General features: G+C 42.7%; 38 protein-coding genes (1 of these 38 running past the window's edge). 12 read left to right on the plus strand and 26 right to left on the minus strand.

The features are described from left to right. Nucleotides 1–1,019 carry the beginning of a translocation/assembly module TamB domain-containing protein gene (locus tag H8S64_RS19305; RefSeq protein WP_186978345.1) on the minus strand. Its footprint begins 3,859 nt before the window's first position, so only the first 1,019 of its 4,878 coding nucleotides appear in the window; the start codon lies at nt 1,017–1,019; the stop codon falls past the left edge of the window. A gap of 212 nt (nt 1,020–1,231) precedes the next feature. Here H8S64_RS19305 and H8S64_RS19310 point away from each other — a divergent pair, with 212 nt between their 5' ends. The 4 genes from H8S64_RS19310 to H8S64_RS19325 all read left to right on the plus strand — a co-directional run bounded on the left by H8S64_RS19310 (nt 1,232) and on the right by H8S64_RS19325 (nt 5,494). Further along, a complete protein-coding gene (locus H8S64_RS19310) occupies nt 1,232–2,776 on the plus strand; it encodes an acyl-CoA carboxylase subunit beta (protein WP_099294328.1) in 1,545 nt (514 codons plus the stop codon). A gap of 18 nt (nt 2,777–2,794) precedes the next feature. After that, nucleotides 2,795–3,109, plus strand: coding sequence for a biotin/lipoyl-containing protein (locus H8S64_RS19315; protein ID WP_099294330.1), 315 nt, complete (start codon nt 2,795–2,797; stop codon nt 3,107–3,109). A 45-nt stretch (nt 3,110–3,154) separates the two neighbouring features. Next, the gene (locus H8S64_RS19320; RefSeq protein ID WP_099294332.1) at nt 3,155–4,072 is read left to right on the plus strand and encodes an ABC transporter ATP-binding protein; all 918 of its coding nucleotides are present in this window, start codon (nt 3,155–3,157) and stop codon (nt 4,070–4,072) included. Nucleotides 4,073–4,153: 81 nt separating this feature from the next. Next, the gene (locus tag H8S64_RS19325) at nt 4,154–5,494 is read left to right on the plus strand and encodes an ABC transporter permease (RefSeq protein WP_099294334.1); all 1,341 of its coding nucleotides are present in this window, start codon (nt 4,154–4,156) and stop codon (nt 5,492–5,494) included. Nucleotides 5,495–5,527: 33 nt separating this feature from the next. On the opposite strand, the gene H8S64_RS19330 is transcribed toward H8S64_RS19325, so the two are convergent. The 4 genes from H8S64_RS19330 to gcvT form a co-directional block, all read right to left on the minus strand. Continuing rightward, nucleotides 5,528–6,778 (minus strand): DUF1015 domain-containing protein, encoded by a 1,251-nt coding sequence (locus H8S64_RS19330; RefSeq protein ID WP_186978346.1) that lies wholly within the window; start codon nt 6,776–6,778, stop codon nt 5,528–5,530. 79 nt (nt 6,779–6,857) lie between these two features. Then, the gene (locus H8S64_RS19335; protein WP_099294337.1) at nt 6,858–7,775 is read right to left on the minus strand and encodes an NAD(P)-dependent oxidoreductase; all 918 of its coding nucleotides are present in this window, start codon (nt 7,773–7,775) and stop codon (nt 6,858–6,860) included. Nucleotides 7,776–7,877: 102 nt separating this feature from the next. Continuing rightward, nucleotides 7,878–8,957, minus strand: coding sequence for a 3-phosphoserine/phosphohydroxythreonine transaminase (serC, locus tag H8S64_RS19340; protein WP_186978347.1), 1,080 nt, complete (start codon nt 8,955–8,957; stop codon nt 7,878–7,880). A 225-nt stretch (nt 8,958–9,182) separates the two neighbouring features. Next, nucleotides 9,183–10,280 (minus strand): glycine cleavage system aminomethyltransferase GcvT, encoded by a 1,098-nt coding sequence (gene gcvT / locus H8S64_RS19345; protein ID WP_186978372.1) that lies wholly within the window; start codon nt 10,278–10,280, stop codon nt 9,183–9,185. 322 nt (nt 10,281–10,602) lie between these two features. Between gcvT and H8S64_RS19350 the strand changes: the two genes are divergently transcribed. Then, complete coding sequence (locus H8S64_RS19350) at nt 10,603–10,950, plus strand: STAS domain-containing protein (RefSeq protein WP_099294340.1); 348 nt, start codon at nt 10,603–10,605, stop codon at nt 10,948–10,950. A 62-nt stretch (nt 10,951–11,012) separates the two neighbouring features. Here the strand turns inward: H8S64_RS19350 and H8S64_RS19355 are convergent, their stop codons facing one another. From H8S64_RS19355 to H8S64_RS19415, 13 genes are all read right to left on the minus strand, one after another. After that, nucleotides 11,013–12,140, minus strand: a complete 1,128-nt coding sequence (locus H8S64_RS19355) for a type II toxin-antitoxin system HipA family toxin (RefSeq protein ID WP_186978348.1) — start codon at nt 12,138–12,140, stop codon at nt 11,013–11,015. Further along, nucleotides 12,137–12,451 (minus strand): helix-turn-helix domain-containing protein, encoded by a 315-nt coding sequence (locus H8S64_RS19360; RefSeq protein WP_186978349.1) that lies wholly within the window; start codon nt 12,449–12,451, stop codon nt 12,137–12,139. Before H8S64_RS19360 ends, H8S64_RS19355 begins: the two co-directional genes overlap by 4 nt. Before the next feature lie 490 nt (nt 12,452–12,941). Beyond that, nucleotides 12,942–15,557 carry a zinc-dependent metalloprotease gene (locus H8S64_RS19365; protein WP_186978350.1) on the minus strand — a complete coding sequence of 872 codons (2,616 nt, stop codon included), beginning with the start codon at nt 15,555–15,557 and terminating at the stop codon, nt 12,942–12,944. Between the two features lie 39 nt (nt 15,558–15,596). Beyond that, complete coding sequence (locus tag H8S64_RS19370) at nt 15,597–18,170, minus strand: zinc-dependent metalloprotease (RefSeq protein ID WP_186978351.1); 2,574 nt, start codon at nt 18,168–18,170, stop codon at nt 15,597–15,599. 20 nt (nt 18,171–18,190) lie between these two features. Beyond that, nucleotides 18,191–20,878 (minus strand): zinc-dependent metalloprotease, encoded by a 2,688-nt coding sequence (locus tag H8S64_RS19375; RefSeq protein ID WP_255469626.1) that lies wholly within the window; start codon nt 20,876–20,878, stop codon nt 18,191–18,193. 169 nt (nt 20,879–21,047) lie between these two features. After that, nucleotides 21,048–22,631 carry a PKD-like family lipoprotein gene (locus H8S64_RS19380; protein ID WP_176555162.1) on the minus strand — a complete coding sequence of 528 codons (1,584 nt, stop codon included), beginning with the start codon at nt 22,629–22,631 and terminating at the stop codon, nt 21,048–21,050. 19 nt (nt 22,632–22,650) lie between these two features. Then, complete coding sequence (locus tag H8S64_RS19385; RefSeq protein WP_186978352.1) at nt 22,651–23,325, minus strand: DUF4843 domain-containing protein; 675 nt, start codon at nt 23,323–23,325, stop codon at nt 22,651–22,653. Nucleotides 23,326–23,343: 18 nt separating this feature from the next. Further along, nucleotides 23,344–24,819: a RagB/SusD family nutrient uptake outer membrane protein gene (locus tag H8S64_RS19390; protein WP_186978353.1), complete on the minus strand. Its 1,476-nt coding sequence runs from the start codon at nt 24,817–24,819 to the stop codon at nt 23,344–23,346. A gap of 39 nt (nt 24,820–24,858) precedes the next feature. Further along, on the minus strand, nt 24,859–28,284 hold the full coding sequence (locus H8S64_RS19395) for a SusC/RagA family TonB-linked outer membrane protein (protein WP_186978354.1): 3,426 nt from the start codon (nt 28,282–28,284) through the stop codon (nt 24,859–24,861). An 87-nt stretch (nt 28,285–28,371) separates the two neighbouring features. Continuing rightward, nucleotides 28,372–29,559, minus strand: a complete 1,188-nt coding sequence (locus H8S64_RS19400) for a FecR family protein (protein ID WP_099294357.1) — start codon at nt 29,557–29,559, stop codon at nt 28,372–28,374. Nucleotides 29,560–29,617: 58 nt separating this feature from the next. Continuing rightward, nucleotides 29,618–30,163, minus strand: a complete 546-nt coding sequence (locus H8S64_RS19405) for an RNA polymerase sigma factor (protein ID WP_186978355.1) — start codon at nt 30,161–30,163, stop codon at nt 29,618–29,620. 437 nt (nt 30,164–30,600) lie between these two features. Further along, a complete protein-coding gene (locus tag H8S64_RS19410) occupies nt 30,601–31,602 on the minus strand; it encodes an ornithine carbamoyltransferase (RefSeq protein WP_099294361.1) in 1,002 nt (333 codons plus the stop codon). Between the two features lie 118 nt (nt 31,603–31,720). Continuing rightward, a complete protein-coding gene (locus H8S64_RS19415; protein ID WP_186978356.1) occupies nt 31,721–32,689 on the minus strand; it encodes a carbamate kinase in 969 nt (322 codons plus the stop codon). A 251-nt stretch (nt 32,690–32,940) separates the two neighbouring features. Between H8S64_RS19415 and H8S64_RS19420 the strand changes: the two genes are divergently transcribed. The 6 genes from H8S64_RS19420 to H8S64_RS19445 all read left to right on the plus strand — a co-directional run bounded on the left by H8S64_RS19420 (nt 32,941) and on the right by H8S64_RS19445 (nt 39,057). Further along, nucleotides 32,941–33,252, plus strand: a complete 312-nt coding sequence (locus H8S64_RS19420; RefSeq protein WP_227216794.1) for an FtsB family cell division protein — start codon at nt 32,941–32,943, stop codon at nt 33,250–33,252. Nucleotides 33,253–33,256: 4 nt separating this feature from the next. Further along, nucleotides 33,257–33,682: a Holliday junction resolvase RuvX gene (gene ruvX, locus H8S64_RS19425; RefSeq protein ID WP_099294367.1), complete on the plus strand. Its 426-nt coding sequence runs from the start codon at nt 33,257–33,259 to the stop codon at nt 33,680–33,682. Nucleotide 33,683: 1 nt separating this feature from the next. Beyond that, complete coding sequence (gene def, locus H8S64_RS19430; protein WP_099294369.1) at nt 33,684–34,238, plus strand: peptide deformylase; 555 nt, start codon at nt 33,684–33,686, stop codon at nt 34,236–34,238. A gap of 14 nt (nt 34,239–34,252) precedes the next feature. Further along, nucleotides 34,253–36,196, plus strand: coding sequence for a ComEC/Rec2 family competence protein (locus tag H8S64_RS19435; protein WP_186978357.1), 1,944 nt, complete (start codon nt 34,253–34,255; stop codon nt 36,194–36,196). Between the two features lie 72 nt (nt 36,197–36,268). Further along, the gene (gene trkA / locus H8S64_RS19440) at nt 36,269–37,612 is read left to right on the plus strand and encodes a Trk system potassium transporter TrkA (protein ID WP_099294373.1); all 1,344 of its coding nucleotides are present in this window, start codon (nt 36,269–36,271) and stop codon (nt 37,610–37,612) included. After that, nucleotides 37,609–39,057, plus strand: a complete 1,449-nt coding sequence (locus H8S64_RS19445) for a TrkH family potassium uptake protein (protein WP_186978358.1) — start codon at nt 37,609–37,611, stop codon at nt 39,055–39,057. Before trkA ends, H8S64_RS19445 begins: the two co-directional genes overlap by 4 nt. Before the next feature lie 36 nt (nt 39,058–39,093). Here H8S64_RS19445 and H8S64_RS19450 read toward each other — a convergent pair whose 3' ends face one another. From H8S64_RS19450 to H8S64_RS19485, 8 genes are all read right to left on the minus strand, one after another. After that, complete coding sequence (locus H8S64_RS19450; protein WP_099294377.1) at nt 39,094–39,702, minus strand: L-threonylcarbamoyladenylate synthase; 609 nt, start codon at nt 39,700–39,702, stop codon at nt 39,094–39,096. Nucleotides 39,703–39,712: 10 nt separating this feature from the next. Then, nucleotides 39,713–40,369 (minus strand): fructose-6-phosphate aldolase, encoded by a 657-nt coding sequence (gene fsa, locus H8S64_RS19455; protein WP_027201604.1) that lies wholly within the window; start codon nt 40,367–40,369, stop codon nt 39,713–39,715. Nucleotides 40,370–40,533: 164 nt separating this feature from the next. Further along, on the minus strand, nt 40,534–41,781 hold the full coding sequence (locus tag H8S64_RS19460; protein WP_099294378.1) for a YeiH family protein: 1,248 nt from the start codon (nt 41,779–41,781) through the stop codon (nt 40,534–40,536). A 90-nt stretch (nt 41,782–41,871) separates the two neighbouring features. Continuing rightward, nucleotides 41,872–42,252: an SRPBCC domain-containing protein gene (locus H8S64_RS19465; RefSeq protein WP_186978359.1), complete on the minus strand. Its 381-nt coding sequence runs from the start codon at nt 42,250–42,252 to the stop codon at nt 41,872–41,874. A gap of 64 nt (nt 42,253–42,316) precedes the next feature. Further along, nucleotides 42,317–42,910, minus strand: a complete 594-nt coding sequence (locus tag H8S64_RS19470) for an OmpH/Skp family outer membrane protein (RefSeq protein ID WP_186978360.1) — start codon at nt 42,908–42,910, stop codon at nt 42,317–42,319. A gap of 90 nt (nt 42,911–43,000) precedes the next feature. Beyond that, a complete protein-coding gene (locus H8S64_RS19475) occupies nt 43,001–43,675 on the minus strand; it encodes a peptidase associated/transthyretin-like domain-containing protein (RefSeq protein WP_186978361.1) in 675 nt (224 codons plus the stop codon). After that, a complete protein-coding gene (locus tag H8S64_RS19480) occupies nt 43,662–44,282 on the minus strand; it encodes an RNA polymerase sigma factor (protein WP_099294385.1) in 621 nt (206 codons plus the stop codon). The genes H8S64_RS19475 and H8S64_RS19480 overlap by 14 nt, the downstream gene beginning before the upstream one ends. After that, nucleotides 44,273–45,403, minus strand: coding sequence for a glycosyltransferase (locus H8S64_RS19485; protein ID WP_186978362.1), 1,131 nt, complete (start codon nt 45,401–45,403; stop codon nt 44,273–44,275). Before H8S64_RS19485 ends, H8S64_RS19480 begins: the two co-directional genes overlap by 10 nt. 130 nt (nt 45,404–45,533) lie before the next feature. Here H8S64_RS19485 and H8S64_RS19490 point away from each other — a divergent pair, with 130 nt between their 5' ends. Further along, entirely contained in the window at nt 45,534–46,724 is a 1,191-nt protein-coding gene (locus H8S64_RS19490; protein ID WP_099294389.1) for a 6-phosphofructokinase, read from the plus strand. Nucleotides 46,725–46,859: the final 135 nt, after the last annotated feature.

Below are 46,859 nucleotides of genomic sequence, written 5' to 3' on the forward strand. Positions count from 1 at the left end.
GCCGATACCCGTATCGCCTCCGGAAATCTTTCCTCTGCCACACTTATTCCGCGAGGCTTCATTAAAAAACGACTATCCGCCAACTCGACCTTCCCGGCATGTACTACCCACGGCATACTCCCCGTGGAATCCTGTACCGCGTCCTCCCCGCCCGAAGTGGCATCCGCAAGCGTCAGCACCTCACAATATCCCCGTACCAATAGTATGGAATCCAGATTTACCGTCTGTTCCCCAAGATGTATCTCCGCTTCCCTCAAGCGTCCTTCGCCCACTCCCGCGCGGATTTGTCCCATGGGCAACCCGTTCATCACGCAGTCGACACTATCCAACAGCAACTCGCCCACCCGGAACTTCCAACGTGCCGGCTCTCCCGGCTGTGTGGTGTCCGGCTCACTTTCACCCAAGTTCATGAAAACCGTTCCGCCATGCAAGGAAACCGTAGGAATGTCAGCCTCTTGCTTCGCCAGATTCAACCTGTCCATACGAAGATTCAGTTCATGGAGTGCCACTTTCATTTTCATTCCCGAAAGCGTATCCCCGAAGTTCATTGCCGCATTCTCTATCACCAACCGTCGCACTTCAATCTCCTTCTTCAACAATTTCGATAAAGCGACATTTACTTGAATCAGGTCAGCACTCAGCATCGTGTCCCGCTCCGTCTTTCCAAAATAAATTCTTTCCACTGCCAAGTCTAACGGGAATTTCAACAGTACACGCCCCACGGAAAGTTTCATACCCATGTTACGCTCCACGTATTGCTCCGCCTTTCCCGTCACGAAATTCTGTATACCGGGAATGTATAAAAGAATCATAACAAGCACTACCAAGGTGAAAAGCCCCAGTATAACCCTGAATATATATTTTAATATCCTACGTAAAATCTTCATTCTATCTTCATTTCGAAGGTTGTAAACCAATTGCAAAACTACAATTATTTCTTCAAATCCCACGGGTAACACGGAAAACTCCTTCCACATGCCCCCACCACTCCCGCAAAACAGAATGTAAATTTTACGCATGAAACTTGTTTCGTGTTACGAAAACAGAACAAAAACACGATGGGGGGCAAAAAAACATTTTACCACTCCAATGCACAATGTATCAATACATTATCCCAAACACCCCCGAACAGGTGTTTTTTTCTCCGTTTTTTTTCGTAATTTTGCAGACTGGGTAGGTAGGATTTTGTATTGAGTTGAAACCTATCATTTACAAACATAAATTATTACTTATGTCACTTAAAAGAAATGTTCTTGATTTAAGGAAGAGAAAAGAGATTGTTCTTCAAGGTGGTGGCGAAGAGGCTATTAAGAAGCAAGCTGCAATGGGAAAGTTGACAGCCCGGGAGCGTATTGAAGCAATACTCGACAAAGATTCTTTCCACGAGTACGACATGTTCGTTGAGCATCAGTCAAAAGATTTTGATATGGATAAAAAGGTTCTGCATGGTGATGGTGTTATCATCGGAACCGGTACTATTTATGGAGAACCCGTGTGTATCTATGCCCAAGACTTCACCGTTGCCGGTGGTTCATTAGGCTTGATGCATGCCCGCAAGATCACCAAAATCATGGACCACGCTCTGAAAATGAGAGTGCCCTTGATCGGGATCAACGACTCGGGAGGTGCTCGTATTCAAGAAGGAGTTGACTCTCTGGCAGGATACGGGGAAATCTTCTTCCGTAACACGCAGGCATCCGGAGTTATTCCTCAATTATCCGTCATTCTCGGTCCTTGCGCGGGAGGTGCCGTGTATTCACCCGCTTTGACTGACTTCGTGTTCGTGGTGGACAACATCTCGAAAATGTTTATCACGGGACCGGAAGTGGTGAAAACCGTACTCGGTGAAGTGGTAACGATGGAAGAACTCGGGGGTGCCAGAGTGCACAGTGAAGTCAGCGGTAACGCCCATTTCTTCGCACACTCGGAGTACGAATGTTTCGAACAGATCAAAAAACTATTGACCTTTATCCCGTGGAGTAACGAGGCGAAAGCCAAACCGTTCCCCTCCAAACCGCCGAAACCGGAGTACAAAATCGAAAAGATTGTTCCCGCCGATCCCACTCAACCTTACGACGTGAGAGATATTATCCGGGCGGTTGCCGATGACTCGGACTTCCTTGAAATACAACAGGAATTTGCCAAAAATATCGTGGTCGGATTCGGACGTATCGACGGAGAAACTATCGGTTTCGTGGCAAATCAACCTTCCGTGTTAGCGGGAGTGCTGGATTGCGATTCATCGGATAAAGCGGGACGTTTCATCCGCTTCTGTGACGCATTCAATATCCCGATCGTGACCTTCGAAGATATGCCGGGTTACTTACCGGGCGTGGAACAAGAACACATGGGTGTTATCCGTCATGGGGCAAAAGTACTTTACGCGTATAGCGAGGCGACCGTGCCCAAGATCACCGTGATCCTGCGGAAAGCGTACGGCGGAGGTTACATCGCCATGAACTCGCGTCACTTGAAAGCAGACTTCATGTTCGCTTGGCCGACAGCAGAGATTGCCGTAATGGGACCGGAAGGAGCCGCTAACATTATCTTCAAGAAAGAGATCATGTCAGCAGAGAATCCGGACGAAATGCGCAAGATCAAAGTTGCCGAATATCGCGAGAAATTCGCTAACCCCTATGTGGCTGCATCCAAAGGGTACATTGATTCTGTCATCGAACCCGAGGAAACCCGGAAAATTTTGAAACACTCTATCGAGGTATCCAGCAACAAGTCGGTACTAACCCCGGCAAAAAAACATGGTATTCCTCCATTTTAATCTTAAATTATACCACGAATGAGTACACCAAAATATGACTTATTAGAAATTGACGGCTTACAATACAAAACCCAATTCACGGAGAAATTTATCAACCGCAAGAAATGGGAAAAACCCGATCCGGGAGCCGTCCTCACGTACATACCCGGTTCTATTATCGACATGTACGTGAAAGAAGGTCAGGAAGTAAAAGCCGGAGACTTATTATGCCTCCTGCAAGCCATGAAAATGCATAACAAAATCCTGGCCCCTATAAGCGGAACTGTCGTTAAAATCCATGTAAATAAAGGCGACAAAATTCCCAAAGACGCTTTAATGTTTGAAATAAAATAACCTTCAAAGGCTGCCCCTTCGGCAGCCTTTGCTTACTAAACGAATATGAGTTTCTTTAAAGCTATAAACATCGTCAAGACGTATGCCAATCACAAGGCACTGGATGATGTTTCCATCAATATCCCGGAAGGCTCGATTTACGGATTACTAGGTCCGAACGGAGCCGGGAAAACCTCATTAATCCGTATCATCAATCAAATCACCGCTCCTGATTCGGGCGAAATCTATTTCCGGGGTGAACATCTGAAACCATCTGACGTCAATCGCATCGGTTATCTTCCGGAAGAGCGAGGACTCTACAAGAAGATGAAAGTCGGAGAACAAGCCGTCTATCTGGCTCGTTTAAAAGGAATCAGCAAAAGTGATTCCATTACCCGATTGAAAATGTGGTTCGAAAAATTCGGCATAGAGGCTTGGTGGGACAAAAAGGTAGAAGAACTCTCCAAAGGAATGGCGCAGAAGGTGCAGTTTATCACAACCGTGTTACATGAACCGGAGTTGCTGATATTCGACGAGCCTTTCAGCGGGTTTGACCCGATCAACGTGGAATTATTGAAAAAGGAGATATTGGAACTTCGCAAAAAAGGAACGACAATCATCTTTTCCACTCACAACATGGGATCAGTCGAAGAGATTTGCAGCCATATCGCTCTCATTAACAAATCCCGGAAAATCATCGAAGGCCCGATTAACCAGATTCGGGAAAAATATGCCAGCAATACCTATCAATTAAGTTGTCGCTACAACCCGGAATTTAACCCGGAACTCGTTGTCGGCTCGGAGTTCGAGGTAGTATCCCAGCGTGTCGAAGATGAACGCCAAGATATTATCTTACAACAGAACACGTATTGTTCGGCAAATACTCTCCTGTCCAGAGTGCTGCCGAAAGCGGACATAATCTCTTACCAGAAGATTATTCCCAGCATGAACGATATTTTCATCAAACTGGTTAAAGAACAATAGAATATTAAGCTATAATAATTCAAATTGAAGCTTGTGAATGATTCTTCATTTTCAATTTTCAATTTTCAATTTTCAATTAAAATGAACAAGATATTCATCATCATAAGCCGGGAGTTCTCCACAAGGGTACGTAAAAAAACATTTCTGGTCGTTACCATTTTCGTTCCGATCCTGTTCGCATTGTTTTACGCGTTTCTGATGTGGATGCTATTGCGTGACGACACGCAAAAGAGAACGATAGCCGTGATCAACGAATCGAGTCTCGAAACCCCATTCCAGAAGATTAATAACACGACTTTCCAATACATTGACCATGACATACCGGAAAGCGATTATGCCGAGTTTCTGAAAAAGAATGACTATTACGCCATTACCAGAGTGCCGGCAAACGTTATGACTCATGCCGAAATTCCGGTATTCTCGACATCACAGGTACCCATGGAATTAAAAAATGAACTGGCCGCACAGCTACGACAGAATATCGAGAGTATCAAGCGAGCCGAAGTCATAGCCAAAAGTCAGGTACCTAACCTTGAACAAGAATTGGACGCGGCAAAGACACCTGTATTAGTCAGAACCTTGTTAGTCACGGATAAAGGAGATACGAAAGAGGGTTCTTCGGAAATCACTTCCATTATCGGGTTAGTGGCAGGAATGATTATCTATTTCTTTGTCTTCATGTACGCTTCCCAAGTCATGAAAGGCGTCATTGAAGAAAAGACGAACCGTATCATTGAAGTTCTCGTTTCTTCCGTGAAACCATTCCAATTCTTGTTGGGAAAAATCATCGGTGTTGCCGCCGTGGGACTTGTGCAATTTCTGATCTGGATTGTTCTCGGCGGAATAATTATGATCGCGTTTCAAGCGTTGTTTATGCCCAACTTGGACTTGGAAGCATTGAAAAACGCAAGTGACCTCACGATGTTCGCACAGAGTTCCGAGATAAACACGGAACAGTTAGCCGTGATTCAGAATCTGGCAAAGACGATCGATCCCGCGTTTATCATGAAATTCCTTGCAGCATTCCTTTTCTATTTTATCGGGGGATACTTACTCTACGCGTCACTCTTCGCCGCGATCGGTGCAGCAGTGGATAACGAAACCGATTCCCAACAATTCATGACACCGCTCTCTATCATATTGGTAGTAGCCCTTTATATCGGTGTCGCTGCCATGAAAAGCCCCGAATCGCCCATGGTATTCTGGAGTTCTCTTATCCCGTTCACTTCCCCGGTAGTGATGCTCGTGCGCATCCCGTTCGGGGTCCCGGCATGGGAGATCGCTACTTCCATGGGATTACTGGTTGCTTCCTTCCTGTTCTTCACATGGCTATCGGGCAAGATATACCGGGTAGGTATCCTGATGTACGGGAAAAAGGTCACGTGGAAAGAACTTTACAAATGGCTTAAATACAAGGCATAAAAAAAAGCGGCTCCCGCCGCTTTTTTTATTTTATCAAATCTTATGGATTACCATTCCTGAACGCAACTTCGGCTCAAACCAAGTTGTCTTCGGGGGCATAATATTCCCGGTATCGGCAATATTAATCAATTGCTCCATAGACACAGGATATAAAGCGAAAGCCACTTTCATCTCTCCATTGTCAACACGACGCTTCAATTCACCCAACCCACGGATACCACCAACGAAATCAATCCGTTTGGAAGTACGCAAATCCTGAATGTCAAGGATGTCAGCCAACACGTGATTAGAAAGAATCGTTACGTCCAATACTCCGATCGGATCGTTATCATCGTAGCTTCCGGGTTTAGCGGTCAATTTATACCATCTTCCACCCAAGTACATGCTGAATTCATGCAATTTAGCCGGGTGGTAAATCTCCGTACCCATATCTTCAACCGTGAAATGTTCACCCAATTTAGCCATCAATTGCTCCTCGGTCAAACCGTTCAGATCTTTCACAACGCGGTTGTAATCGATAATTTTCAATTGATGATCCGGGAAATGAACAGCCATGAAGAAGTTATACTCTTCTGTTCCGTTGTGGTTCGGGTTCTTAGCGCTGAATTCGGCACCGATACGAGCGGCAGCAGCCGTTCTGTGGTGTCCGTCCGCAACATAAGTGTAAGGCACTTTGGTGGCGAACAATTCTTCCAGACGCTTGTTCGTATCCGGGCAGTTGATAGCCCAGAAATGATGACCGAAACCGTCTTCTGCCACAAAATCGTAGTCAGCTTTCCGGCTTTTCACGATATCCTCAACGATAGCGTCGATTTCCGGCACTGCCTTGTAAGCGAAGAACACAGGCTCCAAATTAGCTTTCACGTAACGGGTCAGAATCATACGATCCTCTTCCTTGTCGGGACGAGTCAACTCGTGTTTCTTGATAATACCGTTCACGTAATCCTCGCAAGCAGCACATCCCACGATACCGTATTGTGTTCTTCCGTCCATGGTTTGGGCGTAGATATAGAATTTTGCGTCCTCATCTTGTACCAACCATCCCTTGTCTTGGAACATATTGAAGTTCTCAACACTCTTGTTATAAACTGTTTCGGAATGAATATCCGTTCCAGCGGGACAGTCGATTTCGGCTCTGGTCACATGTAATAATGAACGAGGTTTACCGGCTGCCATTTGTGCAGCTTCTTCCGAGTTCATCACGTCATAAGGCAGACAAGCCAACTCCTCGCAAATTTCTTGAGAGGGAGTACGCAATCCTTTAAATGGTTTTACTATTGCCATATACAATTTTAGATTTTAGATTTTAGATTTTAAATTTGCTGTGTTCCAATTTAAAATCTAAAATTTACAATTTACAATTCTATTTGTTTACTCTGAATTTCTCGTCGCCTTTCTCGATAAAGTTCACGATTTGGCGAGCGGCAGCCAATCCGGCATTAACGTTAGCCTCTTCAGTCTGAGCACCCATCTTTTTCGGGGTAGCGAAGAAACGACCTTCAAACTTGTTGAAGCAATCGCAATCCGGAGCGATATCGGTGATATAGTGGAAATCAGCTCTTTCTTCCATCAATTTACCCAAACCTTCCTCGTCGATAACCTCTTTACGAGCGGTGTTTACCAACACGGCACCCTTCGGCATATTCTTTAACAAATCATAGTTGATAGATTTCTTGGTTTGTTCCGTTGCCGGGATATGCAAAGAGATATATTGGCACATACCATACATTTCTTCAGCCGAATGTAACGGGGTAGCACCGGCTGCCTTGATTTGTTCATCCGTCATGAACGGGTCGAAAGCGTACACTTCCATGCCGAAACCGCGAGCGATACGACCCACATTCTGTCCCACGTTTCCATAAGCGTGGATACCGATTTTCTTCCCCTTCAACTCAGAACCTGATTTACCGTTGAAGAAGTTACGAGCCATGTAAACCATCATACCGAAAGCCAACTCAGCCACTGCGTTTGAGTTTTGTCCCGGGGTATTCATAGCTACCACGTTATGAGCGGTACAAGCAGCCAAGTCGATATTGTCAAATCCGGCACCTGCACGAACGATCACTTTCAATTTCTTGGCAGCCTCGATAACTTCTTTTGTAGCTTTGTCCGAGCGGATAATCATAGCGTCAACGTCAGCCACGGCAGCGATCAACTCGTCTTGAGATGTATATTTTTCTAATAATACCAATTCGTATCCCTGAGCCTCTACGATCTCACGAATCCCGTTTACAGCAACCGGAGCAAACGGTTTATCTGTTGCAATTAATACTTTAGTCATGATATTTCAATTTTTGATGTAAAAAAAAGATTTACGATTTCAGATTTCGATCACCCTCTTCCGAAAGCAATAATCGTAAATCCGAAATCGTAAATCAATAAATTATTTAATATGAGCAGCTTCAAATTCTTGCATTGCAGCAACCAAAGCCTTCACGTCCTCGATAGTACAAGCGTTGTAAGTAGAAGCACGGAATCCGCCTACTGAACGGTGTCCCTTAATACCCACGATATTCTTTGATTTAGTGAAATCCAAGAATTCTTTCTCCAATGACTCGTATCCTTCTCTCAACAAGAAAGGAATGTTCATTCTTGAACGAGAACCTTCTTTCACAACCGGACGGAACATCTTGCTTCTTTCCAATTCGTTATAGATCATATCAGCTCTCTCGATAGCCAATTTCTCCATAGCTTCAACGCCACCCATTGCTTTAACCCACTTCAAGGTTTCTTTTACCCCAAAGATGTTCACACAAGGAGGAGTGTTGTACATAGATTCTTTATCCACGTGAGTTTTGTATCTCAACATGGTCGGGATCATTCTGTCTGCAACAACGTTGTTAGCCAAGAAATCATTGTTGATGATCACGAAAGTAACTCCGGCAGGTCCGAGGTTCTTCTGGCAACCGCCATAGATCATAGCATATTTAGACACGTCAACCGGACGGCTGCAGATGTCTGATGACATATCACAGATTAAAGGCACCGGAGAAGTCGGATCATAGAAAATTTCCGTACCGCGAATCGTGTTGTTGGAAGTGATGTGCATGTAATCCACGTCTGAAGGGATCGTGAATTCGGGATAATAAGTAAATCCATCTGCCTCAGAAGAAGCAACAATTTCTACATCTCCCCACATTTTAGCCTCCTTAATAGCAGCGGTTGACCAAGTACCGGTGTTCACATAAGCAGCTTTCTTCTTGAAGAAGTTGAACGGGATCATGCAGAATTGCATGCTGGCGCCACCACCCAAGAAAATTACGGAATATCCTTCCGGGATGCCCAATACTTCTTTGAATAAAGCTACAGCTTCGTCATACACAGCTTGAAAATCAGAAGAACGGTGAGACACTTCCAAAATAGATTGTCCCGTGTTACCAAACTCAAGCACAGCTTTTGATACATTTTCCAATGTAGAATCCGGCAATTTACAAGGTCCGGCATTAAAAATGTGTTTTCTCATCTCTAAAATATTTAATAGATAATTAATACTAAAATCTTGTTTATAATCACGTTGCAAAGATGCAAAATAAGTCGGTATAAAAGACTTTTTTCCGTAATTTTTATTCGCATTCGTTATTCGCTTGATATCAACAACTTCCGCCTTTCCGAAAACGTTTTTATACCTTCAAAGACAAAAGCACCCGTTTGCGGGTGCTTTGTTATCGTTCAGCTCAAAAGCACCCGACTAAAAGAACGGGGTTTTGACGATTTTCGCTTTTAAAGCTTTATTTCTTACACGGATGAAAATCTCGGTATCCAGCTTGTGGAAACCGCTCTTCACGTATCCCGTACCGATTGACTTGCCTGTCAACGGGGAAACAGTACCCGAGCAAACCACCCCGATCTCGTTTCCTTCCGCGTCCTCGATCACGTATCCCTGACGAGCGATACCCTTATCCAGCACCTCGAACGGTTTCATGTAGCGGGCAGGCTTGTCATTTTTCATTTTTTCATGGTACGCGCGGTTGATGAAATCATTTCCCGGTACAAACTTCGTGATCCAACCTAATCCGGCTTCAATCGGAGAGTGTTCGTCATCAATTTCATGCCCGTACAAGCAGAAACCGGCTTCCAAACGCAAAGTGTCGCGAGCACCTAAACCACAAGGCTTAATACCGAACTCTGCGCCTGCCTCGAATACGGCATTCCAGATTTTCTCGGCGTCTTTCACGTAAGCGTAAATCTCGCAACCGCCTGCTCCGGTATATCCGGTCGTGGAAAAAATTACTTTGTCTACCCCGGCAAACGGAATTTCTTGGAAAGTATAATATTCCATATCCACCACGTCAGCGGAAGTCAATTTTTGCATTGCTTTCAATGCTAACGGTCCTTGAACGGCAAGTTGACAGATATTCTCGGAAGCGTTCTCCAAATCCGTATCCAAGTTCATACCTAACTCTTTCGCCCATTTGGTGCACCATGCCCAATCCTTATCGATATTCGCAGCATTCACCACCAACAAATACTTTTCAGCACTGAAACGATACACCAGCAAATCGTCCACGATACCACCAGTTTCGTTCGGGAAGCAACTGTATTGCACTTTACCGTCAGTTAATGCTGCCACATCATTGGACGTAAGTTTCTGCACCAACTCGAAAGCCTTCGGACCTTTTACCCAAAATTCTCCCATGTGAGAAACATCGAACACGCCCAATTTCTCGCGTACGGTATTATGCTCGTCCTTGATACCCGTGTATTCTATCGGCATATTGTAACCGGCAAACGGAGCCATTCTTGCTCCCAACGCCTCATGAAAATGTGTAAATGGAGTAGTCTTCATCATTATTTATCGCTTAAATATTCATTATATTATTATACTATTAACTATAACGCTCCGCAAAGTTATAACTTTTATTCATCCCGCCTACCCTTTCTTTAAAAATATTACTTCTTATGAAAAAAGTTATGCATAACCACACATATTATCCTTTCTTCCAAAAACTTATATCCCGTATCCAAGCGAAGTAAACAAATTTTGCAAACGATTTAATATTATTTTTTTCCACAGATACCTTAACGAATCATTTGATGATTTATTTGCATTGTCAGCAAAAATGATTACTTTTGCTAAATAACCCATTAATTTAGATACTAGAAAAACCATGATAATCAAAGTAACAGAACACAACGGTATCACCTTCGCCGAATTTACAGAAGAAGTGACTCGTTTCACTCTCGCGCTGTCAGAAGAAGTTAAGTCTGAACTAAGACCTTATTTGAATAATCCCGACTGTCGGATGATATTCGATTTCAATCACATTGAATTTGTGGATAGTAGCGGTATCGGCACGGTCATCGCTCTTTTCAAAACAGCTAAAAGTGTCGGTTCCAACTTGAAACTTTGCAACCTATCCCCGGATGTTTTGAAGATATTCGAACTTCTACACCTGCAAGTCATTTTCGACATCACGGGAACACGAGAAAGTTGCGTAGCTTCCTACGCTCAATAAGAAACTTAAAGACCGTCTAAATTATCGAGGACGGTCTTTAAGTTTTTAGAAACTCCCAAAAGTTAACAATTTCCATCATGAATGACACCTTGCCAACAAGGAGATAAAATATCTTGACAATGTTCGTAAACCGAACGAATAATATGAATTCCCTTCTCCTCGTTTATCCGGATACTTTTTCCCACGGCAATCATATCTTCCAACGACGGATTCCCGCTATTATTCACGGAAGTTGCATGTTCCCCGTTATACCCTGCACGGCAAAGAGTTAAATCATATGCCGGAGCCAATGTCCAAATCCCATCCCTACATATAAAACTAAAATTCTTCGCATGATCATCCTTATTTGAGGTCAATACATTAAAAACCATACGACGAAACATCTCATCAACCGCTTTTGAGTCTTGCGTTAAATACCCCGTAAGATGTAATAATATTTTGTAATCCAATTTCGGTAACAAAATAGATTCATTCAATAAAGCACCTGCCGTAGCAACGTGCAAGCGTTCCCCATTCTCAATATCAAAACGCATGGATGCAAAATACTTTCCCTCTAAAAGTTTAAAATCAGGTATTTCAATACCACATCGCCTTGCTGCCAAATTATATTTATATTCCGTTTTCCCCATGTCCGCGGGATCGTAGATATGCCTGAATTTGACAAGCCAAACCCCATCCGCATCCCGATACAAGCATTTAGGTCTACATCCCCCGGAATTACCACTATTAAAATAGAGAACCTCTTCCCCCTCGTCTGTCTTTTCACCTAAAACAGCCAACGCCAATTCTTGTAACTCATCTAATTCCGGCAATGTTTTATCCTCACCAATATAAGATTCAGGAACATAAGACAAGGCTCCCATGCCCGTACGTCCGACAATACTTAATCTTTGTAATGGCGTTAAAGTTGAATCATCAATCTTTTCTTTTCTCAGAATACGATTTAACAAATATCGACCATAACCATCAGGCAAACGATCTTCAAATATCCCGAAATTCCCATAAAAAGGCTCAGGTGACGCGATAAATAAATCCGGCTTTAAAGGCAAGTCCAAAGGAGATATGGAGAAACCGGATACCAACCAATTTTTATCATATTGAAAAGCACAACGTCTCCTGTCAGGAGTCAAAGTCAATTCGCCTACTTTCCTGTCGCGATACATAACCGTGAGCTTGTCAACTAATTTCATCTCGTCCCCCTTTTTCTGTTTCTATTCTGATTTATCGTATCAAGTTCCTGCATCGTGCTGTATTTCGGTTCCCCAAGCAGAGCCTTAATCTCTTCCGTGTATCCAAGCGCTTTACAAAGTGCTACATAAGATTCCAATGAAATTTTATGCACATTCTCAAATTTCACAATTGTAGCTAATGGCACCCCACTCATCTCCGAAAGCAGTTTGCGGGAATAATTCTTCTCTAACCGCCTCTTCTTCATATTCCGCGCTAAAATTTGCAAAAGTTCTTCTATCGAAACCAAATCAAAATCATATATAACTTTCATTATTATAACTTTTATATCTCAATTTGATATTTAATATATACTATTATATCTATTACAAATATAGGAAACATTACTCATTCTTCAATCATTCACTACCTGAAATTCCTTCATTTTTAACTTTCAATTCTCTATTTTCAATTAAAAATCCGAAAAGACTTTTCAAGAGCATGTCGTTTCCTCACAAATCGCCTAAAACCTACTGTAATCCCAAGGTAATACTATCTCTACCTACTTACAGAAAACTTACACCACTCTTATATCCCCGGTGTCTAACGATGACACAAGGATAGAATAACCGCCTTATAAGCAAGTAGAGGTAGTATTACGTTAGGATTACCACGGGTTCTCGAATATTTTCCCAAAACACGCTCAGAAATCCAATGATTAAATAAAAAGATTGCCGCCCAAAAATTTTACTTTTTAGGCGGCCTTCAGAACCATTCCGGAATTTCCCGAAACGAATTAATCTACCACAAACTAATTAACACTATCAACCTTTCAACGAACGATTGATTAGAAACATCAAATAATCGTAATGAGCCTTCGTATCCGCATTACCGGACCCTTGGCGTTTTTTTACCTGTTCTATTACTTTCAAATAAAGATTATACCACAAATGATTCGGATTATCGACAGCCATATTCTCCACCAACCAGCGACTTCCGAATCCGGCAACTTCCGGCATCCGGTTACTTTGTTTACCATTCAACGATTCGACAGATTCATGCAACACGTTCTGAGACTTCGCATAATAACGGGAAGCATTTTCACGATTACCATTGATATCAACAGTATTCCGCACATTGGTCAAGAAAGCCACTTGCAAAATTCTTTCGGTTTCTGTCAAATTGCGTCCCTTTATGGTCGGCTCCCAAATCATCTTGTACAAATCTTCCAAATACTCTTCCGGGGTATAATTACCCTTGTCCCGGTAAGCCACCAGTGAAATACGGCGAGTACTGAACAAATCTGTTTCTTCATCCGCCTTACTCAAGAAATCTTTCAGTATCTGACGAGCCCGGGAACCGTCGAATTCCAAATTCTCCACCACTTCCGGACGATCTATCCAATCTATATCTTTCAATTGCCCGATCACGAATTTCAACGAATTCTTCTGTACCTCTTTCGGAACAGCAACAAAAGTTGAAACCGGATCACCGACATAATGCTGATTCAGATAAAACCCTCCCAAATTCATGAACACGTTAAAGATATAGCGCTTATAATAATAACCCACGTAACGATATACCATATTACGATACGTGTAATCGATATCTTCTTTGTCCAACCATTGGTTCATATTCTCCATCAGGTATTTCAGATTCCGAATCCCGTAAATACTTGCTTTAATGGCGTCATCACCCAAATCTTCAGGCAAGGAAGTCGGATCGAACATCGTCAACGTGTAAGGTTCCGGGTCAAAACGATACATCGGATCTCCCACCTTTTCCGCGATCCACTTTTCTACCACCTTTTGTTCGTCTTCAAGTGTCTTTACGTCAAACACGGGTTGATATGCCACTTTCACGGCATGATAGTCTGCCACCCCCAGTCTTTCCGGAATCAAGACAACATCTTTGTCTCCCGGTTGAGCCACATAATTATAGCCCATGTTATCCATGATAGAAGGGGTTATACCGTATTTCCGGGTAAAAGAAGCAGAACGCAGGGAATCGGTCGGGTAAGCATGAGATGCCGGCAAGTTATGAGCGAAACCCAGAATATGTCCTACTTCATGTACAATCATCCCCTTCAAACCTTCTCCATATTTCTCCAACGGCAATTTCATCGTGCGGACGGCCTCATCACATGAAGCTGTCTGAACAAAACGTTTTAAGTTCACCCGCCTCAACATATCATGAAATATCTCGATAGACGCGTTCATCACTTGCCCCGACCGCGGATCTACCCAACGAGGAGCCGTCTTGAAACTTTCCACCCCGATCGGGGCATAACGAATACACAAGAATTTCATGTTATCCGGATCAAAAGTCGTATCATTAACCGGGAAAGCCTTCACTTGAAGCACATTTTTAAAACCGATCGCCGCGAAAGCCTTATTCCATTCTTCAATTCCGGCTTTGATATATTCGCTCCAACCTTCGGGGAAATTATTATCCACGTAGAACACAATCGGCTTCTCCGGTTCCACTAATTCTCCACTTTTATATTTCGCCACATCTTTCGGTTGTATATCCCAACGTGTCATATAGTGCGTAACCCGGGAACCATCGACTTTAGTCGTCATATTCTCCCGTTCGGTCGTCGTCACGTTTACGCGAGGATCCCCTAAACGGGGTCTCATCAACTGTTCCTCTCCCGGTAAAATAAGTAATGTCCGGTTTAACTTCACCGTCACCGGTTCATCCTGCACGACCAGATATTGACCGTTTACCAACAAATTCTGAGTATAGGTTTCAGTTGAAATAATCGAAATATTATCCTCGAAAGCCTTGATATCATCCAAACGAGTCAACTCTTCTTTCAACTTCACATCTCTCTGACCGTCCCCCAGTTCATCCACACGTTTCCCCTCGTCAGCAAAAGGAGTCAAATCATTATTCTGTTTCAAGAAAAAATCCGTCATATCCACCACTACGGCAGTACTGTCCGGACTATAAGCCTCTACTTTAAAAGCATACCGGATCGGTGGTTGAGTACTTTTACGAACAGCTTCCCGCATACCTTCCTCGGGCGAATCGGTAAGCATCGGATTCGTTCCCCACTTACGCGTAATCTCATGCATTTGCAGGGTAGAATCTCGCAGCGTGAAAGCGATATGCAAGGGATCGTTGATCATCTGCCCGACAGCCCCGTTACCATTGTCACTGGTTTCGACGAAAGTCGTTCCCAACAAGTATTCCCGTCCCAACAGGGATAAAGGATACTCGAAATATAGTTTCCCCCCGACTTGATGAAGCGTGATCAATCCTTTTACCGTTTTTATTTTCTTTCCTTTAAACAATTTCTCGTACTTCGTTTCCGGCTCTTGTTGCACGTTCTCTTTCGTCGCTTTCTTCTTCCGGTTCTTCGCGACTATATCCGCCGGATTCACCTGAATAAAGAATGCCAATAGGATTATTGATAGTATAAAACCTTTATTCATATCTTCTATTTATAAATTATATCGTTCATTAAAACTTCATTACCGGGCATTTCTAAAATCTTCAATCATCTCGAGCAGATAAGAATAATGAAGATTCGTTTCCCTGTCAGCTGTCCCGACTTTTTGCCTTAACAGGTTCTCAACATGTTGTAACAACAGGTAATAGAGATGTTGCGAATTATCATGAGCCACGTTATACACACCATAATGCAGACCGAATCCGGCAACGTCCTCCATATGTCGGCATCTTTCGCCCGACATACATATCCTTTCGCCTGCAAACATCGGTTCTCGGGACTGCCGCTCCGACTCTGCCTTGTAAGCAGGAGCCAATCGGGCAAACAACCCGTTTAGTACAACTTGTTGCAGATAACGTTCGGATTGTTTTGGTTTTCTTCCCTTTAACGTCGATTCCCACACCCCGGCATAAAGGTCATCCAAATATTCTTTCGGGGTATAGGCATCCGGTTCCCGATAAGCACAAAGAGATACCCGTTTGGTATTTAATAATGCCCCCGCGAAAAAATTAATAACATCCTGTGATTTTGGTGCTCCCACGTGCAGATTGCCAGTATACGAGAAATCATCCAACCACTCCAAGTTCTTCAAATGTTTCAACAGAAAAAGAAAGTTACGTTTCTGAATATCTTTCGGCACAACTTGAAAACTCGGCATAGGATCACCCACGAAACGTTCCGTCAGGTAAACACCCCCGACATTCATGTAAGCGTTGTACAAATATCCCCGACATTGGTAGACTATCTCGTCATAGATATGCATCCGGTAAGAATAATCCTTATCCCGCGGCTGCATCCACTCATTCAAATGATTCAGAATATATTTTAGATTAGCCATTCCATAATCACCCGCTTTCACGGCATCGTCACCCAGATCTTCCGTCAAAGCACTGGGATCATAGACACCGCGAATTTGTTGTTTCCCGTAACGATACATCGGATCACCCGCTTTTTCAGCAATCCAGTCTTGTACAACTTTATTTTCTTCTTCCATCGTCGTAGCGTCGGGCACCGGCTGGTAATTAACCTTAATCGCGTAATAATCATACACGCCCAGTTCCGGCGGTGTTAAACGCACTCCTTTATCCCCCGGTTGCGCCACATAATTATACCGGGCATAATCCATGATAGAAGGTGTAGTCCCGTATTTTGCCGTAAAAGTAGCAGAACGAAGCGAATCTACCGGAATGGAAAAAGAAGATGCCATATTGTGCATCAATCCCAAACAATGTCCCACTTCATGAGCCACGATGTAACGCATACTTTCATACAGCACGTCATCAGGCTGTTTCACGGTTCTTACCCGTTCGTCCACCTGTGCAGTCTGCACGAAACGCATATCGTTTATCAACCGGATGACATCATGATAAATATAAACAGAAGCGTTAATTATCTCACCTGTTCTCGGATCTGTCCACGAGGGTCCCATCCCGTTAGCGATACTGATCGGGGCATAGCGGATACAACTGTATTTCAAGTTATCCGGGTCAAATTCGGGGTCGTCTGTCGGGAAATCACGACTAACCATCACGTTTTTCAAACCGATTTCTTCAAATGCCTTGTTCCATTCCCGAATCCCGGCATGCACGGCAGCTTTCCAATCTTCCGGAAACCCGTTGTCCACGTAAAACACGATCGGTTTTACAGGCTCCACCAATTCACCCCGCTTGTAGGCTTCCATATCTTCAGGCTCCACTCGCCAACGGTTCATCAAAAAAGTATATCTGGAACCGTCTGTTTCCGTTGTCATATTTTCTTTCACGGAATAGAAAAGCCCTACCCTTGGATCGGCCAATCGCCCGCGCATAAGATCTTTCTCCGGGAGCAGGATCATCGAACGGTTCATTTTTACCGTTACGGCAGTTTTTACACTCTTCCCCGTTACCGGTGACATTAGGCTTTGATCATAAGAAAGTGAAGATATCACGGCAATATTATCCTCAAAAGCCTTGATGTCATCAATATAAGAAACTTCCCGGTTAAAAGTAGCCCTTCGCTTCAACTTCCCGTAACCGGTAGAGCGACTATACGGCTCAAAAGGAGTCAAACGAGCATCATCAGCTAGAAATAACCAAGTCATATCAAACACGACTGCCGTACTGTCCGCATTGTAAGCCATGATTTCCATCGCTTTAAGCACAGGTGGAATATTACTGTTCCGAATCGCCCGATTGTACGATTCCTGATCTGTATCACTATATACTTGAAGTACGGACGGCAGACTTATCTGTACCAATTCAATCTTCTTATCCCTCTTTTGAAACGCTATATGCAAAGGATCCGTGGGTTTCTGACCGATAATGGCATTTCCGTTGTCACTAATCTCCACCACGGTCGAACCCAACAGAAATTCTCTTTTCAGCAGAGTCAAAGGAAATTCAAAATAGACCTTATCTTCAAATTTGTGAAGCGTGATCATTCCCTCGCGAGTCACGTACTTTTTCCCTTCAAAAAGCTGGTCATATTTGCTCTCCTTCTTCTGCTCCACACACTCATCCTTCCCTTTCTTTTTCCGTCTTTCGGCTTGTACCTCCACAACATCCGTCAACAGAAAAGAAAACAAACAGAATAGAACTAAAAGGAAATTCTTATTCATATATCTTGTTTTAGAATGCATCACTTATTCTTTAAAAATCCCTCGATCTGTGACAACAAATAAGCATAATGTCCCCGAGTCTCACAAGTCCCGTTGTTTTTGTTCTCTTTCATCAGATTTTGTATTTTCAATAACATCTGATGTAAAAGATGCTGATTATTATCATTCGATACATTCGCCACGTACTGGATAAAGTCATACCCGAACCTGCCATTCAAGTTTTGTTGAAATTCCATCTCGTTCGAGAAGCGATCAAAATTCGCAGTTTTCATACTCATTGCTTTCCTCTCTGACACCCCCTCGATCATTTCCCGAATCCGGTAGTCCGGCAACCCGGCGTGACCGCCACAAGAACAACTGTATGCCGGACGGGATTTAGCCAATACCATATCTGCCATAGTCTTCCTTCCCGATGCCGGATTCACGTCACGAATCAAGGAATTCACGATTTCAGTTTGTAGGATACGTTCCGATTCGGTCGGGTCCTTTCCCCTGATTGTCGATGCCCATATCATATTGTAAAGATCATCCAAGTATTCTTTCGGGGAATACGCTTTCGGGTCCCGATACACACCCAGCGCCAGACGTTTGGTTGTTACCAACGAACCGGCAAAAGCTTTCAGTAATAAACGGGCGTTCGAACCGTCAAACTCCAAATTCTTCACCACGTCGGGACTATCCAGCCACTCCATGTCTTTCAACTCGTTAATAACGAAACGTAAAGCCCGTCTTTGCACCTCTTTAGGAACAACTTGATAAGTTTTATAAGGATCACCGACATAATGTTCATTAATATAGAATCCTCCAACATTCACCAGAGCGGTATAGATATATTGAGAATACTGGTTACAGATTTCACGGTAAATATTATCCCTGTAAGTGTAATCTTTATCCTGACTATCCATCCAGTTATTGAGATTTTTGAGAATATATTTCAAATTCCGGATACCATATTCACCCGCTTTCACGGCATCATCACCCAAATCCTCCGTCAACGACGACGGGTCAAAAGTCCCGTACCCGATTTGCTGTTTCCCGTAACGATACATCGGATCTCCGATTTTATCCGAAATCATTTTCCGCAGAACCGGCAATTCTTCTTCCGGCGTACGAGCGTCCAACAGAGGCTTGTATCCCCATTCGATAGCATAATAGTCATACACGCCCAATTCGGGTGGAGTCAACGCAACCCCTTTATCTTCCGGCTGCGCGATATAATTAAAGCGGGCATAATCCATAATAGAAGGGGTAGTCCCGTATTTTTTCATGAATTCCGCATCCCGGTAAGATTCTACCGGAATCGAAGCCGACGAAGCCATGTTATGCATCAATCCCAAGGTATGCCCGACCTCGTGAGCCACGATATATCGCATACTCTCGAACAAAACATCCTCCGGCAATTTAGTCGTACGTACCCGCTCATCCACTTGAGCGGTCTGCACGAAACGCATGTTATTCACTAATTTAATCACGTCATGGTAGATCAACACGGAAGCATTCACCACTTCACTATTACGAGGATCAACCCAAGACGGTCCCTGCGCATTAGCCATCCCGACCGGACAATAACGCACGCAGGAATATTTTATATTGTCCGGATCGAATTTCGGATCATCTTTCGGGAAGTCATAAGACTGCACGGCATTTTTAAAACCGATCTTTTCAAAAGCCTTGTTCCAAATTCTCACTCCGGCATGAATCGCGGCTTTCCACTCGTTCGGGAATGCATCATCGACATAATACACGATCGGCTTCATCGGTTCTACCAGTTCGCCCCGCTTATAAGCTTCCACATCCTTAGGCTGAAGATCCCAACGATTGATATAATACACATCTTTCACTCCATCCTGTTCGTCCGTAATAACTTCTTTGCCGGAAACAAAATAACCGATTCGGGGATCGGCCAGCCGGGGACGCATAGTCGGTTCCTCCGGCAATAAAACTAATGAACGATTCACCCCCACGGTTACCGGTTCATCCATAACCAACACGAACATCCCGTAAAGGGCAATATCCTGCAAATAAGAAAGTGAAGAGGTGACGGAAACATTATCCGAGAACGCCTTTATGTCCCCGACATAAGACAATTCCGACTGGAAACGCTTTCTCCGTGTACCCTGTCCGTAATAAACTTTTTTCCCGTAAGGATCAAAAGGATCCATCCGGGAATCATCGCTCACGAAGAATTTGGTCGTTTCAAAAACAACTGCCGTACTATCGGCATTGTAAGCCTTCACCGCAAATCCTTCCATAATAGGCAAACGGGTTCCCTTCTTCATGGCCTCTCCGATGTTTTTATCCTTGCTCTGGCTGAAAATCTGTGCCCGAGAAGGATTCGTCACTTCGCACAGGTAAACCATACTATCGGTCATCGTGAAAGCTACATGTAACGGTGTCTGATTCTTTTGTCCCACCAATGCATTCGAGTTATCACTAATACTGGAAACAGTCGAACCGAGAAGCATATCCCTTCCCAACAAGCTCAACGGAAACTCAAAATACAATTTACCATCCACCTTATGAAGCGTGATCATCCCTTTCACCGTGGTACACTCTTTACCTTTAAAAAGCTGGTCATAAGCAGATTCCTTAGGAGTTTGCACCTCCTCCGTTTTTCCCGCTTTTTTCTTTTTCTCCCTCTTTTTAGCATCTGCAATCAACGGAATACAGACAAGAGTCATCAAAATAACTAAAACTCTGATTTTCATAAATACTTCTAATTTACATACAATTTATTTCATCCCAATATTTATACAACGCTCTCCCGTTCTGGAACAAACAAGACTTAAATAAATCTCTGTTCCAGCCGATTAGAGGAAGCCCGAAAAGAATTTCAAATGAAAAGACCTTCGGGACTCCCTTGTTTTCTGTTACAAATTAAAAACTCCAACTATTACCGTAACCTACCTTGTAGCGGATGTGCACGATCTCACCAAAATCATGAGTGGAAGCATAAAGCAATTTTTCTTTCTGGCCATTCACGGCTTTTCTCGTCAAATCCAACACGTAGAACTCTCCGGATTGCATACCGATTGCCACCCTGCGACTACCAACACATTCCGAGTCGATAGCCGTAATAATCTGTCCTTGTGGAAATTCATAATACTTTTCTACTGGTAACTTAGCATCACGATCATATAACCACAGCTCGTTATCTTTAGAAATCAATACATAGGGAGTTCCGAAATCTTTCCCGAACACCCACGAACGCAACACGTTAAACACGTTCTTTGAAGTTCCGTTTATCACTTGACTCAAATCTATCTGCCGTTGCAACACCGGAAATGCCGAAGGATTAGCAGATTCTTTCATCTCGTTCACCCGAAAATCATGCGTGTAATAATTCCCGGTTGTCCGATCCCGCAAAATAGAGTAATATCCTTGATCACCACGTCCTTCGTTAACCTCGTAATACCCGGTATGCAAGACCTCCATTGTACCCAAATCATTCAATCGCGCAAAGTCCGGGGCATACGCGGATTCATCCACTGCAAATTTAAACACCTTTCCAGCCACTTCTTTGCTCAGGTCGGAAATTGCTAAGAATCGGTTGTTCACTTTATCATACATCACGGTAAAACCCAATCCGGCAAAGGGAGCCAGCACAAAACGTGAACCATCTACCTCTTCTCCCTCAAATATCAACGGACGATCGATAAAATAACCGGAATTATACAACTGATCGGTCAATTTCTTGCGAGTATACACTTTCCCGTCATGATTCACCACGCAGGTCAACCACTTCATATCAATCATATCTATCGGTTTAAAATCCGTCGGCAGATTCCCGTCCAAGAAGATATTATTTAACAATACGTCTTTCGTGAAATCCTGTCCCGATAAATCAACACATCCTTGACCGCCGTTTTGCAACACCCAGAAATTTCCAAGATCTCCGCCACCGGCAAAATGTTCCAACACCCGAACCGGTTCCGAGCCTAATTCCTCGTCATTTACCAACCGGTAAATATCCGGTACGTCTTCGTACGTGAATTTTCCATAGTCACTCCCGTCATCCTCATTTTTTTCCCGAATATAGGAAAGAACGGACTTCCCGTTTTGTTTCGCTAGAACAACCCACGCTTCTTTGGCATAAGGAGAAGTCAAAAGAGCTGATATTCCCCCGGAATAAGCGACACCGGTACGATTATCAATTACATTCATATAAATACTCTGGTAATTGACCACGGTATCGACCACCCATTCCAAATTCCGCTGATCAGAAATTTTCCTTCCGAGGAAAATCCATTCATAACTCAAATCAACATCATTACTGTCAATAGCAAAGGTCAACTTAGGTGACAATTTAACCGTTTCCCCCAAAACCGCTTCAAAATAACTTGCATCAAAAGTAACCGTAATATCATTCTTGGGGTCGTATGAATAATTTCCCTTATCATCATAGCAAGAACTCATCCCTAAAATCATGACGAGTAAAAAAAGTATATATCTTATTTTCATTGCCATTATTTTTTAATCATTAATAAATAGGCACCGTTAAATTCAACTCCGGATGCAAAGTCAAGTAATCTTTAAACTCTAATGCCAACAGCCGTAATTTAGTCGGATTTTCCTTTAACAACACTGGAATTTCCGTTGCATCTATTTGGGTTGCAATCAAGAAATGTTTGTATTTCTCCGGAGAATATTCTCCCAGATACACGGAAATGATATCCCCTTCCCACCAGAGCGGTTTGCTTTCCACGTTGTTAAAATGCACTTTTACCGTACGATTGCGACTTAATCCCGGAATAAAGCCATTTCCCTCTTCCAGTTTAATCATCAACGTCACGGGACCATCACTCAATCTTTCGGTCTTTTTCAACACCACATAAAGAGTATCTTTCAACTGATTCGCACCGAATTCAGGCTCCAAATCCAAAACATACTCTTCCAGAAGTGCCGTGGTTCCGGTATCAACCACGGAAACACGGTAATTAGCTTTTTCCGTGAGGAGATTACCCATTAAATTGACCTCAAATCCCGCTTTATACTCATCACTTGTCGGATAATGCGAAAAAGACACGGAAAGATCGGCACTATCCAGACTTGTCGTGAAATAAAGATATCTTTCGGATTGATAGGTCATTGTTTCCTTTTCACTACAAGAAAAGAGAGCAAATACTATCGCTATTATAGTTATATAGTTCTTCATATACATCTTACTATTTTATTAATGAATCAGTTGATTGTCAGGAAGAGGCAATACTCTGCCGATCGTGTATCCCCAATCATTCGGGGTCATATCATACTTTTTATAATAATAAAACAACTGTCCTTCCCCTATAAAATCCCTTCTGGCATCCCTCAATATAGCTTCTTGCATCTCCTCCAGACTCCCGATCTGAAGTTTACCGCCCCGGATACCTCTTGCCATTCTAACCTCATCCAATTTATTAATTCCCAACTGCGTCTGTCCTTCCGTGTAAAGAGCCTCACTGATAATATAATACATCTCGCTCAAACGTACCATCGGTATCAAATCCTCCCCATAAGAATTCCCGACCTGTGGGGTATATTTTTTCGAGTAATAATAATAATCATCCACAACCGAGAATAAACCCAAACGAGCGTCTTCCGTGTCAATCTCGTCGTAATCCTCGTTATAGATAATCGCGTCATAATATACAGGTAACTGAATATTTTCCGAACCGAGATAATGGCTATAATCATCTATTAATTTCTGGTTGGAAAGAGCGAAAATCACTCCGTCGTACAATTTATAGTTACTGTTATAACTCCCTCCCCCGGTAAATGTAAAACATTTATTGAGATACATCCCATTCTGATAAGTCGCATCCAGAACTTCCTGCGCATTCTCTCTTGCCTGCGTCTGTTTGTCACCATAAGAATATACCCGGGCTAAAATTGCACATATAGCATAGTAATTCATCCGGTATCCCCGGTATAAATAGAATAAATCATCCGGCAAATTTTTATCTCCTCGTCCGCCTTCTATTCTCGCGCTGGTTTTCATCCAAGATCTATGATCGCCCACCGTATCAAAAGGAGCTACAAGATTCTTGGCTTTCAACAAATCACGCTCTATTTTTTCCAGAATCACACTCACGCTCCCTCTGGGTTCCGAAGTCGACCCGTATCTTTCGTAATACGGAATGTAGCCTTTATCATCCGCCACCTTGGGAGCCGGAGCAAACAAACGCAACATGTCAAAATGCAGATAAGCCCGCAATGCCAAAGCTTCCCCGTGAATCATATCCCGCTCGGACTCTCCCCCGACAAATTTCGACGGGTTCTCTCCATCGATACGGGCAATAATGTTATTACAATTTGCGATAGAATTGTAAGCTTGTGACCAGAATGCCTCAGTAATAGCCTTCACCCCCGTGGCGTTGTATTTTCCTAACAACACGTCATAATAATCATGGGTACTGCAATCATAGTAAATCGTCAACGGATCATACACCCACCCCATCACATCAACAAAACCCCATGTTAATTCCCTGCCATACATTCGCGAAGTCGCCATATCCCGATAAACTCCATTCAACGCATTCCGGTAGCCATCCCCGGTCGCGAAAAGAGTTTCCTCGTTTACCTGATCATCAGGTGCAACATCCAACCATTGCTCGCATGAACCCAACATGAACGGCAACAGCACAGCTAATATTATCTTATTTATCTTCATATTCTCTTGATTTCTAATTCCTAAATAACTAACTCCGATTTAGAAAGTCGCTTTTATTGAAAAATTCACCGCTCTGGCAAAAGGATAACTAAGCCCGCGTTCCGCCTTAACAGATGAAATTCTGAAAAGATCGTTCGCCCCCACTTCCAAACGCAACATACCCAAATGGGCTTTCTTTATCAATTCCGAATTAAAATCATATCCCAAAGTGATCGAATTCAATGTTACCACGTTATAATCCTGTACAAAACGTTCTGTCGGATTTGTCGTTTCAATACCGTTTCTTCCGGTTTCAAGAGCTTTAAATTTAGCTTTATCACCCGGTTTCTTCCAACGGTTGGTAAATACTCGCTTATCCACGTTTGAAGTATACAGATTGGCATTTTCAACCTTGTCAACTAAAGTCTGGTTGTATTGCTGCCCACCGAACTCGTACATAAACGTCGTGTACAACGTAAAATTCTTATAGTTCACGTTAAAACCGAACGTTCCCTGTGCTTTCGGTTCCGTATTTCCCACGACAACCTGTTCCGAACTATTCCATGTATAAGTAACGGAACCATCACGATTAACCAGCATCTCCTGCCCAGTAGCGGGATCTATTCCTAAAGATTTCATCGCATAAATCGAAGTCAATGAACCTCCCTCTTGGTATTTCGTGATAGGCTTGGAAGTGGAACCGTCATAAGCATTTGACTCTGCAAAGTTTTTATCTACCGCATCATTATAAGCCTTCAGACTCTCGGAAACTTTCAATATCTCATTCTTATTATGAGCCAAATTGCCGAATACGGAAACATACCAATCGTTATTGCGGAATACATCGCTTTTCAATTGAATCTCGTATCCTTTGTTCATCACTTCTCCCAAATTATCCATGTAAGTCGTGAAACCCGCTGCACTCTCGATCGTCACATCATTGATCAGATCAATCGTTTTTTTCCGGTAATAGGAGAATTCCATCTGCAACCCGCCATTAAACAGTTGTACATCTATACCCAAATCCAACTCCTTCGTTTTCTCCCAAGCCAGATCCTTATTTCCCAACGCCATCAATGAAGCGCCAAAGCCTGTTTTATACCATTCTTCACTCAGTATCTGGTATATAGTCTGTGCCGCGTAAGGCGGGAAATTTACTTTACCGGTCACCCCGTAAGATCCTCGGATTTTCAGCACATCAATATAACCGTATTTCTTCATAAACTCGTAATTATGAAGATTAATACCTAAACCTCCCGACCAGAAAGGAGCAAACCGTTTATCGGAACCAAATTCGGAAGAACCGTCTGTTCTCACCGAAAGATCCAACAAATAGATATTATTGTAAGTATAGTTCAAACTTCCCAACACACCGAACAAACGGGTACTGTTCTGACTTACCGTCGGTTTCTCCACAATTTCCTGCGCGTAATTGGGAGAATGTAACGAACCGGAAGGAAATCCCCTGTAAAATGCCGATGTCGTAGAAGTATGCGTAGACGTTGCGTTAATACCAATATTCAGATTGATATTGTGTCCGCTTATAGTGCGGTTGTAAGCCAAAAAAGCATTCAAATCCCAATCGAACCCGTCACCAGCACTTGTACGAAGCTCTCCCGAACTACTATTGGCCGCACTCAACACCTTACCGTTACGCATTGACTTCGGATCAATAAAATCGTCACTTTTCGTGTTTTTCTTGGTTAAACTGAATTGTCCTTTTATTTGCAAATAATTATTCACGTACCAGTTGGCACTCAAATTATTTATCAACTCATCCACTTGTGACTTATTAAAACTCTTTAATCCGGCCTCGTACAAAGGATTCTTTAACTCCGACGAAGATCCCCCATGCCAATTAAAGGTCTGTTTCAAGTAATTCCCGTCCGCATCCTTATACTCGTCATACGGTTGCTTTGAAGTATAGTCCGAGAAAGTACCGTAAGGAGATTCTTCCGATCGTGTAATATTATAAGATATATAATTCTTTACTTGGAAAGAACCAATCCGGTAATCAATATAAAAACCAACCCCCATACGATCCCGGTAAGATTTTTTCATCACACCGTCTTCATTATTATAGAGCATATCCAACCCGAAACGAATATCATTGGTTCCCCCTTCTATATACAAACTGTGTTTATGATTAAATGCCGTTTGTAACGGCTTGGCTAACCAATAGGTATCAACACCGTGAGCAACATTGTTGAGCTTACCATTATATTCTACATCATATTTATTCTGATCAGAATAATTAGTAGCCTTATAAATGCCTGCCGCCACCTCTGCTTCCAACTTTTCCTTTGCGTTCATCAGGTTATAGTCGGTCAGATCCGGTGCCGTCACGGTTCCCGTCATACTATAAGATACCGATACTTTACCCGGAACAGGGGCAACGGTAGTGATAACCACGACACCATTAGCCGCACGGGACCCGTACATAGCCGAAGCAGCCGCATCTTTCAGTATCGTTATACTTTCAATGCGATTCGGGTCCATATCATACAATTTCTCCACGCTAATTTGGAATCCGTCCATGATAAAAGTCGGCAAATTCGGGTTGTTTTCCAGTTCTGACTTGGAAAGATTCTTCTTTCTATCCAGATCTTTCACCCCGATACCGGAACGTCCGCGGATATACAATTCGGGCACGTTGTTCGGGTCCGAACCCCACTGGTTATTTTGCTGGATACGAAAAGAAGGATCAAAAGTCTGCAACGCTTGAATTACATTCGTTTTGGAAACCTTCAACAAATCTTCTCTCTTCACGGTAACGGAATTTCCCGTGAAACTCTCTTTTCTGATATTGGCGTACCCGGTCACGACAACTTCCTGCATCTCTTTCACGTCCTCTTGAAGGCGAATGGATATCTCCTTTGCATCATCTTTCGGATCATTCGGCAAACGATATTCTTTAGTAACCATTCCCACGAAAGAGAATACCAGTATCGTGCTATCCATCTTCGGTACCTCAATCGAGAATTTCCCATCGATATCAGTCACGACACCTAAAGTAGTACCTTTGATAAGCACGGTAACCCCCGGAAGAGTTATCCCCTTCTCGTCCATAACCTTCCCTTTGATTTTCCTGAAAGTTTCTTTTTTCTCGTCATCACCTCCTTCCTTCTTCGAAATAACCAGAAAATCGTCTACCATTTTACACTCCAATCCGCTGCCTTTCAGTGCCTCATTCAAAGCATCTTTGGCATTTACATTCGTCAGCCGAACGGTTACGCGTGACATATTCTTCAACAAGGTGTTATTATACACCACCACGTAACCGGACTGCGCTTCCACTTCCTTTATGATGTCTTCAATCAGAGCATCCTTAAAGGAAATACTAACTCTTTCCTGTGCAACTCCTGTTTCAGCATGTAACTGGAACAGAGTTACAAAAACGATCAATAATTGCAATCGCATAATTTTCCATAGTTTAGACCATACTTTTCCCTCCCGGAAAAGTTCATCCGTTAAAATTTTTTTCATAGATTTGTATAACTATTTATTTAAAATTCTCTCTTGCAGGAGAGGGTTATTAAAGAAAAAAAGGGGAAGAGGCCAATCTTCCTCTTTTTATTTTTTACTTATCCATATCGTTCCATCTTTTTGTATTGAAAATTTTAATGATTGAGTATTTTCCAACAATTTAAGAATAAAATCTATCGGTCTGTTACGCAAAGCTGCACCGGAAAAACAGACATCCCGTAAAGACTCGTCCGAAAAATAAAACTTCACATCATACCAACGTCCCAATGCCTCGGTAATCTCAGATAAAGGAGTGTCGTAAAAATAAAAAGTCCCGTGACGCCAAGAAGTATAATACTTCAAGTCAACCTCTTTTACCGTGATTTCCTTGGACGTTTTATCGTAAACGGCATGCTCCCCGACATTCACCCTCTTCATCGAATGATCACCCCATAGATTTATTTTCCCAGAAGTCAATGTCGCACTACAATCCCCTTTTTCCGGATAACAGGAAGCATTAAACGAGGTTCCCGTCACTTCAATTCTCGCATCCCCCATCAACACGTTAAAAGGTCGCTTTGCATCTTTTTTCACTTCAAAATACGCCTCTCCCGTCAACTTAACTTCCCGGGTATCTTGCCCGAAGCACAACGGGTATTCCATCTTCGTTTCAGAATTCAACCATACTTTCGTTCCATCCGACAAGATCAGCATATACTCTCCCCCGCGAGGTACGACAATCTTATTATATACCAATTTACCGACTTTATCCGTTTCGCGCAAAGAATCATAATAATTCAATGTATTACTCTTATCCCGGAATAGAATTTCCTGATCAAAATAACCGTCCCGTATCGTAGAATCACTTACATCCTTAAGATTAATCTCCCGCCCATCAGACAAATAAAGAATAGCCTTCGCTTCCCCCGGTTGAATATCGTACTTTGCAATCACGGGGATATTTGTATTTTCCGTCGTACGATCAAAAACATAATAAGCCACGAGTCCTGCTAACAAGGGGAATACTATCGCTGCCGCGTACTTTAACCACGAATATCTCCGCATAACGGGCGACGGCTTCACTTGTTTCATGACTTTACCCAAGGCCAGTGGTTTATCCAAACGGTCATATCCTTTTAGCAAAGCACCGCATTGAATAATTGATCGGATATCCTTGTAAGCACGTTTATTCTCGTCGGAAGCCTCAAGCCATTCTCGCAAACAGGCTTTTTCTTCCCCGGAACATTCATCTCGAGAATCCCGCCATATTATATCTTCTATTTCTTCTTTCATCATAATCCAATATCAATTCTTTACATAGAAGACGAAAAAAAACAGAAACGGGTGAAAGAAATTACTCGAAAATCGTGAAAAAAGTAAGAAATAATTTGAAATCTTCTTTGTTCAAGCTCTCCCGAAGAAGCTTTAAGCTTCTGGATAGCTGCGTTTTGATCGTGTTCAAGGAAACATGCATTTCGTCTGCAACTTCCTTGTATTTTTTGTTATCCACACAGATAGCGACAAACACATAGCGACATTTTTCCGGCAAAGCTTCTATCGCCTCCAACAATTTATCCATTGTAGAATCTTCCTCCGATTCCGTATGGAAAAAATATTCCAATTGATCTGCTAATGAATTTATATCAACCGTATCGTACTTTTTAGCCCGCGACAGATCAATACATGCATTACGCACCATCCGGTATAAATAAGAACGAGCAGACATAGTCCCTGTCCCCTCCTGAAAAATATCCCAAAATCTCACGAACACGTCCTGCACGATATCCTCCGCCTCAGAAAAATCACCGCAAAACCTTACCGCATACAAGCACAAAGCCTTGTAGTTTTTGTTAAACAGTTCAACAAACAATTTTTCTTTATGTACTAATTCTGAAGACATCACCTTCGTTTTTTAAGCACAATACCATCTAATTGCGCACGTAAAAATATAAAATAATTTCGGTCCATTTATTGAACATCTTATTTTTAAATTATAAACCGACTTTTTTCTATTTAGAAACGAAGGACAATAGCATTATAAAATATCATTGCCGATCCGATCATTCTCAACTGGATTAGTATTCTTTATCAAAAAGTTATCTCACTGAAATAATACCCCTTGCTCGAAGCCCTCACGAAGCTTCGCCAGAGCATCGCTACACGGAGCTATTCGAGCCACGGGGTATCTTCCGGACAGCTTCGAGGGAGGGGTATTATTTCCCAATAATTACCATTAATCTCCATGGCTATAACGGAAGAAACCCGCTTGATAACAAAATCAAGCGGGTTTCTTTATACAATATAATCGGGTATTTCTACCGATCATGAACCAAATCTTTAGTCACCCAAAGTAGCAACCATCACAGCCTTGATCGTGTGCATACGGTTCTCTGCCTCATCGAACACGATAGAATTTGCAGACTCGAACACGTCTTCGGTTACTTCCAATCCGTTCATGCCGAATTGTTTGTAAACATCACGACCTACTTGAGTATCAAGGTTATGATATGCCGGCAAGCAGTGCATGAATTTGCAGTTCTTGTTTCCGGTCAATTCCATAACTTTAGCATTCACTTGATACGGGGTCAACAATTTGATACGTTCTGCCCATACCTCAGCAGGTTCACCCATAGATACCCATACGTCAGTGTACAGGAAGTCGCAACCTTTCACTCCTTCTTCCACGTTATCGGTAATGGTAACTGTAGCTCCGGTTTCTTCAGCGATAGCCTTGCAAGTAGCAACCAACTCGGCATCCGGTTGCAATTCTTTCGGGGCAACAATGCGTACATCCATACCCATCTTAGCACCACCAACCATCAAAGAGTTACCCATGTTGAAACGGGCATCACCAAGATAAGCGAAAGTCACTTTGTTTAAAGGCTTATCGGTATGTTCCATCATGGTCAGGAAGTCTGCCAGAATCTGAGTCGGGTGGAATTCGTTGGTCAAACCGTTCCATACAGGTACACCTGCATATTGAGCCAATTCCTCAACAATAGCTTGTCCGAAACCGCGGTACTCGATACCATCATACATACGTCCCAATACACGAGCCGTATCAGCCATGGATTCTTTCACGCCAATCTGAGATCCGGAAGGACCAAGATAGGTCACGTGAGCACCTTGATCATGAGCAGCTACTTCGAACGCGCAACGGGTACGGGTAGAAGTTTTCTCGAAAATCAAAGCAATATTTTTACCTTTCAAACGAGGTTGTTCAGTTCCGGCATATTTTGCTTTTTTCAAATCAGCAGCCAAATCCAACATGTATTTGATCTCTTTCGGAGTGAAGTCCAACAACTTCAAGAAATTTCTGTTTCTCAAATTAAAAGCCATAACTTTATTAATTTTAGATTTATAATTTTAAATTTCAGATTCATTATTTATGGACAAAAGTACAATATCCCATCGAGAATTAAAAACTCATTTCCAGTTTTCAACTCTCCATTTTCAATTATCTTCTATCGTCCTCGTATTCCATCGTGATTTTGGAACCGTAACGTCTGTCTTCCAACTTTGTGGCTTCGGTAATCACTGATTTTTTTCCACCATTCTTAACAAAACGCAAACAAGCACGAATTTTCGGTGCCATACTTCCCTCTGCAAACACTCCTTCTTCCATGTATTTCATCGTATCGGCATAATCCAAGAATTCCAATTTCTGTTGCGACGGTTTCTTGAAGTCCTTATAAATATAAGGAACATCCGTCAAGATATAGAACTCGTCCGCTTTCACTCTCGTACCTACCATAGCGGAAGCCAAATCCTTGTCGATAACACCTTCCAACGGCTGGATGTCACTCTTCTCGTCGATATACACGGGAATACCACCACCTCCGGTAGTGATCACGATATTGCCTTCGCGAGCCAAACGTTCCACCAAATCGGCATTCATAAAATCTTTCGGGTCCGGGGAAGGAACCACCCGACGCCATCCGCCTTCAACCTTGATCTCTTCCTTGAAAACCCATCCTTTCTCGGCTGCCAGTTTATCCGCCTCTTCTTTCGTGTATATCTTACCCACGCGCTTGGTCGGATTCTGCATCGCCGGATCATTCTTGTCCACGATCACTTGGGATACCATCGAGATCACGTTACGTTGCAGACCGTGCTCTTTCAAAATATTTCTCAAGTTACGTTCGATCATGTAGCCGATCTGTCCTTGCGTGAAAGCCACACAAGTGTCCAAAGGCATGGCAGCGTTACCGTACATCTCTACACCGGCAGCATTATCCATAAGCACGTTTCCTACCTGAGGACCGTTTCCGTGCGAAATAATCAAATTATACCCTTCCTTAATCAAGTATATTAAATTTTCCAACGTATCTACCGTGTTGGCATTTTGCTCCTCGATAGTTCCTTTCTGGTTTCCTCTCAAAAGAGCGTTTCCACCTAACGCAACAACCGCTAACTTCTTTTCCATTACTGATATTTTATTGTTATTCTTCTTTTTGTCTAAAAAAATTCCGAAAGCACAAAGCTAACGAAATTAGTTACACAAAAAATAGCCAATTTTCATTTTTATCAAATCACAAATCACTGTATATCAATTCGCTGTATAAATATTCTTCCCGTTTTTATAAATATGCAGCGCAAAAACCATGTTTTTGCCTGCTCGGAAAAAAAATAATGGATAATGGTTCTTAACCGCCTCTTTTTTTGTACCTTTGCACTATGCAAGACGAAAACAAACGATCATCGAGAAATTTGTTTCAGCGATTTGCCAACAAATACACTATCGTGGGGTTGCTATTTGTTATATGGATCGCGTTGTTCGATAAATACAGTTTTATCGATCAGTTACAGTTGCGCTCAAAAATCAGCCAGATGGAGAAAGAAAAAAATTACTACCGGAAAAAGGTTGAAGAAGATAAACGCAAAAAAGATGAATTGTTAGGGAATCGGGATAACCTCGAAAAGTTCGCCAGAGAACAGTACTTGATGAAAAAAGAGAACGAGGATATTTTTATTATCGTAAAGGAATAGGGTATTGGGAAGGATTGTTGCTATTGATTACGGGAAAAAAAGGGTTGGCATAGCGGTCACGGATCCATGCAAGATCATCGCCAACAGTCTAACGACAGTCAAATCACACGAGGTTTTACAATTTCTACAAGATTACTGCTCGAAAGAAAAGGTAGACCTTTTTGTCGTGGGACACCCCAAACAAATGAATAACACGGACTCTGAAAGCATGACTTACATCAAGCCGTTTCTCGTCGCACTCAAACGTAAACTCCCGGACATCCCCATCGTCATGTATGACGAACGCTTCACCTCAGTCTTGGCACACAAGGCGTTGCTAGAAGGAGGAGCCAAGAAAAAACAACGTCAGGATAAAGCAGTTATCGACGCCATCAGTGCCACGATCATATTGCAATCCTACATGGAATCACAAAGAAACATGAATATTTAATATGCTGTTACCTATTTACATTTACGGACATCCGAAACTTCGGAAAGTATCCGAGGACATTACCCCGGAATACGAGGGGTTAAGCAAACTGCTCGATGACATGTGGCAAACCATGTACGAGTCAGACGGGGTGGGATTAGCTGCCCCGCAAGTCGGGAAAAACATACGCATTTTCGTGATTGACGGAAGCCCATTTGAAGAAATTGACCCGGACTGTAAAGATTTCAAGAAAGCTTTTATCAACGCGCATATACTGGAACGTTCCGGGGAAGAGGTGCCTTTCAATGAAGGCTGCTTGAGTATTCCCGGCATTCACGAGGACGTGATGAGAAAAGATCATATAAAAATCGCCTATCGGGACGAGAACTGGGTAGAACACGTGGAAGAATTCACGGGCACCCGCGCACGCATCATCCAACACGAATATGATCACTTGGACGGAATCATGTTCACTGACCACTTGTCCGCTCTGAAAAAACGTTTATTAAAAGGGAAGTTGAGTAATATCAGTGCCGGGAAATTCAAACAAAACTACCGGGTAGTTTTGCCGAAATAGCCGAGGCTACGCCTATGCGTCCCATTCACTGGCATCGGTATCCATTCCTTTTCCTCGTGATTCCTTTAATCGCGGGAATTCTTGCCAGTGAATGGATGTTTGACATTCACTCCCGATTTATCCTTTACTCGATTATAGGCTCACTCCTTCTATTGACAGGAGTTGCCCGTACACGTTACGGAAAATTATTTTCTATTTTCTCGTTTCTGTTCATTTTCTTGACAGGCGTGTATTGCCATCGCCCGCAAAACCTGCCATTCGTGCCGGGTAATGTCTACACGCTGCAAGGACGCTGTGAACGGATCACTCCACCCGACAAAGCAATTATCTCCTCAAACGGGATTCGCATCTTCACGCGATACCGGGATTCTATCCGGTTTTCTGTCGGCGATTCGCTCCTGTTTGACGCCAGAGTCTATTTGCTGTCAGCCACGGGCAATCCACATGAATTTGATTACAACACGTACCTCCGTCACCAAAACATTCAAGCCCAAGCGATTCCGATTTCGACTCCGACACGAATAGGACACTCGGAAGATTTGTACTCTTTTTGTCATTCCCTGCAACAGCATTTGTTACATAAATTGTCAACTATCGTGCCGGACAGCACAACCTATAACCTGCTTGCAGCCCTCTGTCTTGGAGATCGCCAAAATCTGACTCCCGGCACGAAACAATTATTCCAAGACACGGGAACCATTCACCTGCTTGCCATTTCCGGATTACATATCGGGGCTATTTATCTTTTACTACTTTACGGGTTACGTCTTTTCAAACTACGCGATCGCAGATTCACCCTCGCACTGATTCCATTGTTATGGTTGATCACGGGTATTACCGGCTTATCACCTTCCGCCTGCAGGGCAGCAACTATATTGAGTTTCATTATTATAGGAGAAGCATTCCGTCTGGATTATGTACCTTTAAATGCTATCGCGGCAGCAGCATTCTTCACTTTGCTTATCCAACCGACATTACTGTATTCCGTGAGTTTTCAAATGTCGTATGCCGCCTACACTGGAATTATACTTGTCTATCCGTTAATAACCATTAAGCGTAAGGCGCTTCCCCGGCTCACACGGAAGATATACCCCCTCCTCGCCGTCAGCTTTTCCGCGCAAATTCTGACTCTCCCGATTACTGCATACTATTTCCACACGATCAGTTTAAATAGCATTCTATTCAATCTCGTCGCCGTACCGGTTGCCACACTATTACTCTATCTCGGGGCAATCCTACTCGTGTTACCCTCTCTTATCGGCAGTTATCTCGCATATCTTGTAACAGGTATCACTCAAATCCTGCTTTATTGCCTCCGAATATTTTCCGGTATCGCCATAAATCTGACAGAATTATACCCGACATCCTTCCATATCATCCTTATATATATTATAACTTTATCATTTATCTTATACGTGACCAGCCGACAACGCCGGATTGCCCACTTGTTTCTAGCCTCGACATGTTTGCTTGTTATTTTCATCTACGGTTACACGTTCCACAAGCAAAACCGACAAGAAATCGTTGTTTACAATAGATATCGTCATTCCGTGATACTCTTGAATCACAAGGGATACTATTCTCTACTGAAAAATACGGATACCATCCCAAGCCAGTTGACATACACGATAGCAAATGACCTGCAACCGCTTCCCGAGCATGACGGATTCATCGGGGACCAAATCATTTACACGAATAAGCAACTGCAAACTCGTAAACAAACAATTACAATTGCAGATGGTACATGTCCCACTATACCCGACCAAGGAATACTCATTATCACGGGAAATATTTTCCCTATCTCGGATACGACACAATCGTCATTTCCAAGTCAAATCATTATAGACCAATCCAATACCCCCCGATGTATCCGGGCATGGGACGAATTTTGCATTCAAAAGCAAATCCCTCTATTTAAAACAAATGAACTAGGCTCTATCGTGATTCCCTTAAAATAAAAATTGGTTCATTTTTCTATGTAATTCGGATTATAATTCTTTATTTTGCCAGTTAATTAACACCTAACGAAAATGGACATAGTAATAGCGGGAGCAGGAGAAGTGGGGACACATCTCGCGACGATGCTTAGTAAGCAGGAACATAATATCATGCTGATCGACAACGACGAAGAAAAGCTGGAATTACTTGGCAGCCAACTCGATGTCATGTCTATCGTGGGATCATGTACTTCTATCGGTGCGCTTAAAGATGCCGGAGTACACAAGTGTGACCTGTTCATCGCGGTAAATCATCAGGAAGATCAAAATATCAACTCTGCCATTTTAGCCAAAAAGTTAGGAGCGAAACAAACTATCGCGCGGGTTAACAATAGCGAATATCTGGAGAGCGAAAATACGGAATACTTGAAGATGATCGGTATCGATTCCTTAATCTACCCGGAACGTCTGGCCGCGGAAGAAATCGTTGCTTCCTTGAAGCAAAGCGGTTCCCGCCAGTTACATGAATTTTCCGACGGTCGATTGCAATTACTCGGTATCAAATTATGGGAAAATGCCCCGGTACTCAACCTCACGTTGATCAAAATGGCAGAAAGATACGGGGCACAACATTTCCGTGTCGTTGCCATCAAACGTGCCGAGCGCACTATCATCCCGAGGGGAAATGATTCTTTCCGGTACGGCGATCTTGTTTTCATCGTGACGAAACCTTTCTATGTACCGAATGTATTCGCCCTTTGCGGCAAATCACAATACGAGGTTAAGAATGTCGTTATCGTGGGAGGTTCCCGAATCGGAATAAAGACAGCCTCTTTGCTTGAAAAAAACTACAATGTCAAGATTATAGAAAAAGACCGTGAGAAATGTATCCTTATCGCCGATAAATTAAAATCGACACTGGTAATCAACGGTGACGGTCGCGACCTCGCCTTGCTCCGGGAAGAAGGTATCAAAAATACCGATGCTTTTATCAGCGTCACGCATTCGTCAGAGACAAACATTCTCTCTTGTCTATTAGCCAAAAAGTTAGGAGTTAAAAAAAGTGTTGCCGAAGTTGAGAATATCGACTACATCGACCTTGCCGAAAACATCGGGATCGGAACGCTGGTAAACACTAAATTGATAGCCGCTTCACACATATACCGTTACACCATGAATGTAGACGTGAAACACTTGAAATTCCTCACGTTCTCGGAAGCTGAGGTATTTGAAGTCACGGCAGAAGCGGGTTCCAAAATTACCCGGAAAACATTGGCCGATATGAATTTTCCGGAAAATGCTACTGTCGGGGGAGTCATCCGTAACGGGGATGCCATCATTGCCAAAGGCGACGTGCAGATCGAGGCTGACGACAAAGTTGTCATCTTCGCTCTACCCAGTGCGGTGAAGAAAGTAATCAAATTATTTCAACGATGATCAACTTCAGGTTTATAACCAACATTATAGGAAAACTTTTGCTCGTCGAAAGTGCTTTTCTGATGATCTGTATCATTGTCGCCTTGATATACGGGGAAAATGATATGATGGCATTTACATATTCTACCGCCATCACTCTTGCCGCCGGAAGCCTTATGGCTTTCACGGTCAAGGTAAAAGATCGGGTTCTTGCCAAGAAAGACGGGTATTTTATTGTCACTACCACTTGGGTAATGTTCACCATATTCGGTTGTTTGCCTTTTTTGTTGGGAGGTACGATTCCTTCCATTCCGGATGCTATATTCGAAACCATGTCCGGATTCACGACTACCGGTTCGAGCGTTGTAAATGACATCGAGGCTTTACCACATGCCACGTTATTCTGGCGTTCGCTAACCCAATGGATGGGAGGTATGGGTATTATCGTGCTATTGCTGGCAATACTACCCGGACTCGGTATTGAAGGCCGCGACCTGTTTGTCGCCGAAGTTCCCGGTCCCACGCATGACAAATTCACCGCGACATTCACCTCCACCGCCCGCCGTATGTGGTATCTTTACATATCACTCACTGTAGCCCAGACCTTGTTGTTACTTCTCGGTAAAATGGATTTGTTTGATGCCATCTGCCATTCATTCACGACGATGGCTACCGGGGGATATTCCACGAAACAAGATAGCCTTGCTTATTGGAACTCGGCTTATATACAGTATGTTGTCATCATTTTCATGTTTATCGCGGGAACTAACTTTGGTCTGATGTATATTGCCATTCACGGGAAAATCAAAAAATTATTCCGTGATGAAGAATTTAAACTTTACTTCTTCATCATTCTCATAGCAAGTGCTATGATAGCATGTGTACTATATTTCAAGGGGTATGATGATTTGGAATTAAGCATTCGGGAAGCCCTCTTCCAAGTTGTTTCGATTCTCACGACGACAGGATTTGCCACGGCGGACTATTTGTTATGGCCTCCTTTACTAGGTGTGATTATTTTCGTACTTCTATTTATAGGAGCCTGCGCGGGCTCTACATCCGGCGGTTTAAAATGTATCCGACTGAATCTGCTGTTCAAGAATTCATTTATTGAAATGAAACGCATCATTCACCCGAACGCAATCATTAACGTGAAATACAACGGGAAGAGCATACATCCCAATATAATGACGGGAGTCATGGGTTTCTTTATCCTTTATATCTTCATCTTCGGGATATCCAGTGTTATCATGTCCTTGTTCACGGAAGATATTGCCACGGCTTGTAGTGCTGTTATAACAAGTATGAGTAACGTAGGTCCCGGATTCGGCGAGATTGGCCCCATGAGCAATTTTGCGCACTTGAATGACTTCGCGAAAATATTCTTGTCCATACTGATGATGGTTGGGCGTTTGGAAGTATTCACCGTACTGGTATTATTCAGTAGAGCTTTCTGGAAGAAATAAATAAAAAAGGACTTCCGCTCGAAGTCCTTTTTTATTTTATAATTCACCTAATCCCTGTCGGGTGACAACAATCTCATCGCCCGTGCAGTCGATAACGGTGGAAGGGATATTATTTCCATAACCGCCGTCGATAACCAAATCGACCAAGCGACCGTATTTCTCGTGGATTAACTCGGGATCAGTGATATATTCTTCAACTTCTCCCTCCTCCGCCTTCACGGATGTTGTCAACAACGGTCCACCTAGCTCGTCCACGATAGCTTGTACGATAAAATTTTTCGGAATACGGATACCGATAGTCTTACGTTTATTCATCAACGCGTTAGGCAATTTGCTCGTGGCAGGCAACACGAAAGTGAAAGGTCCGGGCAAACATTGCTTCATCAACCGGAATTCCTCGTTTGTTACCTTAGCGTATGCCGCAATATTTCCCAAATCCTTGCATATCATCGAGAAATTAGCTTTCTCCGGCTTCACTTTACGTATAGCCGATACTCGCTGCACAGCCTTCACACTATTAATATCACACCCTATCGCGTAAATAGTATCGGTCGGGTAGATGATAATACCACCATCACGTAAGAGCTCAACGATCTTCCGAATTTCCCTATCATTAGGATTATCCTCGAATAAGCGTACAAGCATTATCGCGAATTTATGAATTTACTTTCTTGTGATCTGCCAGAAATGTTGCCAAACCGGAATCTGTCAACGGGTGTTTCAACAATCCTTTGATTGCACTCAACGGACAAGTTGCCACATCAGCACCAGCCTCGATACATTGTATAATATGTTGCGTGTGGCGGATAGAAGCAGCCAAAACCTGCGTATTAAACCCGTAGTAAGCATACATATCCACGATCTTCTCCACCAACTCGATACCGTCGCTACTGATATCATCCAAACGTCCCACGAAAGGCGAAACATACGTGGCACCGGCCTTAGCAGCCAACAATGCCTGTCCCGGAGAGAACACCAACGTGCAATTCGTACGGATACCTTTATTCGTGAAATACTTGATAGCCTTGATTCCGTCAGCAATACAAGGAACTTTTACAACAATATTCGGATGCAAAGCGGCCAGTTCCTCCCCTTCTTTAATCATTCCCTCGTAATCCGTGGCGATTACTTCAGCACTTACATCACCATCCACGATATTGCAAATCTCAACGTAATGCTTTCTACAATTCTCGTCACCTTTAATACCTTCTTTTGCCATTAATGACGGGTTGGTAGTCACTCCATCCAATACTCCCAAATCATTGGCTTCCCGAATCTGATCAAGATTTGCCGTATCAATAAAAAATTTCATCTTCTATTATTTTTTGCGTTTAACTTCAAAAATTACGGACAAAATTACAAACAATATCGGTAATACAATCATATTTAGTTTATAAAGTTCATAAGGTTCATAAAGTTCATAAAGTTTTTGCTCTTCAACTTTATCAACTTTACAAACCTTATGAACTTTACGAACTATGCTATTAGTCCGAAAAGTATCCAAGCCACTAACAACGTGAACACCACGTTAAAGGCTTGCGCTCCCAAGAAAGCATAAGTAGAACGACGATTTTCTGACGTGATCAGACTCTTGAAATCGGTTTCCAGACCGATAGACATGAAAGCAAGAGCAAACCACATTCCCTGAATATTTTTTAATATAGGCTTTGCTTCAGACACGATCTCCGGGGCCACGAAGAACGAAAAGACAACGGAAGCGGCAACAAATCCCAATACAAATTTGGGAAACCGCAGCCAGATAACCTTTAATGTAGGTTTCTCTTCCGCCACCTCTTTCTTCGAGTACGACCAATATATACTGATCAGAAAAGCGGCAACACCCAAAAGCACATTTTGCGAGAACTTCACGATAGTACTCGTTTGTAACGCCACCTCCCCGTATATGGCTCCCGTGGCAGCCACGGCTCCTGTCGTGTCGATTGTTCCCCCGATCCAAGCACCTGCCATATCTTCCGGCAAACCCATCAGCTTCGCCAGCCCCGGCATAATTAAAATCATCGGGACAGCCACCACCAATACCAGAGATACCACGTAAGACAATTTCTTCTTATCTCCTTTAATCGCACCGGCTGTCGCCACAGCCGCCGAAACACCACAAATAGAAACGGCACTGGAAAGCATCAATGACATCTCTTTATCAATCTTCATCTTTCGACACAACCAGAAACAGAAGTTCCAAACAGTAAAAACAACCACGCAAGACTGTATCAAACCTAACGAACCGGCTTTCAACAAATCACCGAAAAGTACGGAAGTTCCCAACAACACCAACCCGATTTTGACGAACAATTCTGAAGAAAGTGATTCTTTCAACCACTTGGGAATAGAAAACACGTTACTAATAAAAAGCCCGATCAAAAGACTGAATATCACGGTTTCGAAACCCCAATCTTTCAAAAATTTATTTCCCCCGACAACCATAGCCAAAAGAGTCAGAAAGAATACCACGGGAAAACTGGCCGCGATCATCTTAAACTTTTTCCCTGCCAACATTCCAGCCAGCAACGCCATGAAAAACATGAAGCAGAATACAATCAAAGCATGCCCCACGTTATCCAGAGTAAATACTTTATTCATTAATGCATCGGCATCAGGCCAACTGAACGAAGGCCAATGTGGTTTCAATTGAAATACAATCAAAAGGATGATAAACCACCCGACGATAGTAGAAGTCCAATCTTCCGAAATCTTTAACTTGCTCATGCAAAATAATCTATTAGTTAGTGAATAATTTACAAGACAAAATTACTATCCGGATTCGGATGTATAATCCGTATTTTTACTGATTTACGATTAGTACATTTCCAACATACCTTTTATAGAGCCCAAGTAATACTCTTTCCATCCCTCCACGATTTCCTCGAACACGTCATCAGGAATATTCGTGTGTTCCAGTTCTACCTGAGTCTGTTCTCCGACTTTCTTTAGTTTCAACGTCACGATGGAACGTTCTGCCGTATCACCGAAGAACCACTCTTGTACAAGCAGACGATTCGGTTTCACTTCCAGATTTACCCCGCATATATCACCTTCCCACAATGAAAACACAAATCCTTCTTCCGCTTTCATCTCGGCAGGATAACCACTCCATATCTCTATCTGGAAAGGATTTGTCAACGCCGTGAACACCTCTTCCGAGTCTGCCGCAATATCAACCGTATATTTAAAATTCATTTTCTTTCTATTAGATAAAAGAAAAGGCTGATTTCTCAGCCTTCCCCCGTATATTATTAAACGCTTATTTCTTTTGATATTGGGTATTCAACAAGCTTACCACCTCGTTGGTAATATTAAAACCATCTTGGGCAAACAAAACGTTTCCACCTAAAGTAGTACTTAATATCAACTGATAGCCTCTTGATTTATTATAATCCGTCAAGAAATTTGTAATGGCATCGTACAACTTACGATTGATTTCCATTTGTTCCCGTTGAGCGTTCTCGCTCATTTCCTGTTGCAGTTTTTGCAGATTCTGCTGTTTAATCAACAACTCCGTTTGAGCCTGTTCGGCTCTTTCGCGAGTAAGGAATCCGCCATTCTCTGCTTTATGTTGAAACTCGGCAATTTCGCGATCAAGATTTTTTGCTTTCACGTTCAATTCCGTGCGATTTGCTTCGAGCTTTTTCAAAAATGCCTCATTTAACTCCCTTGATTGAGTATACTTATTAAGCAATGTATCCATGTTAATGTAGACTATTTTTGCATCCGCATTTACAGTTGCAACCCCGTCTTGACTGCTCGTACTCTTACTACTCCCGGAGAAATGTAATATGTATAAAACAATTACGGCAATCAACAATAACACATTTAATCCTATCGACAAATTCTTCATAAAAACGTAACTTTGATATTAATAAATTGCTTCACTGGAAACTCTGCCCACACGTGGCTTGTTTCAAATACAAAGATAATCTTTCTTCCTTTAGTTATCCGTTTTTTCTCTTTTTTCTATATAAAAAATTTTCTTTAACAAGTCTATTTCCTGTGCTCTTATCACTTTCCCTTTATCCGCCATACGCCGTGACCGCATTAAACCTTTCAACGCCGTGTAAGACTGCGTTCCTATCCCCAGCTTAACATCAACCATACCTTTCATCTCCACTTTTCGGGCTAAATCGGAGATAACCATCTTCTGGTTCATCTCCCGATCCATCTCTTTCACTGGGCGGGATGCCGCGTTAACAGCACCTTTCATATTATTATGGGCAGTGATCAGATCGGAATCCATCTTGAAATCTTCCATGAAGAAACGGGGCAACACAACGACTTCAGCCAATTGAATAGTATCCCGTACCATGAAAATGCCTAAAAGATAATCATCCTTTTTCAAAGTATCGGAAACAACGATTCGCACGGGTTCAAAACCAACGTGCGAAAAATATAACGTGTCGCCGACCTTTACATGCACGGAAAATCGTCCTTGGTTATCCACGCCCCGAACCTCCTGCCCGAAACGATAAATAGCGTCAGGCAGAGGCTGTACGCTATCTCGGTCACAAATCACCCCCGTAACAAATATATCCCGGTCATTCGTGTCTTGCCCCCGTAAACCAAGGCATAAAAAAATCAGAAGGATAAAAAGGCTATGCCCTCTCATTTTCTCTGGCTATTTCCGTGTTCTGCAAAATATTCAGCAACAACTCCCTAGCCCGAAATAATTGAGCTTTCACGGTCCCTAGCGGGATTGCCAGTTCCTGTGCAATTTCTTCGTAAGAATACTCCTCAAAATAACGTAATTCTATCAATTGACGGTAACGGCCTTTCAGCATAGCGACTTTTTCCCGCATGAACTCAGCCCGTTGCTTGCGTATCGTTTCCTCTTCCGGGGTCAGTACGTCAGCCGGCACACTATTAATATACCCGCGATCGTCAGGATTAATATCATCCTTATCCAAGGAAACAATTTTCGCTTTCTTCTTCCGAATAAAATCAATCGTGTTATTAGAAGCGATTTTAAACAACCAAGTACTGAATGCAAACTGAGGCGAATAGTAATTCAAACTCGCGAAAGCCTTCTCGAATGCCTCGAACATCAAGTCCTCCGCATCCGTTCTGTTATTCACCATCTTCAGTATCATAAAGTACACTGAGTCCTTATACCGCTTAAATAATTCGGCATAGGCTTTTTCATCTCCCGTTATTGCTCTTTTCACGACTTTGTAATCGTAGAGAGCTTTCTCTGACAAGTTGTTATTCAGCTCCATTTCTTTTTATTAAAAAATGAATATCCATTCCAGTACCATCGATAAACAAAACCGACTGTACTAATAATAAACGAAGTTAGGAATAATTTTTTTTGTTTCAGACAAATAGCGCAAATATTTAGCAAAACAAAATCCGTTAAAAATGCTATAATCATTATCGCGGACAAATATACCGGATACACGCCAGTGAAAATCAAATAAATAGAGAGCGCATAAAAAATTAAACGCACTATTATACCTTTATCTATTCCTAATCTCTCCGTCATTGTCAATCTCATCTTACTAGCATAATAATACGATATTTCGTTTACCTCTCCTTTTTTGTCACTTTTATCAATTATCACGTACGTATCCGGACACTTTATTGTTTTAACCATTCCGAACTTCGACAATTCATTAACCATATCATTATCATATCCCAAATACGATTGTGAGTTCTTCGCGAACCCGCGGTTTTTAATGTAATACGATTTTCGGTAAGCCATGTTACATCCATCACCGAAAATATATTTTTTATTTTTTACCAAGACTAACATTTCTAAAAAACGGAGAAAACGGAAAGCCCGCCATGTAGTGATATTATGCTCACCCGGGGCGTAATTCGCGTAACCGACAACTACCGCCGTGTTTTCATCAAAATAAGATTGCATAGTCTCCACCCAATGCATCGTGGCAGGACGACAATGTATCTCGGAGAACAACAGAATATCATATTTTGCCGCGAGTACACCTATATTTATGGCCAATTTTTTCGTGAAACGAAATTTCGTGTCGGGAAAAATACGCGTACACCGCAACTCCGGATAATCTTTCTGAATCTCCGCCAACACATCCTGCGTGTCATCCTCCGAACATTCATCCACCACGATAACCTCGTATTTACCATAGGCTTGCATCAAGAAACTAGGCAGATTTTTCCTTAAAGCCTCCGCGTTATTATGAGCGGTAATAATAACGGATACCCCCTCCCCTTCCGGCTTACCAAACGGTTTATCCTTCCGGGACACAATTATCACCCGTCGAATAATCAAGTACATATATATACATAACAACACGAGCAATGCGATTGCCCCGTACTTCAATATACCCGACTCTTCCCAAAAAACAAGCAAACTCTCCATTTTTCAAATAATATATGTTTTCTCGATAAAAAACGGACAAATATACTGACTTTAATAAGGAAATTAACGTATTAATTAAATTAATTCATGTATATTAGTTCGATTTTACTAACATAAAGCTACTACAATTATGGTACTACAAAAAACAAGAGGAATCATAGGAATACTCACCGGAGGAGGCGATGTTCCCGGCTTGAACCCCGCTATACGGGCGGTAACCATCAGAGCCTTGCGCGAAGGATATAAAGTAATCGGAATACGAAGAGGTTGGGGTGGTCTGATAGACATCGTGCGGGACCCGGAATACGATAACTCCAACAATTTCTTCGAGTTAACCGAAGAAATCGTGAACAAAGCAGGGCGCACGGGAGGTACATTTCTTCACACGTCACGCACGCGGGCTTCACACGTTCCGAGGGCTAACGTGCCGAAACACCTGCAAGAACAATACTCGGACGATATCAATGATTTAACCCCGGAGGTTCTGAAAAATCTCGAATTTATGGGGATAGATTACCTGATACCGATCGGGGGTGACGACACACTGAGTTACGCCGTCCGTCTGAGCAAAGAAAGTGTCAAGGTGGTCGCCATTCCCAAGACAATGGACAATGACGTACCGGGAACCGATTATTGCATCGGTTTCAGCACCTGTATCACCAGAACGATTTCACTCACGCATGACTTGCGCACTTCTGCCGGATCACACGAACGTATTCTCGTGCTGGAAGTATTCGGACGTTATGCCGGTTTCACCGCCATGCTGCCCACACTGGCAGGTGCGGCCAATCGTTGCGTGATCCCGGAATACGAATTCAATATCGAGCGACTAACCGAATTACTTTGTGAAGACCGTTTCACGAACCCAAGCAAATACTCGGTAGTCCTCGTGTCGGAAGGGGCTACTTTCTGCGGCGGGAACATGATATTCCAAAGCGAAGAAACAGATATGTTCGGGCACAAGAAGCTGGGAGGCATCGGGAACATGATTTCCGAACAACTCAAGGAACTTACCCCGCAATTCAATCACGGGCAAGTGATCAACACGATAACCCAAAAACTGGGTTATCTTGTACGCTGCGGAGATCCGGACGCGCTTGATTCCATCGTTCCCATGGCATACGGTAACCTTGCACTTGACTTGATAAATAAAGGATTGCACGGGCGACTGGTTATCCTGCGTAACGGACGCTATGACAACGCTCCCATCGAAATCGTGACCAGCAGCAAGAAACTCGTGGATGTCCAGAAATTCTACAACACGGACAGACTACGTCCCAAATACAACAGTTTCGAATTTATGCCACAAATGATACTATAAAGGAGGTGTGTTTTGACACACCTCCAGTCTGTAATGTCCATAAAGTCGAGCCTTCGGCTCCTAAAGTCTGTAAAGTCCATGATTTATAACATAATGATATAAATCAATTCTTTCGATACATTTGACCTTACGACA

Source organism: Butyricimonas hominis (genome assembly GCF_014287455.1).
GTDB lineage: Bacteria > Bacteroidota > Bacteroidia > Bacteroidales > Marinifilaceae > Butyricimonas > Butyricimonas muris.

Bases quoted from the DNA above. Each gene is read 5' to 3' on its own strand.
- H8S64_RS19490 (WP_099294389.1), top strand. From the start codon at position 45,534: ATGGTACTACAAAAAACAAGAGGAATCATAGGAATACTCACCGGAGGA.
- gcvT (WP_186978372.1), bottom strand. From the start codon at position 10,280: ATGAAGACTACTCCATTTACACATTTTCATGAGGCGTTGGGAGCAAGA.
- H8S64_RS19360 (WP_186978349.1), bottom strand. From the start codon at position 12,451: ATGAAAGTTATATATGATTTTGATTTGGTTTCGATAGAAGAACTTTTG.
- H8S64_RS19460 (WP_099294378.1), bottom strand. From the start codon at position 41,781: ATGAGCAAGTTAAAGATTTCGGAAGATTGGACTTCTACTATCGTCGGG.
- H8S64_RS19435 (WP_186978357.1), top strand. From the start codon at position 34,253: ATGCGTCCCATTCACTGGCATCGGTATCCATTCCTTTTCCTCGTGATT.
- H8S64_RS19320 (WP_099294332.1), top strand. From the start codon at position 3,155: ATGAGTTTCTTTAAAGCTATAAACATCGTCAAGACGTATGCCAATCAC.
- H8S64_RS19385 (WP_186978352.1), bottom strand. From the start codon at position 23,325: ATGAAGAACTATATAACTATAATAGCGATAGTATTTGCTCTCTTTTCT.
- H8S64_RS19315 (WP_099294330.1), top strand. From the start codon at position 2,795: ATGAGTACACCAAAATATGACTTATTAGAAATTGACGGCTTACAATAC.
- H8S64_RS19420 (WP_227216794.1), top strand. From the start codon at position 32,941: ATGCAAGACGAAAACAAACGATCATCGAGAAATTTGTTTCAGCGATTT.
- H8S64_RS19325 (WP_099294334.1), top strand. From the start codon at position 4,154: ATGAACAAGATATTCATCATCATAAGCCGGGAGTTCTCCACAAGGGTA.
- fsa (WP_027201604.1), bottom strand. From the start codon at position 40,369: ATGAAATTTTTTATTGATACGGCAAATCTTGATCAGATTCGGGAAGCC.
- H8S64_RS19450 (WP_099294377.1), bottom strand. From the start codon at position 39,702: ATGCTTGTACGCTTATTCGAGGATAATCCTAATGATAGGGAAATTCGG.
- H8S64_RS19370 (WP_186978351.1), bottom strand. From the start codon at position 18,170: ATGAATAAGAATTTCCTTTTAGTTCTATTCTGTTTGTTTTCTTTTCTG.
- H8S64_RS19365 (WP_186978350.1), bottom strand. From the start codon at position 15,557: ATGAATAAAGGTTTTATACTATCAATAATCCTATTGGCATTCTTTATT.
- H8S64_RS19355 (WP_186978348.1), bottom strand. From the start codon at position 12,140: ATGAAATTAGTTGACAAGCTCACGGTTATGTATCGCGACAGGAAAGTA.
- H8S64_RS19445 (WP_186978358.1), top strand. From the start codon at position 37,609: ATGATCAACTTCAGGTTTATAACCAACATTATAGGAAAACTTTTGCTC.
- H8S64_RS19380 (WP_176555162.1), bottom strand. From the start codon at position 22,631: ATGAAAATAAGATATATACTTTTTTTACTCGTCATGATTTTAGGGATG.
- H8S64_RS19480 (WP_099294385.1), bottom strand. From the start codon at position 44,282: ATGGAGCTGAATAACAACTTGTCAGAGAAAGCTCTCTACGATTACAAA.
- H8S64_RS19465 (WP_186978359.1), bottom strand. From the start codon at position 42,252: ATGAATTTTAAATATACGGTTGATATTGCGGCAGACTCGGAAGAGGTG.
- H8S64_RS19310 (WP_099294328.1), top strand. From the start codon at position 1,232: ATGTCACTTAAAAGAAATGTTCTTGATTTAAGGAAGAGAAAAGAGATT.
- H8S64_RS19330 (WP_186978346.1), bottom strand. From the start codon at position 6,778: ATGGCAATAGTAAAACCATTTAAAGGATTGCGTACTCCCTCTCAAGAA.
- H8S64_RS19485 (WP_186978362.1), bottom strand. From the start codon at position 45,403: ATGGAGAGTTTGCTTGTTTTTTGGGAAGAGTCGGGTATATTGAAGTAC.
- H8S64_RS19410 (WP_099294361.1), bottom strand. From the start codon at position 31,602: ATGGCTTTTAATTTGAGAAACAGAAATTTCTTGAAGTTGTTGGACTTC.
- H8S64_RS19375 (WP_255469626.1), bottom strand. From the start codon at position 20,878: ATGAAAATCAGAGTTTTAGTTATTTTGATGACTCTTGTCTGTATTCCG.
- H8S64_RS19470 (WP_186978360.1), bottom strand. From the start codon at position 42,910: ATGAAGAATTTGTCGATAGGATTAAATGTGTTATTGTTGATTGCCGTA.
- H8S64_RS19405 (WP_186978355.1), bottom strand. From the start codon at position 30,163: ATGTCTTCAGAATTAGTACATAAAGAAAAATTGTTTGTTGAACTGTTT.
- H8S64_RS19335 (WP_099294337.1), bottom strand. From the start codon at position 7,775: ATGACTAAAGTATTAATTGCAACAGATAAACCGTTTGCTCCGGTTGCT.
- H8S64_RS19395 (WP_186978354.1), bottom strand. From the start codon at position 28,284: ATGAAAAAAATTTTAACGGATGAACTTTTCCGGGAGGGAAAAGTATGG.
- H8S64_RS19475 (WP_186978361.1), bottom strand. From the start codon at position 43,675: ATGAGAGGGCATAGCCTTTTTATCCTTCTGATTTTTTTATGCCTTGGT.
- trkA (WP_099294373.1), top strand. From the start codon at position 36,269: ATGGACATAGTAATAGCGGGAGCAGGAGAAGTGGGGACACATCTCGCG.
- def (WP_099294369.1), top strand. From the start codon at position 33,684: ATGCTGTTACCTATTTACATTTACGGACATCCGAAACTTCGGAAAGTA.
- H8S64_RS19400 (WP_099294357.1), bottom strand. From the start codon at position 29,559: ATGATGAAAGAAGAAATAGAAGATATAATATGGCGGGATTCTCGAGAT.
- serC (WP_186978347.1), bottom strand. From the start codon at position 8,957: ATGAGAAAACACATTTTTAATGCCGGACCTTGTAAATTGCCGGATTCT.
- H8S64_RS19415 (WP_186978356.1), bottom strand. From the start codon at position 32,689: ATGGAAAAGAAGTTAGCGGTTGTTGCGTTAGGTGGAAACGCTCTTTTG.
- H8S64_RS19390 (WP_186978353.1), bottom strand. From the start codon at position 24,819: ATGAAGATAAATAAGATAATATTAGCTGTGCTGTTGCCGTTCATGTTG.
- H8S64_RS19350 (WP_099294340.1), top strand. From the start codon at position 10,603: ATGATAATCAAAGTAACAGAACACAACGGTATCACCTTCGCCGAATTT.